The organism is Luteibacter sp. SG786, assembly GCF_011759605.1.
Lineage (GTDB): Bacteria > Pseudomonadota > Gammaproteobacteria > Xanthomonadales > Rhodanobacteraceae > Luteibacter.
Window position 1 is genome coordinate 1913063 of the sequence record NZ_JAAOYX010000001.1, and the last position, 57671, is coordinate 1970733.

Annotated in this window: 44 protein-coding genes, 1 tRNA gene and 1 pseudogene (1 of these 46 cut by a window edge); 15 read left to right on the forward strand and 31 right to left on the reverse strand. The window is 66.7% G+C overall.

The window, feature by feature from the left end; genetic code table 11:
- Nucleotides 1-125 precede the first annotated feature (125 nt).
- The gene (locus tag FHS47_RS08830; protein WP_167025814.1) at nucleotides 126-455 is read left to right on the forward strand and encodes a lipid-A-disaccharide synthase N-terminal domain-containing protein; all 330 of its coding nucleotides are present in this window, start codon (nucleotides 126-128) and stop codon (nucleotides 453-455) included.
- A gap of 101 nt (nucleotides 456-556) precedes the next feature.
- Here the strand turns inward: FHS47_RS08830 and metH are convergent, their stop codons facing one another.
- Genes metH through FHS47_RS08845 form a run of 3 tightly spaced genes read right to left on the reverse strand, consistent with a single transcriptional unit; the run spans nucleotide 557 to nucleotide 5276 of the window.
- Entirely contained in the window at nucleotides 557-3256 is a 2700-nt protein-coding gene (gene metH / locus FHS47_RS08835) for a methionine synthase (RefSeq protein WP_167025816.1), read from the reverse strand.
- Nucleotides 3253-4335, reverse strand: a complete 1083-nt coding sequence (locus tag FHS47_RS08840) for a homocysteine S-methyltransferase family protein (RefSeq protein WP_167025819.1) — start codon at nucleotides 4333-4335, stop codon at nucleotides 3253-3255. Before FHS47_RS08840 ends, metH begins: the two co-directional genes overlap by 4 nt.
- A complete protein-coding gene (locus FHS47_RS08845) occupies nucleotides 4332-5276 on the reverse strand; it encodes a metalloregulator ArsR/SmtB family transcription factor (protein WP_167025822.1) in 945 nt (314 codons plus the stop codon). The genes FHS47_RS08840 and FHS47_RS08845 overlap by 4 nt, the downstream gene beginning before the upstream one ends.
- A 169-nt stretch (nucleotides 5277-5445) precedes the next feature.
- Between FHS47_RS08845 and FHS47_RS08850 the strand changes: the two genes are divergently transcribed.
- A complete protein-coding gene (locus tag FHS47_RS08850) occupies nucleotides 5446-6606 on the forward strand; it encodes an acyl-CoA dehydrogenase family protein (RefSeq protein WP_167025824.1) in 1161 nt (386 codons plus the stop codon).
- A gap of 183 nt (nucleotides 6607-6789) precedes the next feature.
- On the forward strand, nucleotides 6790-7221 hold the full coding sequence (locus tag FHS47_RS08855) for a VOC family protein (RefSeq protein WP_167025827.1): 432 nt from the start codon (nucleotides 6790-6792) through the stop codon (nucleotides 7219-7221).
- 377 nt (nucleotides 7222-7598) lie between these two features.
- Here FHS47_RS08855 and FHS47_RS08860 read toward each other — a convergent pair.
- Both FHS47_RS08860 and FHS47_RS08865 read right to left on the reverse strand, forming a co-directional pair.
- A pseudogene (locus tag FHS47_RS08860) lies at nucleotides 7599-10751 on the reverse strand (efflux RND transporter permease subunit); the annotation flags it as partial.
- 12 nt (nucleotides 10752-10763) lie between these two features.
- Entirely contained in the window at nucleotides 10764-11987 is a 1224-nt protein-coding gene (locus FHS47_RS08865) for an efflux RND transporter periplasmic adaptor subunit (protein ID WP_167025833.1), read from the reverse strand.
- 449 nt (nucleotides 11988-12436) lie between these two features.
- Here FHS47_RS08865 and FHS47_RS08870 point away from each other — a divergent pair, with 449 nt between their 5' ends.
- The 3 genes from FHS47_RS08870 to FHS47_RS08880 all read left to right on the forward strand — a co-directional run bounded on the left by FHS47_RS08870 (nucleotide 12437) and on the right by FHS47_RS08880 (nucleotide 19336).
- Nucleotides 12437-17356 carry an NAD-glutamate dehydrogenase domain-containing protein gene (locus FHS47_RS08870; RefSeq protein ID WP_167025834.1) on the forward strand — a complete coding sequence of 1640 codons (4920 nt, stop codon included), beginning with the start codon at nucleotides 12437-12439 and terminating at the stop codon, nucleotides 17354-17356.
- 208 nt (nucleotides 17357-17564) lie between these two features.
- Nucleotides 17565-18323: an NAD kinase gene (locus FHS47_RS08875; RefSeq protein ID WP_167025837.1), complete on the forward strand. Its 759-nt coding sequence runs from the start codon at nucleotides 17565-17567 to the stop codon at nucleotides 18321-18323.
- A complete protein-coding gene (locus FHS47_RS08880; protein ID WP_208381873.1) occupies nucleotides 18320-19336 on the forward strand; it encodes a 5'-nucleotidase in 1017 nt (338 codons plus the stop codon). The genes FHS47_RS08875 and FHS47_RS08880 overlap by 4 nt, the downstream gene beginning before the upstream one ends.
- A gap of 97 nt (nucleotides 19337-19433) precedes the next feature.
- Here FHS47_RS08880 and FHS47_RS08885 read toward each other — a convergent pair whose 3' ends face one another.
- Nucleotides 19434-20309, reverse strand: a complete 876-nt coding sequence (locus FHS47_RS08885) for a DMT family transporter (protein WP_167025840.1) — start codon at nucleotides 20307-20309, stop codon at nucleotides 19434-19436.
- Between the two features lie 137 nt (nucleotides 20310-20446).
- Here FHS47_RS08885 and FHS47_RS08890 point away from each other — a divergent pair, with 137 nt between their 5' ends.
- From FHS47_RS08890 to FHS47_RS08905, 4 genes are read left to right on the forward strand one after another with little or no spacing between them, the layout of a single operon-like run.
- Complete coding sequence (locus FHS47_RS08890; RefSeq protein WP_167025843.1) at nucleotides 20447-21616, forward strand: acyl-CoA dehydrogenase family protein; 1170 nt, start codon at nucleotides 20447-20449, stop codon at nucleotides 21614-21616.
- 7 nt (nucleotides 21617-21623) lie between these two features.
- On the forward strand, nucleotides 21624-22163 hold the full coding sequence (locus FHS47_RS08895; protein ID WP_167025845.1) for a GNAT family N-acetyltransferase: 540 nt from the start codon (nucleotides 21624-21626) through the stop codon (nucleotides 22161-22163).
- A gap of 23 nt (nucleotides 22164-22186) precedes the next feature.
- Nucleotides 22187-22810: a glutathione S-transferase family protein gene (locus FHS47_RS08900; RefSeq protein ID WP_208381874.1), complete on the forward strand. Its 624-nt coding sequence runs from the start codon at nucleotides 22187-22189 to the stop codon at nucleotides 22808-22810.
- Nucleotides 22811-22835: 25 nt separating this feature from the next.
- Nucleotides 22836-25115, forward strand: a complete 2280-nt coding sequence (locus tag FHS47_RS08905) for a thiamine pyrophosphate-dependent enzyme (RefSeq protein ID WP_167025850.1) — start codon at nucleotides 22836-22838, stop codon at nucleotides 25113-25115.
- 8 nt (nucleotides 25116-25123) lie between these two features.
- Here the strand turns inward: FHS47_RS08905 and FHS47_RS08910 are convergent, their stop codons facing one another.
- The 6 genes from FHS47_RS08910 to FHS47_RS08935 all read right to left on the reverse strand — a co-directional run bounded on the left by FHS47_RS08910 (nucleotide 25124) and on the right by FHS47_RS08935 (nucleotide 33741).
- On the reverse strand, nucleotides 25124-26806 hold the full coding sequence (locus FHS47_RS08910) for a diguanylate cyclase (protein WP_208381875.1): 1683 nt from the start codon (nucleotides 26804-26806) through the stop codon (nucleotides 25124-25126).
- A gap of 201 nt (nucleotides 26807-27007) precedes the next feature.
- On the reverse strand, nucleotides 27008-29158 hold the full coding sequence (ppk1, locus tag FHS47_RS08915) for a polyphosphate kinase 1 (RefSeq protein ID WP_167025856.1): 2151 nt from the start codon (nucleotides 29156-29158) through the stop codon (nucleotides 27008-27010).
- A gap of 201 nt (nucleotides 29159-29359) precedes the next feature.
- On the reverse strand, nucleotides 29360-30379 hold the full coding sequence (gene murB / locus FHS47_RS08920; RefSeq protein ID WP_167027839.1) for a UDP-N-acetylmuramate dehydrogenase: 1020 nt from the start codon (nucleotides 30377-30379) through the stop codon (nucleotides 29360-29362).
- Nucleotides 30380-30396: 17 nt separating this feature from the next.
- Entirely contained in the window at nucleotides 30397-31425 is a 1029-nt protein-coding gene (locus tag FHS47_RS08925; RefSeq protein WP_167027842.1) for a quinone-dependent dihydroorotate dehydrogenase, read from the reverse strand.
- Entirely contained in the window at nucleotides 31425-32192 is a 768-nt protein-coding gene (locus FHS47_RS08930) for a class I SAM-dependent methyltransferase (protein WP_167025859.1), read from the reverse strand. Before FHS47_RS08930 ends, FHS47_RS08925 begins: the two co-directional genes overlap by 1 nt.
- A 13-nt stretch (nucleotides 32193-32205) precedes the next feature.
- Nucleotides 32206-33741: an aldehyde dehydrogenase family protein gene (locus FHS47_RS08935; RefSeq protein WP_167025862.1), complete on the reverse strand. Its 1536-nt coding sequence runs from the start codon at nucleotides 33739-33741 to the stop codon at nucleotides 32206-32208.
- A gap of 208 nt (nucleotides 33742-33949) precedes the next feature.
- Here FHS47_RS08935 and FHS47_RS08940 point away from each other — a divergent pair, with 208 nt between their 5' ends.
- From FHS47_RS08940 to FHS47_RS08955, 4 genes are all read left to right on the forward strand, one after another.
- A complete protein-coding gene (locus FHS47_RS08940; protein WP_167025865.1) occupies nucleotides 33950-34210 on the forward strand; it encodes a DUF2188 domain-containing protein in 261 nt (86 codons plus the stop codon).
- Nucleotides 34211-34274: 64 nt separating this feature from the next.
- Nucleotides 34275-34706, forward strand: coding sequence for a GFA family protein (locus FHS47_RS08945; protein WP_167025868.1), 432 nt, complete (start codon nucleotides 34275-34277; stop codon nucleotides 34704-34706).
- 271 nt (nucleotides 34707-34977) lie between these two features.
- A tRNA-Arg gene (locus FHS47_RS08950) sits at nucleotides 34978-35054 on the forward strand.
- 56 nt (nucleotides 35055-35110) lie between these two features.
- Nucleotides 35111-36496: an FAD-containing oxidoreductase gene (locus FHS47_RS08955; protein WP_167025871.1), complete on the forward strand. Its 1386-nt coding sequence runs from the start codon at nucleotides 35111-35113 to the stop codon at nucleotides 36494-36496.
- 22 nt (nucleotides 36497-36518) lie between these two features.
- Here the strand turns inward: FHS47_RS08955 and FHS47_RS08960 are convergent, their stop codons facing one another.
- From FHS47_RS08960 to FHS47_RS08980, 5 genes are all read right to left on the reverse strand, one after another.
- On the reverse strand, nucleotides 36519-37952 hold the full coding sequence (locus tag FHS47_RS08960; protein ID WP_167025874.1) for an aldehyde dehydrogenase family protein: 1434 nt from the start codon (nucleotides 37950-37952) through the stop codon (nucleotides 36519-36521).
- A gap of 73 nt (nucleotides 37953-38025) precedes the next feature.
- Nucleotides 38026-39372: an exodeoxyribonuclease VII large subunit gene (xseA, locus tag FHS47_RS08965; protein WP_167025877.1), complete on the reverse strand. Its 1347-nt coding sequence runs from the start codon at nucleotides 39370-39372 to the stop codon at nucleotides 38026-38028.
- A gap of 74 nt (nucleotides 39373-39446) precedes the next feature.
- Nucleotides 39447-41054, reverse strand: coding sequence for a carboxyl transferase domain-containing protein (locus FHS47_RS08970; protein ID WP_167025880.1), 1608 nt, complete (start codon nucleotides 41052-41054; stop codon nucleotides 39447-39449).
- 150 nt (nucleotides 41055-41204) lie between these two features.
- Nucleotides 41205-41588: a hypothetical protein gene (locus tag FHS47_RS08975; RefSeq protein ID WP_167025882.1), complete on the reverse strand. Its 384-nt coding sequence runs from the start codon at nucleotides 41586-41588 to the stop codon at nucleotides 41205-41207.
- Nucleotides 41589-41744: 156 nt separating this feature from the next.
- Complete coding sequence (locus FHS47_RS08980; RefSeq protein ID WP_167025885.1) at nucleotides 41745-42920, reverse strand: acetyl-CoA C-acyltransferase; 1176 nt, start codon at nucleotides 42918-42920, stop codon at nucleotides 41745-41747.
- Nucleotides 42921-43169: 249 nt separating this feature from the next.
- Here FHS47_RS08980 and FHS47_RS08985 point away from each other — a divergent pair, with 249 nt between their 5' ends.
- On the forward strand, nucleotides 43170-45980 hold the full coding sequence (locus FHS47_RS08985) for an autotransporter serine protease (RefSeq protein WP_167025887.1): 2811 nt from the start codon (nucleotides 43170-43172) through the stop codon (nucleotides 45978-45980).
- Nucleotides 45981-46132: 152 nt separating this feature from the next.
- Here the strand turns inward: FHS47_RS08985 and FHS47_RS08990 are convergent, their stop codons facing one another.
- From FHS47_RS08990 to FHS47_RS09055, 14 genes are all read right to left on the reverse strand, one after another.
- Entirely contained in the window at nucleotides 46133-47290 is a 1158-nt protein-coding gene (locus tag FHS47_RS08990) for an isovaleryl-CoA dehydrogenase (protein WP_167025890.1), read from the reverse strand.
- Between the two features lie 121 nt (nucleotides 47291-47411).
- Complete coding sequence (gene fabG / locus FHS47_RS08995) at nucleotides 47412-48140, reverse strand: 3-oxoacyl-ACP reductase FabG (RefSeq protein WP_167025893.1); 729 nt, start codon at nucleotides 48138-48140, stop codon at nucleotides 47412-47414.
- Nucleotides 48137-48604, reverse strand: coding sequence for a hotdog family protein (locus tag FHS47_RS09000; protein ID WP_208381878.1), 468 nt, complete (start codon nucleotides 48602-48604; stop codon nucleotides 48137-48139). Before FHS47_RS09000 ends, fabG begins: the two co-directional genes overlap by 4 nt.
- A 2-nt stretch (nucleotides 48605-48606) precedes the next feature.
- Nucleotides 48607-49785, reverse strand: coding sequence for a beta-ketoacyl-ACP synthase (locus FHS47_RS09005; protein WP_167025896.1), 1179 nt, complete (start codon nucleotides 49783-49785; stop codon nucleotides 48607-48609).
- Nucleotides 49782-50504, reverse strand: a complete 723-nt coding sequence (locus FHS47_RS09010; protein WP_167025899.1) for a class I SAM-dependent methyltransferase — start codon at nucleotides 50502-50504, stop codon at nucleotides 49782-49784. Before FHS47_RS09010 ends, FHS47_RS09005 begins: the two co-directional genes overlap by 4 nt.
- Nucleotides 50501-50959, reverse strand: coding sequence for an acyl-CoA thioesterase (locus FHS47_RS09015; protein WP_167025902.1), 459 nt, complete (start codon nucleotides 50957-50959; stop codon nucleotides 50501-50503). The genes FHS47_RS09010 and FHS47_RS09015 overlap by 4 nt, the downstream gene beginning before the upstream one ends.
- Nucleotides 50949-51902 carry a glycosyl transferase gene (locus FHS47_RS09020; protein ID WP_167025904.1) on the reverse strand — a complete coding sequence of 318 codons (954 nt, stop codon included), beginning with the start codon at nucleotides 51900-51902 and terminating at the stop codon, nucleotides 50949-50951. Before FHS47_RS09020 ends, FHS47_RS09015 begins: the two co-directional genes overlap by 11 nt.
- The gene (locus tag FHS47_RS19580; RefSeq protein WP_208381879.1) at nucleotides 51895-53067 is read right to left on the reverse strand and encodes a hypothetical protein; all 1173 of its coding nucleotides are present in this window, start codon (nucleotides 53065-53067) and stop codon (nucleotides 51895-51897) included. Before FHS47_RS19580 ends, FHS47_RS09020 begins: the two co-directional genes overlap by 8 nt.
- The gene (locus FHS47_RS09030) at nucleotides 53055-53318 is read right to left on the reverse strand and encodes a phosphopantetheine-binding protein (protein WP_167025907.1); all 264 of its coding nucleotides are present in this window, start codon (nucleotides 53316-53318) and stop codon (nucleotides 53055-53057) included. The genes FHS47_RS19580 and FHS47_RS09030 overlap by 13 nt, the downstream gene beginning before the upstream one ends.
- Nucleotides 53315-54115, reverse strand: a complete 801-nt coding sequence (locus FHS47_RS09035) for a lysophospholipid acyltransferase family protein (protein WP_208381880.1) — start codon at nucleotides 54113-54115, stop codon at nucleotides 53315-53317. Before FHS47_RS09035 ends, FHS47_RS09030 begins: the two co-directional genes overlap by 4 nt.
- Entirely contained in the window at nucleotides 54076-54801 is a 726-nt protein-coding gene (locus FHS47_RS09040; protein WP_208381881.1) for a beta-ketoacyl synthase chain length factor, read from the reverse strand. Before FHS47_RS09040 ends, FHS47_RS09035 begins: the two co-directional genes overlap by 40 nt.
- Nucleotides 54798-56024, reverse strand: a complete 1227-nt coding sequence (locus FHS47_RS09045) for a beta-ketoacyl-[acyl-carrier-protein] synthase family protein (RefSeq protein ID WP_167025909.1) — start codon at nucleotides 56022-56024, stop codon at nucleotides 54798-54800. Before FHS47_RS09045 ends, FHS47_RS09040 begins: the two co-directional genes overlap by 4 nt.
- Nucleotides 56024-57250: a beta-ketoacyl-ACP synthase gene (locus tag FHS47_RS09050; protein WP_167025912.1), complete on the reverse strand. Its 1227-nt coding sequence runs from the start codon at nucleotides 57248-57250 to the stop codon at nucleotides 56024-56026. The genes FHS47_RS09045 and FHS47_RS09050 overlap by 1 nt, the downstream gene beginning before the upstream one ends.
- A 31-nt stretch (nucleotides 57251-57281) precedes the next feature.
- Nucleotides 57282-57671: the end of a glycosyltransferase family 2 protein gene (locus tag FHS47_RS09055; protein WP_167025915.1), read on the reverse strand. Its footprint extends 399 nt past the window's final position; only the last 390 of its 789 coding nucleotides appear in the window; its start codon lies beyond the right edge, outside the window; its stop codon occupies nucleotides 57282-57284.

The following is a 57671-nucleotide window of genomic DNA, read 5'->3' on the forward strand; positions in this document are numbered from 1 at the left end:
GGCTGAAAGCCGCCGGCCCGGCATAGCAGCGATCCGTCACACGGCAGGTGTCACAAGGTCGCCGCTAAGCCTCCATCAAGCGCGGCCGTCTAGAATGGGCGATCTCGCACGCCCCGGACACCGCCATGCATGAAGCCCTTGCCGACTTTCACCTCCTGACCCTCACGCCCTGGAAGATCATCGGTCTTCTCGGCACGCTGCTCTTCACGGCGCGCTGGTTCGTGCAGTTCTACGCCACGAGGAAGAACAGGAAGGTCACCGTTCCGATGTCCTTCTGGTACCTGTCCGTCAGCGGCAGTGTGCTGACCCTGGCCTATTTCATCTGGGGCAAGAACGATTCGGTGGGCATCATCCAGACGGCCTTCCCGATGCTGGTGTCGTTCTACAACGTGTTCGCGCACCTGCGGCACAAGGATCGGCAGGAAACGGTCAAGCCAGGCGGTCCGGAGGACTGACCCATTCCCTGTGGGAGCCGGCTACGCCGGCGATCCCGCGGCAGCGGGCAAGCTCGTCGCGAGCACACATCGCCGCTGAAGCGGCTCCCACACAAAGCCGGTTAATCCGGATCGTAGTCGAGGTACGGCGCCAGCCAGCGTTCGGCTTCCGTGCGGTCCCAGCCCTTGCGCTTCGCATAGTCGTCCACCTGCTCGCGGGTCAGGCGTCCCACGACGAAGTACTGGCTCTCGGGATGGGAGAAATACCAGCCCGAGACGGCGGCGGTGGGGTACATGGCGAAGCTGTCGGTCAGCTCGATGCCGGTATGCGTGCGGGCGTCGAGCAGATCGAACAGCGTGCGCTTTTCGGTGTGCTCGGGGCAGGCCGGGTAACCCGGAGCGGGGCGGATGCCGCGATAGGCCTCGGCGATCAACGCCTCGTTGTCCAGCGTCTCGTCCGGCTCGTAACCCCAGAACTCCTTGCGCACGCGCTCATGCATGCGCTCGGCGAACGCTTCCGCGAGACGATCGGCCAGTGCCTTCAGCAGGATGGCCGAATAATCGTCGTGTACCGCTTCGAAGCGCGCCACGTGCTCGTCGATACCGATGCCTGCGGTGACGGCGAACCCGCCGATCCAGTCTTCCACGCCGCTGTCGCGCGGCGCCAAGAAATCGGCGAGACAGAAATCCGGGCGCTCCACGGGCTTGTCGGCCTGCTGACGCAGGTGGTGCAGGGTGGCGATGGGCTTGCGCTTGCCGGACCCGGCGTCGGCGTACACCTCTATGTCGTCGCCGTGCTGCGCCGCAGGCCAGAAGCCGATCACGCCGCGGGCGGTCAGCCACTTCTCCGCCACCAGGGTATCCAGCATGGCCTGCGCGTCGGCGTAGAGTTCGCTCGCCTGGGCGCCCACCACCTCGTCGGTGAGGATGGCCGGGAACTTGCCCGCCAGTTCCCACGCATTGAAGAACGGCGACCAGTCGATGTAGCCGCGCAGTTCCGCCAGGTCGTAATCGTCGAACACCGTGAGGCCGGGCTTGCGCGGCACCGGGGGGCGATAGGCCTCCCAGTCGCCGCGGAAGCGCTGCTCGCGCGCCTTCGCCAGCGGCACCAACTGCTTGCCTGTGCCGCGGTTGCGATGCCGCTCGCGCACTTCGGCGTACTCGGCGCGAACCTTCGCCATGAACTCGTCCACGAGGTCCTTGCTGACCAGCGACTGCGCCACGCCGACTGCACGCGAGGCGTCTTTCACCCATACCGTGGGCGACTTGTAATGCGGCTCGATACGCAGCGCCGTATGGGCGCGCGACGTGGTCGCACCGCCGATCATCAGGGGCACGTGGAAGTCCTGGCGCTGCATCTCGCGCGCCACCTGGCTCATCTCTTCCAGGGAAGGCGTGATGAGGCCAGAGAGGCCGATGATGTCCGCGTTCTCCGCGCGCGCGGTGTCTAGGATCTTCTGCGTCGGCACCATCACGCCGAGGTCGATCACCTCGAAGTTGTTGCACTGGAGCACCACGCCCACGATGTTCTTGCCGATGTCGTGCACGTCGCCCTTCACGGTGGCGAGCACGATCTTGCCGTTGTTCTTGCCTGCGTCGCCGGAGATGCGTTTCTCTTCCTCGATATAGGGAATGAGGTGGGCCACCGCCTTCTTCATGACGCGCGCGGACTTCACCACCTGCGGCAGGAACATCTTGCCCGCGCCGAAGAGGTCGCCCACCACGTTCATGCCGGCCATGAGGGGGCCTTCGATCACGTCCAGCGGACGGCGTGCGGCGAGCCGGGCTTCCTCGGTGTCTTCCACCACGAATTGGTCGATGCCGTGCACGAGGGCGTGGCTGAGGCGATCCACCACCGGCTTCTCGCGCCATGCCGCCGTTTCCACCGCCACCTCGCCCTTGCCGCCCTTGTAGCGGTCGGCGACTTCCAGCAGGCGTTCGGTGGCGTCGGCACGGCGGTTGAGCACCACGTCCTCGACGCGCTCGCGCAGTTCCTCGGGAAGGTCGTCGTAGATGGCAAGGGCACCGGCATTGACGATGCCCATGTCCATCCCGGCGGCGATCGCGTGGTAGAGGAACACCGAATGGATGGCTTCGCGAACCGGGTTGTTGCCGCGGAACGAGAAGGACACGTTCGACACGCCCCCGGACACGTGCGAAGACGGAAAGCGCTTCTTCAGTTCGCGCGTGGCCTCGATGAAGTCCACCGCGTAGTTGTTGTGTTCCTCGATGCCGGTGGCGACGGCGAAGATGTTCGGATCGAAGATGATGTCTTCGGGCGGGAAGTCGAGCTGGCCCACCAGCAGCTCATAGGCTCGCGAACAGATCTCGACCTTGCGCGCCTTCGTGTCGGCCTGGCCAGCCTCGTCGAAGGCCATGACCACCACGGCCGCGCCGTACTGGCGTACCTTGCGCGCATGGTCGAGGAAGGCGGCCTCGCCTTCCTTCATGGAGATGGAGTTCACGATGCCCTTGCCCTGCATGCAACGCAGGCCGGCTTCGATCACGCTCCATTTCGAGGAGTCGACCATGATCGGCACGCGGGCGATGTCGGGCTCGGACGAGATCAGGTTGACGAAGCGCGTCATCGCCGCTTCGGAGTCGATCAATCCCTCGTCCATGTTGATGTCGATGATCTGCGCGCCGTTCTCCACCTGCTGGCGCGCTACCTCCACCGCTTCCTCGTAGCGGCCTTCCTTGATCAACTTGCGAAACTGTGCGGAACCGGTGACGTTGGTCCGCTCGCCCACGTTGATGAAATTGAGGTCCGGCGTGAGGACCAGCGGTTCGAGGCCGGAAAGGCGCGTATATCGGATGCTCATGCGGCTTGCGCGATGTCCTTCAGTGCACGGGGCGGGTAGGGCGCTACGGCGGCGGCAATGGCCGCGATATGGGCGGGCGTGGTGCCGCAACACCCGCCGACGATGTTGATGAGCCCGTCCGCCGCAAAGCCGCGAATGGTCTCCGCCATGCTCTCGGGCGTCTCGTCGTACTCACCGAAGGCATTGGGCAGGCCAGCATTCGGGTGGGTGCTGACGGCGCTGCCGGCAATGCGTGCGAGCATCTGCACGTGGGGGCGAAGGTCTTCGGCGCCGAGGGCGCAGTTCAATCCCACGGATAACGGCTGAATGTGCTCCACCGAGTAGAAGAACGCTTCGGCGGTCTGGCCGGAGAGGGTACGGCCGGAGCGGTCGGTGATCGTGCCGGAGATCATCACGGGCACCCGCCCGCCCAGTTCATGGAACAGTTCGCTCAGGGCGAACAGTGCCGCCTTCGCGTTCAACGTGTCGAAGATGGTTTCGACCATGATCGTGTCCGCGCCACCCTCGATCAGCGCGCGCGCGGATTCGATGTAGTTCGTCTTCAGTTCCTCGAAGGACACGTTCCGGAACCCGGGATCGTTCACGTCGGGCGAGATGGACGCCGTGCGGCTGGTCGGCCCGAGCACGCCGATGACGAAACGTGGGCGGTCCGGCGTACGCGCGGTCATGGCGTCGCAGGCTTCGCGCGCGATGCGCGCGCCTTCGCGGTTGAGTTCGGGCACCAGGTGTTCGAGGTGATAATCCGCCTGGCTGACACGCGTGGCGTTGAAGGTGTTCGTTTCGATGAAGTCTGCACCCGCTTCCAGGTACGCCTCGTGCACGCCGCGGATGATGTCCGGCTGGGTAAGCAGGAGCAGATCGTTGTTGCCCTTCAGGTCGCACTCGCCCGGATGATCGTGCCCGTGGTCGTGCGCGCTGTCGTGGCCCCCCGCGAAGCGTTCGCCGCGGTAGCCGGATTCGTCGAGCTTGTGCTTCTGGAGCATGGTGCCCATGCCGCCGTCGAGGATCATGATGCGCTCGGCCAGGCCCTTCTGGATAAGGGCGACACGATCCGGGTGAAGCCAGGGGAGTTGGCTCATGGTGCATCCTCCGTGGAAGGCTTGCGGGCAAGCAGGCTGATGACTTCGAAATGCGGCGCGCGGCGCTCGCGGCTCAGGCGTTCGCAACTGACCACCTCCAGGCCCGCTTTTGTCGCCATGGCGGCGAGGGCGTCGCAGGTGAATCCGAGGTTGCGATGGTCGAACGGTTCGACGACGGCGCGGTGGTCGTGTTCGCCCAGCGTGGACGCGAGCACCCGGCCACCCGGCTTCAGCACCCGGCCCACCTCGGCGAACACCTTCTGCGGGTCGGTCGAGTAGGTGAGGGCGTGCAGCAGCAGCACAAGGTCGAACCGGCGATCGCCCAAGTCGAGCGCATGCATGTCGCCCGTGCGCACATCGACATTCGCGAAGCCGGAAAGCCGCTGCCGAGCCGCCTCGACCACGCGTTCGGAGCTGTCGATGCAGACGATGGAATGTGCATGCGGAGCCAGCAGCTCCGCCGTGACGCCGTCGCCGGAAGCAATGTCCAGCACGTCGCCCGTCGTGAGCAACTGGAGCAGGGAACGCGCCAATGTTTCCCACGTGCGGCCCGGCGAGTAGTGTCGCTCCATGTCGCCGGCCACGGTGTCGGCCCAACCCTCGGCGCGTGCACGTTGGGCCAGCACCGCCGGCAGTCGCTCGGCGTCCTCGCGCAGGAGGGCGTCGCTCAGCGTGTCGCGAAGGGAAGCCACCAGTGCCGCGAGCGTCGGATCGGCTTCAGCGTTGGCACGGTAATAAGCGGACACGCCGGCACGCCGATCACGCACCAGCTCCGCTTCCTTGAGCTTGGCCAGGTGGGTGGACACGCGCGGCTGGGCCAGGTGCAGGACGGCAGCCAGTTCCGCCACGGTCAGCTCCTCGCGGTCAAGCAGGGCGAGAAGGCGGACACGGGTGGGATCGGCCAGGAGCCGCAGCGCCGTGGAGGCCGTGGACAGATCCATCCAACATCCTTATATCGCGATATAGAGATACATAGGATGCGGGCAGCATGCACGGCCGTCAAGGCCACATGTTGCAGTGCACGGCGGCAAGCCGGCAAACGACCGTTAGAATGGTGGGCTTGTCTCCACCCCAAGACAGCCGCCCATCCGGGTGGCCAGAGGAACACCCATGGATTTCCGCTTTACCGACGACCAGCTGTCGATCCAGTCCATCGCGCGCGACTTCGCGCAAAAGCGCATCGTGCCCGTGGCAGCCGAACTCGACGCCAAGGGCGAGTTCCCCCTGGAGAACATCCAGGAGATGGGCCAGCTGGGCCTGATGGGCATCGAAGTGCCGGAAGAGTACGGCGGCGCGGGCATGGACCCGGTGGCCTACGTGCTGGCGATGGTCGAGATCGCGGCGGCCGACGCGGCCACGTCCACCATCATGTCGGTGAACAACTCGCTGTTCTGCAACGGCATCCTGAAGAACGGTACGGAAGAGCAAAAGCAGAAGTACGTGCGCGCTATCGCCTCGGGCGAAGCCATCGGCGCCTACGCGCTTACCGAGCCGCAGTCCGGTTCCGACGCCTCGAACATGCATACCCGCGCGGTCAAGAATGCCGATGGGGACTGGGTGATCAACGGCAAGAAGAGCTGGATCACCTCCGGCCCCGTCGCCCGCTACATCGTGCTGTTCGCAGTGACCACGCCGGGCATCGGCGCGCGTGGGGTGTCGGCCTTCCTCATCGACACGAAGCGCGAAGGCTTCCTCGCCGGCAAGACCGAACCCAAGCTCGGCATCCGCGCCTCGGCCACCTGCGAAATCGAGTTCCACGACTACGTGTGTCCGAAGGAGGACATGCTGGGCGAGGAAGGCAAGGGCTTCGCCATCGCCATGGGCGTGCTCGATGCCGGCCGCATCGGCATCGCGTCGCAGGCCGTGGGCATCGCCCGCGCGGCCTACGAGGCCACGCTCCAGTGGTCGCGCGACCGCAAGGCCTTCGGCCAGCCCATCGGCACGTTCCAGATGACCCAGGCCAAGATCGCCGACATGAAGTGCAAGCTCGACGCGGCCCTGCTGCTGACGCTGCGTTCCGCGTGGACGAAGGGCCAGGTGGAGAAGACCGGTGGCCGTTTCGGCACCGAGGCCTCGATGGCCAAGCTCGTGGCCTCGGAAGCCGCGATGTGGATCACCCACCAGGCGGTGCAGATCCACGGCGGCATGGGCTATTCCAAGGAAATGCCGCTGGAGCGCTACTTCCGCGATGCGAAGATCACGGAGATCTACGAGGGCACCAGCGAGATCCAGCGTCTGGTCATCGCCCGCGCCGAAACCGGGCTGCGCTGAGCGAAGCCCCGTGCGCGACATGGCTTGAAGTCGCGCCTTAGTAGGAGCGCGCCCTGCGCGCGACCGCTTTTCGCACCTGTCCTCGAGCTGGCGCGCCAGCTCCGGGGCACGGCCTCAAAACATGTCGCGCGCAGGGCGCGCTCCTACTAAGCTCACCCCCAGGCCTTGCCCTGGGGAGCTTCCATGATCGATCACACCGGTGTCACCGTCAGTGACTTCGAGCGCAGCAAGCGGTTCTACGAGGCCACCCTGGCCGCCATCCACTACGAGCTGCTTGCCATCCTCCCCGCGAACGTCACCGGCCGTACCGATGTCGCCGGCTTCGGCGAAGGGGGCAAGCCGGACTTCTGGATCTACCAGGGCGAACCGAACCGGCCGCCGGTCCACGTCGCGTTCCGCGTCGAGAGCCGCAAACTCGTTCACGCCTTCCACGAGGCCGCCATCGCCGCGGGCGGTCGCGACAACGGGCCGCCAGGGCCCCGCTCGCATTACCACGAAGGCTATTACGGCGCGTTCGTGCTCGACCCCGACGGCCACAACATCGAAGCGGTGTTCCACGGAGGTTCGCTGGTCCACAGGGACCTGAGCCAGACGGATCCCCGGGCGGCGAAATAACGACGGTAGGTAGCGCCAAAGCTCTTTGTGTGGGAGCCGGCTATGCCGGCGATCCCGTGGCAGCGGGCATTCTCGCGACCACGTATCGCCGCTGAAGCGGCTCCTATGGGCGAGCCCAGGCGTCGCGACGTCGGCGGAGGCACGGTGTCTCCCCGGTGATGCGTAAAAAAAAGCCCGGCTTGCGCCGGGCTTTTTCGTTACGGACGGTCGATGCCCCGTCTTGGATCCGAATCGAAGGCTCGTACGTCGCCGACGTTCGGGGCGTGCGGGCCGACTGTCGTCGACGGGTTGCCGCCACCCTGCGGACCGTTGCCGCCGCCATGCGGGCCATGACCGTCGCCGTCCGGGCCGTCGCCATGGAGACCTCGGTGCGATACCTCGTCCAGCTTGTCGCCCAGCATGCGGCGCACCGACACGTAGAACACCGGGATCAGCAGCAGGCCGAGGAACGTCGCGAACAGCATGCCGCCGATGACGCCCGTGCCGATCGCGTGGCGGGAGTTCGCACCCGCGCCGGTGGAGATCGCCAGCGGGAACACGCCGAGGATGAAGGCCAGCGAGGTCATCAGGATGGGGCGGAGTCGCAGGCGGGCCGCCTCGACCACGCCGTCGCGCAGCGTCTTGCCGGCCTGCTGCTGCTCCACCGCGAATTCCACGATCAGGATCGCGTTCTTCGCCGCCAGACCGATGACGGTGATCATGCCGATCTTGAAGTAGATGTCGTTCGGCAGACCGCGCAGCATCGAGAACACGACCGTACCCAGGATGCCCAGCGGCACCACCAGAAGCACGGAGACGGGGATGGACCAGCTCTCGTAAAGAGCGGCCAGGCAGAGGAACACGATCACCACGGACAGCGCCAGGAGCATCGTCGAGGAGTTGCCCGAAAGGATTTCCTGGTACGACTGGCCCGTCCAGTCGTAACCGAAGCCCTTGGGCAGCTTGTCGTTGACGATGCCTTCGACGATCTGCATGGCCTGGCCGGTGGAGTATCCGGGCGCCTGGTTGCCGACGATTTCCACCGCCGAGTAGCCGTTGTAGCGGTTGAGCGTGGGCGCCGCGATCGTCCACTTCGAGTCCACTACCGTGGACAGCGGGATCATGGAGTTGTCCACCGACGAGGTGGTGCTCGCCACGTTGGAGCTATCGGTCGACGTACCCGACGAGGCCGAGGCGAGGGTGCTCGGGGTGAAGATGTGCGAGAACGCGTCGGTGCCCATGCGATACGGCGCATCGGCCTGCAGCATCACGCGCTTCACGCGGCCTTCGTACGAGAAGTCGTTGACGTATACCGGCGCCAGCGTGAGCTGGATGGCGGTATAGATGTCGCTGACCGACAGGCCCATCGTCTGGGCTTGCGTACGATCCACGTGCAGCTGCAGCAGCGGTGCGTCTTCCAGCGTGTTCGGGCGCACGCCTACCAGCGCGCTGTTCTGCGCGGCGGCGCCGAGCAGGATGTTACGGGCCTGGGTCAGCTGGTCGCGCGACTGGCCGGAGCGGGCCTGCAGGTACATGTCGATACCGCCGAACTGCGACAGGCCGCGGATCGTGGGCAGGTTCACCACGAAGATCGTGGCATCGCGCACGGCCTGCATCTTGCCGTTTGCCTGCTGGATGAATTCCGTGGCGGTCAGGTCGCGGTCGCCCCAGTCCTTCAGGCGGATGAAGGACATGCCCACGTTCTCGCCCTGGCCCACGAAGCTGAAGCCGGAGATCTGGAAGACGCCGTCCACTGCGGGATCCTTCAGCAGGATCGCGCGCTGCTCGGCCATGACCTTCTCGGTACGGGCAATGCTGGAACCCGGCGGGAGCTGCACGATGGCCAGTGCGTAGCCCTGGTCCTCGTCGGGCACGAAGCTGGTCGGAAGGCGTACGAACAGGAAGCCGCACACCACCGCGATCAGCACGAACACCACCATCCAGCGGGGTGCATGGCGCACGGCCCCGCCCACGTGACCGGAATAGGTGTGCGTCACCCAGTCGAACACCTGGTTGAACTTGCGATAGACGATGTTCTTCTTTTCGCCGTGCTCGTGCCGGAGGATCGTGGCGCACAGGGCGGGCGTGAACGACAGCGCGAGGAAGGCGGAGAAGCCCATCGACACCGCGATCGTCAGCGCGAACTGCTTGTAGATGATGCCCGAGGCACCCGGCTGCAGCGCCGAGGGCACGAACACGGCCGCCAGCACCACGGTGATCGCGATCACCGCGCCGGTGATCTGGCCCATGGCCTTGCGCGTGGCTTCCTTCGGCGAGAGTCCTTCCTCGGACATGATGCGCTCGACGTTCTCGATCACCACGATGGCGTCGTCCACGACGATACCGATGGCGAGCACCATGCCGAACAGCGTCAGCTGGTTGATCGTGAAGCCGAGCGGCGACAGGCCCAGGAAGGTGCCGAGCAGGGCCACCGGGATGACCAGGGTCGGAATGATCGTGGCGCGGAAGTTCTGCAGGAACAGCAGCATCACGAGGAAGACGAGGATGATCGCCTCCACCAGCGTGTGCACCACTTCCTCGATGGAGATGGTCACGAACTTCGTGGTGTCGTACGGGGCGAACCACGTCACGCCGTCCGGGAAGCTCCTGGACAGTTCTTCCATCTTGGCGCGCACGGCGTTCGCCACGTCCAGCGCGTTCGCGCCGGGCAGCAGCTGCACGCCGAACGAACCGGTGGCCGTGCCGTTCCACTGCGCGTTGAAGCCGTAGGTCTGCGGGCCGAGTTCGACGCGCGCCACGTCCTTCAGGCGAACCACGGTGCCGTCGTTGTTGGCACGGAGGATGATGTTGGAGAACTCGTCGGGCGTGGTAAAGCGGCCTTCCGCCGACACCGTGGCACTGAAGCCCTGGCCGTTCACGGCCGGATCGGTACCGACGGAGCCCGCGGCGAACTGCACGTTCTGCGTGCTGAGCGCGTTGCGCAGATCGGTGGCCGAGAGGCCGTAGCCGCGCAGCTTGTCGGGGTTGAGCCAGATGCGCATGGCATATTCGGCGCCCAGCTGGCGCGTGTTGCCCACGCCCGGGATACGCGCGATCTGGTCGAGCACCTGCGACGACACGATGTCGGTCAGACGGTTACCGTCGATAGCCGGGTTGGTCGAGGTGAGCGCGATGAACATCAGGAAGTCCGGATTGGACTTCGCCACCACGACACCCTGCTGCGTCACTTCCGAGGGAAGGCGCGGCGTGGCGAGGGCCACCTTGTTCTGCACCTGCACCTGGGCGATGTCCGGATCGGTGCCCGTTTCGAAGGTGAGCGTGACGGTCGCCGTGCCGCTGGAACTGGAAGCGGACGAGAAGTAGAGCAGGTGGTCGATACCCGTCAGCTGCTGCTCGATGACCTGCGTCACGGTTTTCTCGGTCGTGTCCGCGCTCGCACCCGGATAGGTCGCCGTAACGACGACCTGAGGCGGGGCGATGTTCGGATACGACTCGATACCCATGTTGAGCAGGGAGATCGTGCCGCACAGGCTGATCAGGATCGCCACCACCCACGCGAAGATGGGGCGGTCGATGAAGAAACTCGGCATGTCGGTTTCCTTTTACTGCTTGCCGGCGGAGGCGTCGGCACCGGGGCCGGCGGCTGCCGCTGGGGCCGCCTGGGCGGGGGACGCCTTCACGGGCGCGTTCTCCCTCGCCTTCGGCAGGCCCTGGACGATGATCTGGTCGCCCGGCTTCAGGCCGCCGGTGACCACCCAGTTGGAGCCGCTGAGGCGGTCGGCCTTGATCGGGCGACGGACGGCGGCGGAGGGTATCTTGACGTCGGCCCCGGTCTTCGGGTCCTTGGCGTGGCCTTCGCCGACGACCATCACGTAGGCGTCGTTGGCGTCGCGCAGCACGGCCGCCTGCGGCACGAGGAACACGTTGTGCAGGTCGCCGAGCGTGGCCTTCACCGTCACGAACTGGCCGGGCAGCAAGCGCTGGTCCGGGTTTTCGAGCAGCGCACGCAGGTTCACGGTACCGGTCTGCGGGTTCACCGTGGCCGAGGAGAAGTCGAGGGTGCCCTGCTTATCGTAGGGGGAGCCGTCCGGGAGCTGGATGTTCACCGTGGCCTTGTCCGTCGGCGACAGCGTGGCGGCACCGGCGGCCGCGGCGCGGCGCATGGCGTCCAGGTCGGAGACCGAGACGCTGAAGTTCACGTACAGCTTGTCGATCTGGTCCACCCGGGTGAGCAGGGTGGTCTCGCCCTGTCCCACCAGGGCGCCCTCGGTCACCTGCTGCTGGCCGGCGCGGCCGTCGATCGGCGACACCACGTCGGTGAACCCGAGGTTGATGCGGGCCGATTCGGCGTTGGCCTGGGCCTGCTTCACGGCGGCGTTGGCCGTGCGCTCGTTCGCCTCGGCGGTGTCGAGGTCCTGCCGGGACACGTAGTTCTTCCCGATCAGGCCGCGGGCGCGGTCGGCCTGGGCCTTGGCGTTGACGGCCGAGGCGCGGGTAGAGGCGAGGTTGGCGAGCTGCGCGTCAAGTTCCGCCTTGAGCGGCTGCGGGTCGATCTGGAACAGCTTCTGGCCGGCCTTGACGTCCGAGCCTTCCTCATAAAGGCGATGCAGGAGGATGCCGGGCACGCGGGCGCGCACGTCGGCCGTGCGGTAGGCGGACAGGCGGCCCACCTGGTCCTGGACCAGCGGGGCGTCCTGGGGTTGTGCGGTGATGACGCCTACTTCGGGCGGAGGCGGCTGCTGCGGGGCTTCCTGCTTGTGGCAGGCGGCAAGCGCCGCAGCGAGGCCGAGGGCCAGCAGGGACGAGCGCAGGGGCAGGGGAGTCATGAGAACTTCGTTCCTTTTCCAGGTTTCTTGTTCGTTTGCGCTGCCGCACCCGGAGGGTGCCGCCGCTCGCAGGCATGCTTACAGTTACTGTGTGTCCCGCCCACTCGTCACGTGCCTTCCGGCCTCTTGTGTGTGCCTAAAGGACGCCCGTGGCGCGCCGAGCCCTCGACGCAGCCGTGTGCACGATTCAGCACGTAAGTATACCGTCCAGTTTAGAATCTCCGGCGAGGCAACGTCAACGGGTCGTTCAAGCCGTTCGCGCGCGAATTGGTGCGATGCACACGATGTCCCCGTTCGTCACTGCCCAACCAATCCGGCATCGGCTGCATTCCGGTGCGGCGATGCAGTGAAAAAACGCCGACGCGCATCATCTTTCGGTGTGGCTACATGACGCCCGTGGGAGCTATGCTTTCACGGATTTCCGTCCTCCCCACATCGATAATCCGCCCATGAATGCGATTCGCGCTGCCGAAAACGGCCCGTTCCACGCCGTTGTCTTCGATGAACTGAAAAAGCTCGACTACCCCGCGGAGCGCCTCAACGAGGCGCGCTTTTTTATCGAGGCCTTCTTCGAGCGGATCGCCCCTGCCGACCACGCGCTGCATGCGCCTGAGCGCTGGGCCTCGCTGATCGCCGACCTGCTGGCCTTCGCGCGGGAGCGCACGCCCGGAAAGGCTAAGGTCCGCGTGTACAACCCAGGCCAGTCGGGCACCCGCGCCGTGGTGGAGGTCGTGACCGACGACATGCCGTTCCTCGTCGACACGGTGTCGATGGTGGCGGCCTCGCATGCCGACATCCACGCCATCATCCATCCGGTGGTGCCCGTGGTGCGCTCGGCCTCGGGCGTGCTTGAGGCCATGGGCTCGGGCGAACGCACCGAATCGATCATGCGTTTCGAGATCGACCGCATCGACGAAGCCGAACTCGACACGCTGAAGGCGAACGTGGAGGCCGCGCTCGCCGACGTGCGCGAGGCCGTGGACGACTGGCGCGCCATGCGCGGCAAGATGGTCGAGATCGCCGACGAACTGGGCCAGCGCTCGCTGCCGTACACACCGGAGGAGGTCAGCGAGGCCTCCGAGTTCCTGCGCTGGGTCGCGGACAATCATTTCACCTTCATGGGCTACCGCGAGTACGAAGTGGCGGCCGATGCGGGCGACCAGGTGCTGAAGACCGTCGAGGGTTCGGGCCTGGGCATCCTGCGTGCCGCCGAGCGCTCGCTGGCCCCGCGCTCCCTGCGCACCCTGGTCGCCAGCGAATTGCCGCGCTCCGGTGCCACCGACGCCATCATTCTCACCAAGACCAATGCACGCTCGCCGATCCATCGCCCCGGTTACATGGATTACGTGGGCGTGCTCAAGTTCGACGACCAGGGTCGTCCCGTCGCGGAGCAACGCTTCCTGGGCCTGTTCTCGTCGAACGCCTACATGGCCCACCCGCAGCACGTGCCCCTGGTGCGCGACAAGTGCGAGGCGGTGATGAACCGCTCGGGCCTGAAGCGCGATTCGCACTCGGGCAAGGCCCTGCGCCACATTCTCGACACGCTGCCGCGCGACGAACTGTTCCAGTGCAGCACCGACGAGCTCTACGCGCTGGCCATGGGCCTGCTCGAGCTGGCCCAGCGCACGCGCACGCGCCTGTTCATCCGTCGCGACAGCTACGGCCGCTTCTTCTCCTGCATCGTGTACATCCCGCGCGACCGCTTCAACACCAGCGTGCGCGAGCGCGTGGAGAACGTGCTGCGCGAGGCCTTCCATGGCGAACACGTGGACTCTGCGGTGCTGATGGGCGAGGCCGCTCTGGTGCGCCTGCATGTCGTGGTGCGTCCGCGCATCGGCGACCACCCCGTGTACGACGCGGCTGCCATCGAAGCGCAGATCGTGTCGATCGCGCGCAACTGGTACGACGAATTGCGCGACCGGCTCGTTGAACTTGCCGGCGAACAGCAGGGCATCATCCTCGCCAACCGCTACGGCAAGGCCCTGCCGGCCGGCTACGTGGACGAGGTGTCGCCGGAAGTGGCGGCCGCCGACGTGCGGGCGCTGGCCGGCCTGGATGGCCCGGACGCCATCAGCATGTCGTTCTACCATCCGCCGCATCGCCCGGAGGAACTGCGCTTCAAGGTCTACCGCTCCGGTTCCGACATCGCGTTGTCCGAGGTGATGCCGCAGTTGGAGAACCTGGGCCTGCGTGTGCTCACCGAGCACATGTACGAAGTGAAGCTCGGCGACGGCCACCTGTTCGTGCAGGACTTCGAAGTGCAGCCGGTAGGCCGCCTCGCGTTCGAGGTGGAACAGGTCGGCAAGATCTTCGAAGACGCCTTCGAGCACATCTGGCGCGGCAGCGCGGAAAACGACGGCTTCAACCGACTGGTGCTGGGCGCAAAGCTCGGCTGGCGCCAGGTGGCGGTGCTGCGCAGCTACTGCAAGTACCTGCTGCAGACGGGCGTGGCGTTCTCCCAGGCGTACATGGAGGATGCGCTCAATCGCTATCCCGCCATCGCCGGTCTCATCGTCGAGCTGTTCAACGCCCGCTTCGATCCGCGGCGCGAAAGCCTCGACGGCGCGGAACGCGAGCGCGCGGAAAGCATGCTCTCGCACGAGATGCACGCACTGATCGACGCGGAAAGCCTCGCCGCGCAGCCCGCGCTCATCGGCAACCTGGTGGCCTCGCTTAGCCGCCCGCGCGCCGAGCAGGTGGTCGCGGTGGAAGAGGCCATCAACGCCTTGCTGGACAACGTGTCCAGCCTCGACGAAGACCGTATCCTGCGCAGTTTCATCGCGCTGGTGCACGCCACCTTGCGCACGAACTTCTTCCAGGCGTGGGAAGGCAGCTTCCGTCCTTATCTCAGCTTCAAGTTCGACTCGCACCGCGTGCCCGATCTGGCGAAGCCCGTGCCGTTCCGCGAGATCTTCGTTTACGCGCCGCGCGTGGAAGGCATCCACCTGCGGTTCGGTTCCGTGGCCCGCGGCGGCCTGCGCTGGTCCGACCGCCGCGAAGACTTCCGCACCGAGGTGCTCGGCCTGGTGAAGGCGCAGATGGTGAAGAACACCGTCATCGTGCCGGTCGGCTCGAAGGGCGGTTTCTTCGTGAAGCGGCCGCCCGTGGGCGGCGATCGCGACGCCCAGCTTGCCGAGGGCATCGCCTGCTATCGCATGTTCATCAACGGATTGCTCGACATCACCGACAACCTCGTCGAGGGCAAGGTCGTGCCGCCGCACGACGTGGTGCGCCATGACGAAGACGACCCGTACCTGGTCGTCGCCGCGGACAAGGGCACGGCCACGTTCTCCGACATCGCCAATGCCATTTCCACGGAACACGGTTTCTGGCTCGACGACGCCTTCGCTTCCGGCGGCTCCTACGGTTACGACCACAAGGGCATGGGCATCACGGCAAAGGGCGCCTGGGAATCGGTCAAGCGCCATTTCCGCGCGCTCGGCCGCGACTGCCAGACCCAGGACTTCACCGTGGTGGGCGTGGGCGACATGTCCGGTGACGTATTCGGCAACGGCATGCTGCTGTCCGAGCACATCCGGCTGCTGGCCGCGTTCGACCATCGCCACATTTTCCTTGACCCGAATCCGGACGCCGCGAAGTCCTTCGCGGAACGCCAGCGCATGTTCGCGCTGCCGCGCTCGTCCTGGGATGACTACGACAAGTCCCTCATCTCGGCCGGCGGCGGCGTGTATCCCCGCAGCGCCAAGTCGATTCCGGTATCGCCGGAAGTCCGCGCGGCGCTGGGTATTCGCGCCGAAGTCACGCACATGGCCCCCAGCGACCTGCTGTCGGCGATCTTGAAGGCGCCCGTCGACCTCCTCTGGAATGGCGGCATCGGCACGTACGTGAAGGCCACCAGCGAAACGCACGCCGACGTGGGCGACCGCGCCAACAATGCCCTGCGCGTGAACGGCAACGAGTTGCGCTGCAAGGTGGTGGGCGAGGGCGGCAACCTCGGCATGACCCAGAAGGGGCGCATCGAAGCCGCCCAGGCAGGCGTGCTGCTCAACACCGACTTCATCGACAACTCCGCCGGCGTGGACACCTCCGATCACGAGGTGAACATCAAGATCCTGCTGAACGACGCGGTGCAGCGCGGCGAACTGAGCTTCGACGACCGTAACCGCCAGCTTGCCGAGATGACCGACGAGGTCGCGCGCCTCGTGCTGTGGGACAACTACCGGCAGAACCAGGCCATCACCGTCATGGAGCACCAGTCAGTGCGCCGCCTGGGTTCGATGGCCCACTTCATCGGCACGCTGGAAGCCGAAGGCCTGCTCGACCGCCAGGTGGAGTCCCTGCCCACGGCCGCCGAACTGGCCGAGCGCAAGCAGCGCGGCCAGGGCATGACCCGTCCGGAACTGTCGGTGCTGCTTTCGTACGACAAGATCCGCCTGTTCCAGCAGCTGCTGGAATCGGACGTGCCGGAAGATCCCTACCTGTCGCGCGAACTCGTGCGCTACTTCCCCGTGCCCCTGCACGAGAAGTACGCCGAACACATGCAGCGCCACCGCCTGAAGCGCGAGATCATCGCCACGGCCGTCACCAACTCCACGATCAACCGCATGGGCGCCACCTTCATGATGCGCATGCAGGAGGATACGGGGCAGGGCCCGGCGTCCATCGCGAAAGCTTACACGGCCGCGCGCGAGATCCTTGACGCCCGCGACCTCTGGGCCGACATCGAGGCGCTGGACGGCAAGGTGGCGGAGGACACGCAGATCGATGCGGTGCTGCAGATCTGGTCGCTGCTGCGTCATCTCACCCGCTGGCTGCTCAACCGCCCCGGCGGCTCGCTCGACATTGCCGCTAACGTCGACCGTTATGCGAGCGAAGTCATGCTGCTGCGCAAGGCGTTGCCGGATGCGCTCACCGACACCGGCCGGGGCGACTTCGCCGCCAGCCAGGAGAAGTGGGAAGGCCTGGGCGTGCCCCATGCGTTGGCCGTGCGGCTTGCCCGTATCCCGGTGCTGCGTTCGGCGCTCGACATGGTCGAGGTGTCCAAGCAGAGCGGCAAGGACGTTGCCACCGTGGCAACGGTGTTCTACGAACTTGCCGAGGCGCTGGACCTCGACTGGCTGCGCGGCCAGATCGAAGCCCTGCCGGTGGAAGGCGCGTGGCATGCGCAGGCACGCGGTTCGCTGCTGGACGAGCTCAACGCCCAGCACCGCGCCCTGGCGCTCCAGGTGCTGGCGGTGGCGGGCGACCGCACCGACGTCAGCCCGGTCAAGGCATGGCTGGATCGCGACGACGCCACGCTGAAATACACGCGCGCCATGCTTGCGGAAATCCTTACCCAGAACGCGGACTACCCGATCGCCTCGGTCGCCGTCCGCCGCCTGGCCCAGCTGGCGCAGATTCCGGTGTGATGCAACGGGGCCGCCTGCGCTGTTCGGCCCGGGCGGCCTTCTGCGGGAATCTGGCTTTGTGTGGGAGCCGCTTCAGCGGCGATGGGTAACCGCGGCAAACTTGCCCGCTGCCGCGGGATCGCCGGCATAGCCGGCTCCCACACTTCGCTCTACCCGCTTCGGCCGTTAGCGACTAAGCTCCGGGCTTGGACCCGGATGCCCACTCCCCATGCGCCTAGCCTTCGTCGCCAGCGAAACCGAAGTCGCCCAACGCGCCCGTGCCGCGCTCGTCAAGCGTTACCGGGGCGTCGAACCGGCCGACGCCGACATCATCGTGTCGCTCGGTGGCGACGGCTTCATGCTGCGCACCCTGCATGCGCATCGCACGCTCGGGGTTCCGTTCTACGGCATGAAGCTCGGGCGCCTGGGGTTCCTCATGAACCAGCACGATGTCGACCACCTTCCCGACCGCATCGAGAAGGCGCATCCGGCGGTGCTGCATCCGTTGGAAATGCACAGCATCTGTTGCGACGGCGTCGAACACCGCGCGCTGGCGTTCAACGAGGTGGCGCTGTTGCGGCAGACGAACCAGGCGGCCCACCTGAGAGTGAGCTTGAACGGCGAGGTGAAACTCGACGAACTGGTCTGCGACGGCATTCTCGTCTGCACCCCCGCCGGCTCCACCGCCTACAACCTCTCGGCGCACGGTCCCATCCTGCCGCTGGACGCGAACGTGCTGGCGCTCACCCCCATCAGTCCGTTCCGGCCTCGTCGCTGGCGCGGCGCCATCCTCCCGCACGCCACCCGGGTGGGTTTCGATACGAAGGATCCGAACAAGCGCCCGATCAGCGCCACGGCCGACTTCCACGAAGTGCGCGACGTGCGTTCGGTCGAGGTGAGGCAGTCGCGTCGTAACGCGGTACGCCTCCTGTTCGATCCCGAACACAACCTCCAGCAACGCATCCTCGACGAACAGTTCGCCCCATGAACGGCCCCGACGACATCCAAGGAATGCAAGACGATGCGGGAAGCGCGCTTGCGCGCGAACACACGGAGCGGGGCACTCCAGGCCTGGCCGGCGCCCAGCCTACGGCCCACGCCGAATCGTCGGTAAGCGACAACCGCCTCGTGGTGGCCATCTCCTCGCGCGCCCTCTTCGACATGGGCGACAGCCACGAGCTGTTCGAGCGCGAAGGCCTGGATGCCTACCGGGCCTACCAGATCGAACACGAGGACGATCTGCTGAAACCCGGCGTGGCTTTCCCGCTGGTGCAGAAGCTGCTGGGCCTGAACGCGCTCTCGGGCGACGTGCCCGCGGTGGAGGTGATCCTCCTGTCGCGCAACTCGGGCGACACCGGCCTGCGCATCTTCAACGCGATCCAGCATTACAAGCTGGGCATTTCCCGCGCCGCGTTCACCAGCGGCGCGCCCACGTCGGATTACATCGCCCCGTTCCGCGCCGATCTTTTCCTGTCGGCCAACGCGGAAGATGTGGGCCGCGCACTGCGGGCGGGCGTCGCTGCGGCAACGATCCTGCCGTCCACGGCGCCGCAGCGGTCCAGCGAGCAGTTGCGCATCGCCTTCGACGGCGATGCGGTCATCTTCGGCGACGAGGGCGAGCGCGTGTCGAAGGAGCAGGGGCTGGACGCCTTCCATCGCAACGAAACCGAGCGCTGGGCCGAGCCGCTTTCCGGCGGTCCTTTCCGGGGCTTCCTGGCCGCCTTGCATCGTCTGCAGGCCGCGTTCCCGGCCGAGACCTCGCCGATCCGTACGGCGCTGGTCACAGCCAGGTCCGCGCCGGCACACAAGCGGGTGATCCTCACGCTTCGTCGCTGGGGCGTGCGCATCGACGAGGCGCTTTTCCTCGGCGGCCGCGACAAGGGGCCGTTCCTGGATGCGTTCGGTGCCGACATTTTCTTCGACGACTCGCCGGCCAACGTGGAATCGGCGCGCAAGCACGTGGCCACCGGACACGTACCCCACGGCGTCTCCAATGCATAGCGGCCCTGTGGGAGCCGGCTATGCCGGCGATCCCGCGGCAGCGGGCAAGCTCGCGGCAAGCACCCATCGCCGCTGAAGCGGCTCCCACAGAAGGCACTCAAACAATATTCGTCCAGCGCCACCACTGCGTTTTCTTTTCCTCGCGCACGAAGGTAAACAGGCCCGCGCCGAGGATCATCGCGATGCCGATGAACATCGGCCAGTCGAGGTGGTCGTGGAACAGCAGGTAGCCGAACAGGATCGCCCATAGCATCTGGCTGTACTGGGTGGGCGCCACGCGATTCGCCGGGGCGTGCTGGGTGGCCAGCATCAACAGCACGGCGCCGGCCGCGGCGAACAGTCCGTAACCCAGCAGAAGGAACCACTGGTGCCCGTCGGGCCACGTGAAGTGCGGCAGCATCATGATGAAGCCCGCGACCATGGGGCCGACGACGCCCGCGCCGTAGAGGGTGATGCGTTTCTCGGTGGCGCCCGCCATGCGCAGCGCCACGATGGACAGCGCGCCGGCCAGGCCGCAGACGATGGCCGCGACATGCCCGGTGCCCAGGTGACGGAAACCCGGCCGCAGCACCACCAGCACCCCGAGGAAGCCCACGATCACGGCCGACCAGCGCCGCCACCCCACGTGTTCGCGCAGGAACACCACGGAAAGGATGGTGACGAAGATGGGCAGCAGGAAGATCAGCGAGAAGGCCTCCGCCATCGGGAGGGCGGTGAAGGCCATCACCGCGGTCACGTTGCCGATGGCGCCGGCCAGCGCGCGCAGCAGCCAGAGGCCCGGCATGCGAGACACCACCACCTCGCTCCAGCGGTCGCCGGGTTTCTTCAGGAACGGCAGGGCGGCCATGGCCAGGATGGCCCCGAAGAACACGGCCTCATAGGCGGGGAGCGTACCTTCGAGGGATTTGACGAAGGCATCGCTCCACGCGTAGGCCGCGTAGCAGGCGAAACCCAGGAGTACGCCTCTGAGCATGGGGAAGCGATCCGGCGGCGGGGGGCGGGCCCATTATGGCGCGATGACGGGGCCGGATTGTTGCGCACCGCCATGACCGCGGCCGGACCCATGGCTACAATCGGACGTTTCAGGCTGCCCAATCCACGAGTCCCCGCATGGCCCATCGTCTCGACCCGCTCGATCTCTACGACGTCCGCTCGCTTCTCACCGACGAGGAGCGCGCCGTGCAGGACGCCGTCGGCCGCTTCGTCGACGAAAAGGTCTTGCCGATCATCGGCGACGCCTTCGACCAGGGCCGGTTCCCCGCCGAACTGGTGCCCGAGATCGCCGGCCTCGGTCTGCTCGGCGCCACGCTGCCCGAGGAATACGGTTGCGCGGGCATGAACGGCGTGAGCTACGGTCTCATCTGCCAGGAACTGGAACGCGGCGATTCCGGTCTGCGCAGCTTTGCCTCGGTGCAGAGTTCGCTGTGCATGTATCCGATCTTCGCCTACGGCTCGGAAGAGCAGAAGCGGGAATATCTGCCGCGCATGGCGGCAGGCGAGGTCATCGGTTGCTTCGGCCTCACCGAACCGCACGGCGGTTCCGATCCGGCGAACATGAAGACCGTCGCCCGCAAGGACGGCGGCGACTGGGTGATCAACGGCGCCAAGATGTGGATCACCAACGGCAACCTCGCCCACATCGCCATCGTCTGGGCGCAGACCGACGACGGTATCCAGGGTTTCATCGTCCCCACCTCCACGAAGGGTTTCGCGGCCCAGGAAGTGCACAAGAAGATGAGCCTGCGCGCCTCGGTCACCTCCGCGCTGTTCTTCGACGACGTGCGTGTGCCCGACAGCGCCCGGCTGCCGAACGTGAAGGGCCTGAAGGGGCCGCTCGGCTGCCTCAACCAGGCACGTTACGGCATCACCTGGGGCCCTATCGGCGCCGCCCAGGCCTGTCTGAAGGAAGTGCTCGACTACACCGCCCAGCGCGTGCTCTTCGGCCGTCCGCTCGCGGCCAATCAGGCTGTGCAATTGAAGATGGCCGACATGGCCCGGCGCATCACCACGGCGCAGCTGCTTTCGCTCCAGCTCGGACGGCTGAAGGACGCCGGCCGCCTGCAGCCCACCCAGGTGTCGCTCGCCAAGTGGAACAATGTGCGCATGGCGCTGGACGTTGCTCGCGAGTGCCGCGACATTCTCGGCGGTGCGGGCATCACCACGGAACATTCGGCGATCCGCCATGCGCTGAACCTGGAATCGGTCATCACCTACGAGGGCACCGAGACGGTGCACCAGTTGGTGGTCGGCCGCGAACTCACCGGCATCAACGCGTTCTGAGGCCTTCATGCACGGCGTGCGCATCGAAACGGATCGCCTGATCCTGCGACCCACGGCGGCGGAAGATTTCGACGCCTGGGCCGAATGCATGGCCGACCCCGAAGTGAACCGCTTCCTCGGCGGCCCGCAGCCGCGCGCGATCGCCTGGCGCAATTTCATGACGATGGCGGGTTGCTGGAGCCTCCAGGGCTTCGGCATGTTCTCCGTGATCGAGCGCTCCAGCGGCCGCTGGGTGGGCCGTCTCGGCCCCTGGCACCCGGAGGGATGGCCGGGGGACGAGATCGGCTGGGGCCTGATGCGCGACACCTGGGGCAAGGGCTATGCCAGCGAGGGCGCCGCGGCGTCCATGGACTGGGCTTTCGACACGCTCGGCTGGACGCAGGTGATCCACTCCATCAATCCCGAAAACCACGCGTCGATCGGCGTCGCCAGAAAGCTCGGCTCGACCCTGCTGGGGCCGGGCAAGCTACCGGCGCCCTTCGAAGACGACGTGGTCGATCTATGGGGGCAGACGCGCGAGCAGTGGTTCGCCCGCCGTCGCCGCTGAATCCTCCCACTCGAGCAACCGCCTTGAATGCCAACGTATCCACCGGGCCGACCATCTACGGCTGGCGCGCCTCCGGCAACTGCTACAAATTGCAGCTTCTCCTGGACATGCTCGGCCGCCCTTACCGGTGGATCGAGACGATCACCACCGAGGGCGCCACGCGCACGCCGGAATTCCTTGCGTTGAATCCGAACGGAAAGGTGCCGTTGCTCGTGTTGGAAGACGGACGCCGCCTCGCCGAGTCCAACGCGATTCTCTGCTACCTCGCGGAAGGCACGGCGTACCTGCCGGACGACGCGTGGGAGCGGGCGCGCACGCTGCAATGGTTGTTCTTCGAACAGTACAGCCACGAGCCTTATATCGCGGTGGCGCGCTTCATCTGTCGTTGGCTGCCCGCGGAGCATGAGCGGCGGGCGGAGTTGCCGCGGCTTCGCGAGCGGGGCGGCACGGCACTGGACGTGATGGAGCGCCATCTTGCCGATGAGCCTTGGTTCAGCGGCGGCGCGTTCGGCATCGCCGACATCGCCCTGTTCGCTTACACCCATTGCGCCTCCGAAGCCGGTTTTGACCTCGACCGCTGGCCGCACGTCGGCGCGTGGCTGGACCGTGTCCGCGCCCGGCCGGGCTTCACCCCGATGGTCGCCTGATTCCCTCTTTCCCACCGAGCTCCCCATGTCCGTCCCGCAACCCATCGCTGCCCGCCACAAAGGTTTCAATCGCGCCGAGATCGTCGATCAGAACTTCGTCGAGTTCGTGCAGTCGTGGCAGGGAGACGTCGCACGCGCGCCGCGCGACGACCAGCCCGTGCTGCCCGGCAGCGCGCTCGACGCGCGGGGCTTTCGCGAACTCCTCGAATCGCAGCTGATCAGCCGCCACCTCGACTTAATGGCGCGCGTGCTGCGCGTGCAGAACAAGGTGTTCTACACCATCGGCTCGTCCGGCCACGAGGGGAACGCCATGCTGGCGCGCCTGACCCGGCATACCGATCCGGCGTTCCTGCATTATCGCAGCGGCGGCTTCATGGCGGAACGGTTCCGCAAGCTGCCCGGCATGGACCCGGTGATGGATTCCGCGCTGTCGTTCGCGGCGAGCAGCGAAGACCCCGCATCCGGCGGCCGGCACAAGGTTTGGGGAAGCAAGCCGTTGTGGGTCTTGCCGCAGACGTCCACCATCGCTTCGCACCTGCCCAAGGCGCTGGGCACGGCCGTCGCGATCGAGCAGGCCCGCCGCATCGGCCATGCCTTGCCGGTGCCCGACGACGCCATCGCCATCTGCTCGTTCGGGGACGCGTCCTCTAACCATGCGACGGCGCAGACGGCGTTCAACGCGGCCGCATGGACGGCCTACCAGAAGCTGCCCGCGCCCGTGCTCTTCGTGTGCGAGGACAACGGCATCGGCATCTCGGTAAAAACACCGACGGGCTGGGTGGCGAACAACTTCCGCCATCGTTCCGGTCTGGACTATTTCTACGCCGACGGCCTGGATCTGGCCGGCGGCTATGCCGACGTGCAGCGCGCGGTGGAACATTGCCGCACAACCCGGCGGCCTACGTTCCTGCACCTGCGCACCACCCGCATCATGGGGCACGCCGGTACGGACTTCGAGATCGAATGGCGCTCGGTGGAGGAACTGGTGGCGCTGGAAGCCACCGATCCGTTGCTGCGCAGCGCCGACATCGCACTCGCTTCCGGTCTTTACGACCGCAGCGGCCTGCTGGACATGTACGAGGCCATCCGCAAGCGCTGCTTCGATGCGGCCGAAGAAGCGGATCGCCGGCCGAGGCTCACCCGCCTCGAAGACGTGATGGCACCGCTGGCGCCCTATTCGCCGGAAGCCGTGCGCGCCGAAGCCGCGCGCGTGGCCGACTCCGCCGAGCGTGAGCGTGTGTTCGGCGGCACGGAGAAGCTGCCGGAACGGCAACCGCCGCGGCACCTGGCCGTGCAGATCGGCCAGGCGCTGCACGACCTGATGGCCAAGTACCCCGAGAGCCTGCTCTTCGGCGAAGACGTGGCTCAGAAGGGCGGCGTGTATACGGTGACGAAGGGCTTGCACAAGGCCTTCCGCAACGCTCGTGTATTCAACACGCTGCTGGACGAGACGATGATCCTGGGCCTCGCCCAGGGTTACGCGAACATGGGCATGTTGCCGCTGCCCGAGATCCAGTACCTGGCCTACTTCCACAACGCCTGCGACCAGATCCGTGGCGAGGCCGCGTCGCTGCAGTTCTTCTCGAACGGGCAGTACCGCAACCCGATGCTGATGCGCGTGGCGTCGCTCGGCTATCAGCGCGGCTTCGGTGGCCACTTCCACAACGACAATTCCATCACCGCGCTGCGCGACATTCCGGGGCTCGTGGTGGGCTGCCCGAGCCGCGGCGACGACGCCGCGACGATGCTGCGCACGCTTGCGGCATTGGCTAAGGTGGACGGACGCGTCACCGCCTTCCTCGAGCCGATCGCGCTGTACATGACCAAGGATCTCTACGAGGCCGGCGACGGCCAGTGGCAGTTCGCCTATCCGGCACCGGACGAGGCGATGCCGCTGGGGGAGGGGCGCGTCTACGACCAAGCCGCGGACGACCTCGTGATCTTCACCTTCGGCAACGGCGTTCCGATGAGCCTGCGCGCCGCGCGGCGCATCGGTGCGGAACGCGGCTGGAAGGTGCGCGTGGTCGACCTGCGCTGGCTGGTTCCGCTCAACGATGCCTTCATCGCGAAGCAGGCCGCCAGTGCGAAGCGCATCCTGGTGGTGGACGAGGGTCGCAAGAGTGCCGGCGTGGGCGAGGGCGTGATCACGGCCATCGTCGAGGCCGGCCTGGGCCACCTGCCGCTGCACCGTGTGGTCGGCGCCGATACCTTCACGCCGCTGGCTGGCGCGGCCTTCCTCGTGCTTCCCGGCGATGACGACATCGTGGCCGCTGCTGCGAGCCTGGATGGCATCGCCACGCCTTAGGAGAGCCCTTACCGGGCCTCGGAGCGACGGACGAGCACGGGGCCGACGTGCCCCGCGCAAACGGCCCGGTTGCGCCCCGAAAGCTTTGCCGAATACATCGCCGCGTCCGCACGTTCCACCAGCGACTGTACGTTGTCCGCCGGTGTGCGCATGGCAACGCCGATCGACACGGTGAGCATGTCGGACGTGCTCACGTGCACATCCAGGCGATGTACACGGCGGCATAGCCGCGTGGCGATCTGCATCGCGTTTTCCTTGTCCACGCCTTGCAGCAGGGCGACGAACTCCTCGCCGCCATAGCGGCCGAGCAGGTCGGACGGCCGCAGTTCCTGGCGCAGCGCCGCGGCCACCGCGACCAGCGCCTTGTCTCCCGCCGCATGGCCGTGGCGGTCGTTCAGGGCCTTGAAGTGGTCCAGGTCGAAAAAGAACACGGCAACAGGCCTGGCCAACCCCTGATCGAGTACGTCCAGTGCCGCTTCGGTCCACGCCCGTCGATTGAGCAGCCCGGTGAGCGGATCGCTGTCGGCCAGTTGGCGCGCCCGGTCGCGGTCGTGCCGGATCGTGAGGGCGCGGTCGGAAAGACCGATGGAAAGCACGATGGCCTCGAAGGCCCCCATGCCGATGGCCGCGTCGGGCAACCATGGTGCCGCCGCGAGCATCCCCTGCAACTGCGCGCCGCACAGTGCGGTGAGGATCAAGAGCGGCGTCCAGCCCACGAGGAAGAACCACGCGTGCCGCGAACCGCGCGCCGCGGCGAAGGCGCCCGCCACCAGCAACAACAGGGCGCCGAGGAGCACCAGGGGCTGGAGCAGCAGTTGCGCCATGTTGACCAGTACGCCGACGCCGGTGGCGCGCAGGATCATGAGCAGGGGCATCACCACCGCGAACGAAAGTACCGGCGTGCGCAACAGAGGCACGTATTCGTCGACGCGGGCGAAGCGCAGCATGAATAGCGCGGCGAACGACACGGAAAGCGCGGTGGCCGCATCGCCGAGCACATCGGCGGCGCCGGCCAGCGACTGCAGTTCCAGCGGATGGAATACGAAGCCCGACCTCAACCCCTGGATCAGGGCATAGCAAAGCAGATAGGCGGCGTACCAGCCGAAGGTCATGTCGCGCAGGATCAGTGCGAAACACAGCGCCATCAGCGCCATGGTAAGCATGACCGCGAAGGAACCCGTGGCGAACACCATCCAGGCGCCGTCGTCGCGCAGGTAGTCGGGCCAGGAGTCCAGGGAGATGGTCACCGCACCGGCGGGAGACGCGCTGCCGTGAAACTTGAGCAGGAGCGGGCGCGACGCCGGAATGGACTCCGGCAGGCTGAAGATCACACGCCCATGCCCGTGCAGCGCCGTTCCGAAGTCCTGAAGGGACGTGCTGGCGACGAGCGTGTTTCCGTCATACAACGAGATCGTGCCCATGCCCGGATGGCGGACGCTCAGCACGCGCTCCCCACTCGTCCAGGGAGGCGGCGTGCGCACCACCACCCAGGTGCCGTTGGGCGAGTTGGGCAGCACCTGGAGCAAGGTGGGGTCGAAGGACGGGAACGGGCGCTGGGCCGCTTCCGCAAGGATGTCGACGGGCTGCTCGCCCGGCCGCGCCTCCCGTGCATTGGCCAGGAGGGCCGTGGCCCCGGCGGCACCCGCGAAGAGCAGACCGCAGAGGATCGCCGCCTGCAGGAGACGGATCACCCATCCGTTTCGCCGGTTGCAGAAACGCATTCCGAACCCCGCGCAAAGCTCAAGGAGCGCCTACACGGCGCACGGCGTGGATCCGGAAGCGTTCGATCGAAAGCCCGTCTCCCCCTTCGACTGCAAGGTGATTGTGCCTTGCCGCCGGTAGGATGTCGCCTTGGCCGTTCGGGCTAGGTGAAAGGCGACGGCGGAAAACGGTCAGGGCGCCGCAAGGCCGCCAAAGCGTTCCAGAAGCTGGGTCTGGGCGTCCCGCGTGGGCTGCCCGGCCGCTGGCTGGAGGAGCGTGTAGGTGCCATCCGGCTGCTGGACCCAGGCCGAATGGTTGTCCGTAAGGTAGAGGTCCAGCTCGCGACGGATGCGCTGGCGAAGCTTTTTGCCCTCCACGGGAAAACAGGTTTCCACCCGGCGTTCCAGGTTGCGTTCCATGAGGTCGGCGCTGGCGAGATAGACGTCCGGCTCCCCGTCGTTGAGGAACCAGTACACACGACTATGCTCCAGGAACCGGCCCACTACGGAACGTACCCGGATGTTCTGCGATACCCCGGGTACGCCGGCCCGCAGGCAGCACATGCCACGGACGATCAGGTCGATCTTCACGCCGGCCTGGCTTGCGCGGTAGAGCGCACGAATGACCTTGGGATCGGTGATCGCGTTGATCTTGCAAACGATCTCAGCCTTCTTTCCGGCCGCGGCGTGCGCTGCTTCGCGGGCAATGAGGTCGAGCAGGCCTTTCTTCAGGGTGAAGGGGGCGTAGAGCATGCGCTTCATCTTCAGCGCCTTGCCCATGCCGGTGAGGAGACGGAACAGACGATGCACGTCGTCGCACAGCGCCTCGTCGGACGTCAGCAGGCTGTAATCGGTGTACAGGCGCGCGTTGCCCGAATGGTAGTTGCCGGTGCCCAGGTGTGCGTAGCTGACGAGCTTGCCGTTCTCGCGGCGCTGGATCAGCATCAGCTTGGCGTGCGTTTTCACGCCGACCACGCCGTAGGTCACCACGGCGCCCGCCTGTTGCAGGCGTGACGCAAGGCTGAGGTTGGATTCCTCGTCGAAGCGCGCCCGCAATTCCACCACGGCCGTCACTTCCTTGCCCGACCGCGCCGCGTCCACCAGGGCGTCCACGATCTCGGAATTGGCGCCGCTGCGGTACAGCGTCTGCTTGATGGTGAGTACCTGCGGATCCTTGGCCGCCTGACGCAGGAGGTCCACGACCGGCGTGAACGATTCGAACGGGTGATAAAGCAGGATGTCCTGCTTGCCGACGACGGTGAACATGTCGTCGGCGTCCGCCAGCGCCTTGGGCAGTGCGGGCACGAATGCCGGAAACTGCAGCCGCGCATACGTCGGTTGCAGGGTCATCTCGAACAGGCGGGCAAGGTTTACCGGGCCGTTCACCTCATACAAGGCGTCGGCGTCCAGCGAGTATTGTTTCAGCAGGTAATCGACCAGCGGTTTTGGACAGTTGTCGGCCACCTCCAGGCGCACCGCGTCGCCATAGCGCCGCGAGAACAGCTCGCCGCGCAGCGTTCGCGCGAGGTCTTCCACGTCTTCCGGATCGATGGTGAGGTCGGCGTTGCGGGTAAGGCGGAACTGATAGGAACCCAGCACGCGCATGCCCGGGAAGAGGTCATCCGCGTGCGCATGGATGATGGACGAGAGCAGCACGTAGTTGTCGCCGCCTTCGCAGACCTCTTCCGGCAGGCGGATGAGACGGGGAAGGATGCGCGGTGCGGGCACGATCGCCAGGCCTGAATCGCGGCCGAAGGCGTCGGTGCCCTCGAGTTGCACGATGAAGTTGAGGCTCTTGTTCACCAGCCGCGGGAAGGGATGCGTGGGGTCGAGGCCGATGGGGGTGACCAGCGGGGCCACCTCATGCCGGAAATAGCGCCTTACCCAAAGCTTCTGCTTGTGCGTCCACTGGTTGCGCCGGACGATGCGGATGCCTTCGTCCGCCAGGGCGGGAAGGATCTTCTCGTTGAGGATGGCGTACTGCCGCTCGATCTGGCGGTGTGCCACCTCGGAAATCTCGGCGAGCGCGCGACGCGGCGGGATGCCGTCGGCGCCGATCATCTCGTGATCGAAGGCGATCTGCTGCTTCAGCCCCGCCACTCGGATCTCGAAGAACTCGTCCATGTTGGACGAGAAGATCAGCAGGAACTTCAGGCGTTCGATCAGCGGTTTCGATTCGTCCAGGGCCTGGTCGAGCACTCGGATATTGAACTGCAGCTGCGAGAGCTCGCGATGGACATAGAGCGAGGAGTCGCCGAGGTCGATATCGGGGACGTCCACCGGTGCGGCGGGCCGCGCGGCTGCCTTCGCCGTGGCGCTGATGGTTTCGGTCGGTGGGCTCATCGTGTCCAGAACGGCATCCTCGTCGCGTATGGCGACGCCTTGATAATACGCCGCCAGGCGCAGCGTATGACGAACGTCTTACAGCCGCGTGACGCTCGCTCGAAGAGCGCATTGCAACCTTCCTGTCCTCACGTTCACGCATGGCCATGACGATGCCCAACGGAATTCGTGGACGGGTCCAGGTTCTCTTGCCGACTACATTTAGACGATCAGCGGTTCCGGCTCGAGCGCCACGCCGAACTTCGCCTGCACCCCCGCGATGACCCTCTGCGCGAAGGCCCAGAGCTGCGGACCCGTGGCCTTGCCGTGATTCACCAGTACGAGGGCATGGCGGTTCGACATGCCGGCGTCGCCGTCGCGTTCGCCCTTGAACCCGGCCGCTTCGATAAGCCAACCGGCGGAGATCTTCGCCGTGCCTCCCGCGTGGGCCCATACCGGAAGACCGGGGTGGGCGAGAGCGAGGGCGTCGGCCTGCGCGGCCGGCACGATGGGGTTCTTGAAGAAGCTGCCGGCGTTGCCGATGACGGCCGGGTCGGGAAGCTTGCGGGAGCGCAGGCGCACCACGGCTTCTGCCACGTGATACGGCGTAGCCCGGGCCACGCCCATCTTTTCCACTTCCTCCCGGATGCCCGCGTAGTCCAGCGATAGCGGCCGCTCGCGGGGGAGGGCGAAGGTGACGGCCACCACGATCCAGCGGCCGGCCTGCTGCTTGAACGCGGAATCGCGGTAGGAGAACGCACACGCGGCCTTGTCGAGCACGACGAACTCACCCTTGTGGGTGTCCCAGGCTTCGACCGTGTCGATGAACTCCGCTACCTCGACGCCGTACGCGCCGATGTTCTGAATGGGCGAGGCGCCGACGGTGCCGGGGATGAGTATGAGGTTTTCGAGGCCGGCGAAACCCTGGCCCAGCGACCAGCGTACGAAGTCGTCCCAGCGCTCACCTGCGGCCACGCGGATCAGCACGCGATCGTCGCGTTGGAAGGTTTCGACGCCGCGCGTTGCCATGGCGAGCACCGTGCCATCGAAGTCGCCCTTGATGAGCATGTTGCTGCCTTCGCCGAGCACCAGTACCTTGCCGGCCTTTACGGCAGGATAGGCCAGCAGTTGGGGGATCTTCGTGGGGTCGCGCACCTCGGCGAGAAGTTTCGCGCGTGCATCCACACGCAACGTGTTCCGGGCGCCGAGCGGGGCGTCGCTGGCGAGCTTAAACCCGCCCATGTCCACGGGGTTGTTGTTCATGCCAGGATTCCGCGCCGCCGGATTTCAGCGACCGCCTCGGCGATGAGCTTCGGGCCGCGGTATATGAGGCCCGAATAGACCTGCACCAGCGCGGCGCCGGCTTCCATCTTCTCGGCCGCCGAATCGCCGTCGAGGATGCCACCCACTCCAACGATCGGAAGCCTGCCGGCAAGGCGCGCATGCATGCCGCGTAGCACCGCAGTGGACTTCGCGAAGAGCGGCCGGCCGGAAAGGCCGCCGGTCTGGTGAGCGTTCGGGTCACCCGCCACGGCCGTGCGATCGATGGTGGTGTTCGTGCAGATGACGCCGTCGATGCCGGAAGCGAGCAGCACCTCGGCGATGGCGTCCAACTCGGCTTCCGTAAGGTCGGGAGCGATCTTCAGCAGCATCGGCTTGCGCGTGCCATGCCGGCCCGCGTGGCGCTCTTGCGCCTCGCGCAATTCGCCGATGAAGCGCCGCAGCGTTTCCTCTTCCTGCAAATCGCGCAGGCCTTGCGTGTTGGGCGAAGAGATATTCACCGTGATGTAGCTGGCGAGAGGATAGGCGCGCTCCAGGCACAGCAGGTAATCGTCGATGGCGCGCTCGTTCGGCGTGTCCTTGTTCTTTCCGATGTTGATGCCCAGCACGCCGCGGAATGTCGCTTTTTCAACGTTGCGCACCAAGGCGTCGATGCCGCCGTTGTTGAAGCCGAGGCGGTTGATCACCGCCTCGTGAGCGGGCAGGCGGAACATGCGCGGTTTTTCATTGCCTGCCTGGGGGCGCGGCGTGACGGTACCGATCTCCACGAAGCCGAATCCGAGGGCGGCAAGGCCGTCCAGGTGTTCGCCATTCTTGTCGAGGCCCGCCGCAAGCCCGACGGGGTTCGGGAAGTCGATACCGAAGACGGTCGTCGGCAAGTCCGCCGGCGGCTTCGCGATCAGGTGGGACAGGCCACTGCGCTGCGCCACGTCGGACGCATAGAGGGTAAGCCCGTGCGCGGTCTCGGGGTCGAGTGCGAAGAGCAGGGGGCGGATCAGGTCGTACATCATGCGTCCGGACGACCCGCAAACACGCGGGTGTCGTAATCGAAAGAGACCGTGCCTCCCTCTTGCGTCTCGTCGAAGAGCGCGCGCAGGGCATGGAGCATCGGTTCGTGGTTGGGGTGTCCGTGCTTGGGTGCGTACGACGAGGACATCAGGCGCCCGAGCAGGCTTTCGTAGTCGAGTTTCTGGCCGTGCGGGAAGCTGGCCATGCCGCGGTAGCCTTGGCCGAACCAGCGGGCCATCGACGCGTCATCGGTATAACGCTCGGCCACGCCGCGGTAATCGAGGCCATATTCGAGCAAAAGCCGTTCGTAGCCTTCGAGGAACGGCGTGCCGGTCAGCCGGCGCGAGTTCCAGAACACGGCGACAAGCCCGCGTGACGACAGGATGCGCGCGAACTCCGCACGCACCTTGTCCTTGTCGAACCAGTGGAAGGCTTGCGCCACGACGACGAGGTCGACAGCGTGGCCCGGAAGACCGGTAGCCTCGGCGCTGCCGTCCTTCGCGTCGAAGCGATGCTCGCCGGCCAGCCAGCGCTCTGCCGCCGCGCGCATCGCCGCATTGGGCTCGACCGCGGTGACACGGTGACCGGCATCCAGGAACAGCTTGCTGGAGATGCCGGTACCCGCGCCGATATCGGCGACGAGCCAGTCGGGCCTTACGCCGAGTCTGTGCAGCCAGTCGACCAGTGCTCGCGGGTAATCCGGGCGGTAGCGGACATAGTCCTCGACGCGATCGGAGAAACGTTCCGTAGAGCGCAGGTCGTTCATGGCTTGGCCTTCGTCAGAACTCGAACTTGATGCCCTGGGCCAGCGGCAGCGCGTCGGAGTAATTGATGGTGTTGGTCTGGCGGCGCATGTAGACCTTCCACGCGTCGGAGCCGGATTCGCGGCCGCCGCCGGTTTCCTTTTCGCCGCCGAACGCACCGCCGATCTCGGCACCGGACGTGCCGATGTTCACGTTGGCAATGCCGCAGTCCGATCCGGATGCGGACAGGTACTGTTCGGCCGCCTTCAGGTCTTGCGTGAAGATGGCCGACGAAAGCCCCTGCGGCACGGCGTTCTGCTGCGCGATGGCGTCGTCGAGCGTATCGAATGGCATCACGTAGAGGATGGGCGCGAAGGTTTCCGTTTGCACCACCTCATCGGCGTTATTGAGGCCCGTGACGATCGTGGGAAGCACGAAATTGCCCTTGCGGTCGGTGAGCGCCTTGCCGCCGGTACGCACCGTACCGCCCGCCGCCTTGGCTTTCTCGACGGCCGCGAGGAACGCTTGCACGCCCTCGGGGCTGTTCAGCGGGCCCATCAGCGTGGTTGGCAGGGTGGGGTCGCCGATCTTCTGCTCCACCTGTCCGTACGCCTTCACCAGGGTATCGACCACGGTGTCATGGATGGACGAATGCACGAACAGGCGGCGCGTGGTGGTGCAACGCTGGCCGGCCGTGCCGACGGCGCCGAACACGATCGCGGGAATGGCGAGTTTCAGGTCGGCCGACTTATCGAGGATGATGGCGTTGTTGCCGCCCAGCTCGAGCAGGCTGCGGCCCATGCGCTTCGCCACACGCTCGCCGACCATGCGGCCGACCTTCGTCGAGCCGGTGAAGCTGATGAGCGGAATGCGCTTGTCGTCGACGAATGCCTGCGCGAGGTCGCTGCCGGCATCGTTGAACAGGAAGAAGATGTCCGGGAAGCCGCCTTCCTTAAGCGCCTCGTTGCAGATCTTCATCGTGGCGATGGCGGAGAGCGGCGTCTTCGGCGACGGCTTCCAGATGCAGATGTCGCCGCAGATGGCGGCCAGGAACGCGTTCCAGGCCCACACCGCCACCGGGAAGTTGAAGGCGCTGACGATGCCCACGAGACCGATCGGATGCCACTGCTCGTACATGCGGTGGCCCGGGCGTTCCGAATGCATGGTGTTGCCGTAGAGCATGCGGCTCTGGCCCACCGCGAAATCGGCGATGTCGATCATTTCCTGCACTTCGCCGTCGCCTTCGGGCTTGATCTTGCCCATTTCCAGGGCGACCAGCGAACCGAGGGCGTCCTTGTGCTTGCGCAGGGCCTCGCCACAAAGGCGAACGGCCTCGCCGCGGCGCGGAGCCGGCACGGTGCGCCAGATCGCGAAGGCTTCCTGCGCACGCTGAACGATCGTTTCATAGTCGGCCGGGCTGGACGCCTGCACGGTCGCGATGACCTCGCCGGTGGCCGGGTTCACGGCCGTGAGGTTGCCGGCATCGCTGGTGGCGGCCCAAAGGCCACCGCCGAGGTAGGTACCCGACTCGTTGCTGGTGAGACCGAGTGCGGTGAGGATCTTGGCGGACATGGGGGCTCCTTGGACGACAGGCCGGCGGGATGCCGGCGGGCGCGGATAAAGCGCCAATTCTAGCAAACACCGCCTTCACGGCCCGTTGTGCGCTGCGGGACAGACGTCGCGGTCGCGTCGTCGTGGGGACCAGTTGCAAGCACTTCGCAATGACGCGCGCAAGTGCATGCTTCAGCTGAACTTGTTGAAGCGAGCGGAGCGCCATTTTATGACGCGCATCTATGAGATTCCCTACCAGTCCGATGACGGATCGTTCTGGACCGTCCGCCGGAGCGGCGTGTCAGTGGGGCGCTTCCCGTCCCGCTTCGAGGCTTTGCGCGCCGCGGTCAATCTGGCCACGGCCGACGGGGTGGGGGCCACCCTTAAGGTGGAGGGAGCCGATGGCATCTGGCGGCCGTTCGGCAGCGATGCCAAGCGGCCGATGTCCGTCCAGGCCACGCCGATGCGTAGGCTTTCCGCGGTGCGCTGATGGCCTACCGTGGCGTTACCCGTGCGCCCTACAATCCTGGCGATTACCTCACCCGGCGACGCGCATGCTGCCCGATATCACGACCTCTCGCGCCTCTTGTCACTGCGGGACCGTTCGCTTCACCGTCCAGCTGAGCGACGGTCTGCGCACGGCCCGACGCTGCAACTGTTCCTATTGCCGCATGCGCGGGGCGATTGCTGTTTCCGCCCCCATGGGCGGTATCGTGGTGGAGCAGGGGGAGGACGCACTTGCCCTTTACCAGTTCAACACGGGTACCGCCAAACACTATTTCTGTTCCAAGTGCGGCATCTACACGTTCCACCAGCGTCGCTCGAACACCGATCAATACGGCGTCAATGTCGCCTGCCTCGAAGGCATCAGCCCGTTCGACTTTGCCGAGGTGGCGGTGTTGGATGGTGAAAATCACCCTGCGGATCATCCGAAGACGATAAGCGGAGGGGTTGCTGGATTCCTTCGCTACGTATCTGCTCAATGAGTCCTCTCGGCCCCCCCGTCGGTGTGGTTTTCGCTTCGTGGGGTGGGCTTGCCTTGCGGCCTCGCGCTCGGCGTGTTCCGTTGCTTGAGAGCCAGTACCCGTTTCCCTCGCCGCGAAGACTTACGTCGTTCCTTGCGAAGCGAGACCGCTGCGCGGCTTTCCCTCGTGTGTTTCGTGATGGTTTTCCCGGCGTCGTCAGTACCGAGTGTGCAGGTACTATGAGCCGGATCGCGAGGGTGGCAAAATACGGCCCTTGTGTAGAGCCACTTCAGGCCCCGTAGCTCAGCTGGATAGAGCGTCCCCCTCCTAAGGGGAAGGTCGCCCGTTCGAATCGGGCCGGGGTCACCAGCTTTGAACCGCCGCCCGGCAGGGCTTGCGGTGACCGCCCCCACTGGAGAGCCGCCATGACCCGTTCGTTCGACGCCATCATCGTCGGTGCCGGACAGGCGGGACCTGCGCTGGCGAACCGCCTTACCGGCGCCGGCAAGACCGTTGCCATTGTCGAACGACACCTCGTCGGCGGCACGTGCGTCAACACAGGGTGCAAGCCCACCAAGACCCTCGTCGCCAGCGCCTACGCGGCGCAGCTCGCCCGACGTGGCGCCGAATACGGGGTGGGCGTAGGAGCGGTGTCGATCGACATGCCGACGGTGGCGGCGCGTGCGCGCAAGGTGATCCTCGACTCGCGCAAAGGCAACGAGGACTGGCTGGCAGGCATGCCGGGGCTCACACTCATCCGCGGACACGCACGCTTTGTCGCGCCGCGTCGGCTCGAGGTGAATGGCGAAACGATCGAGGCGCCCCAGGTTTTCCTCAATGTCGGGGGGCGCGCCAACGTGCCGGATTTCCCGGGCGTCGACGAGGTGGACTACCTGACCAACAGCACCATCATCCCAATGGAGTCGGTGCCCGAACATCTGGTCGTCGTCGGTGGCAGCTACATAGGCCTGGAGTTCGCACAGATGTACCGTCGCTTCGGGGCGAAGGTGACGGTGGTGGAGCAGGGGCCTCGGCTGGTGCAACGCGAAGACGAAGACGTCTCCGCCGAGATCCGCGCCTTCCTGGAAGGCGAGGGCATCGAAGTACGCACCGACGCGTGCTGTATTCGCCTGGCAAGGCACCCCAACGGTGTGAGCGTGGGTGTGGATTGCACGGACGGCTCGCCGGAAGTGGTCGGCACGCACGTGCTGCTTGCCGTCGGACGCCGCCCCAACACCGACGACCTGGGTCTGGACAAGGCCGGCATCGCCGTCGACGAGCGCGGATACATCAAGGTGGACGACCGGCTCGCCACGAGTGCCGAAGGCGTCTGGGCCATGGGCGACTGCAATGGCAAGGGTGCCTTCACGCACACGGCGTGGAACGACTACGAGATCGTGGCCGCCAACCTGCTCGATGGCGGCGACCGCAAGGTCAGCGATCGCATCCTGGGGTATGCGCTCTACGTCGATCCGCCGCTGGGGAGGGTGGGCATGACGGAAACCCAGGCGCGCGCCAGCGGCAGGCCACTGCTGGTGTCGAAGCGCCCGATGACGCGCGTGGGGCGCGCCGTGGAAAAAGCCGAGACGCATGGCTTCATGAAGGTCGTCGCGGACGCGGAAACGAAACAGATCCTTGGTGCCGCGATTCTCGGCACCGGCGGTGACGAAGCCATCCACGGTATTCTCGACATGATGAACGCGAAGGCATCCATCGGCACCTTGCAATGGGCCGTGCCGATCCATCCAACGGTGTCCGAGCTGATCCCCACGCTGATCGGCGATCTTCAGCCGGCCGAAACGAACCGCTGACCGAGAAGGGGGCGCGGTCCGGTCAGACGTCCCGAATCACCATCAACCGCGTTTCGGTCATGTCCTCGATCGCATAGCGCACGCCTTCCCGCCCGATTCCCGATGACTTCACGCCGCCGTACGGCATGTTGTCCACGCGGAAGCTCGGCACGTCGTTGACGATCACGCCGCCCTGTTCGAGTTCGTCCCAGGCACGCATCGCGTGGCGCAGGTCGTTGGTGAACACGCCGGCCTGCAAGCCGAAGTCGGAGTCGTTGGCGAAGGCCAACGCCTCGTCGAAGGTCATGAAGCGTTGCAGGATCGCCACCGGCCCGAAGGCTTCCATGCGCTGCAGCTTTGCATCGCGCGGCACGTTTTCCAGCAACGTGGCCTCAAGCATGGCGCCTTTCCTGCCGCCGCCGCACAGGATGCGGCCACCGGTCTTCTTTGCTTCGGCGATCCAGCCCTCGAGCCGTTCCGCCGCCGCAGTGTCGATCATGGGCCCGAGGAAAGTGGACTTCTTCTTCGGGTCGCCGGCTTTCAGCGCTTTCACCTTCGCCACGAGCTTGCGGCGCAGTGCGTCGTACACGTCGTCGTGGACAAGGATCCGCTGCACGCTGATGCAGCTTTGCCCCGACTGGTAAAAGGCGCCGAACACGAGCCGGTCGACCACGGCATCGAGCCGGTCGGCCTGGTCGCCGTCCACGATGCAGGCGGCATTGCCGCCCAGTTCGAGCGTCACCTTCTTGTGACCCGCGCGCGCCTTGAGGTCCCAGCCGATAAGCCCGCCAGTGAACGAAAGCAGCTTGAGGCGCGCGTCGGTCACGAGCGGCTCGGCATGCTTGCCATCCAGCGGAAGGATGGAAAACGCGCCTTTCGGCAAGTCGGTCTCCGCAAGGATCTCGCCGATGATCAGTGCCCCGAGGGGTGTCTTCTCCGACGGTTTCAGCACGAACGGGCAACCCGCGGCGATGGCGGGCGCGACCTTGTGCGCGACGAGGTTCAGCGGGAAGTTGAAGGGCGTGATGAACGCCACCGGCCCTAGGGGCACCCGCCTCGTGTAGCCGTGGTAGCCGGCGGTGCGCGGCGAGATCTCGAGATTGAGGGTCTCGCCGTCGATGCGCACGGACTCCTCCGCCGCGATCTTGAAGGTATCGATGAGGCGGACGACTTCGCCCAGTGCATCGTTGATGGGCTTGCCGGCCTCGACACACAGCGCATAGGCCAGCTCGTCGCGTCGCTCCTGGAAGCGGCGCACACAATGTTCGAGCACCGCCTGCCGTTCGTAGGGGCGAAAGCGCTTCATGGCGGGAGCCGCCGCCGTTGCCGAAGCGATGGCTCGCTCCAGTGCCGCCGCGTCGGGCAGGGCCACTCGCGTCGCCACCTTGCCGGTGTATTTGTCCAGTACGTCGAGCTTCTTCTTGCCGGGCTTCACCGGCTTGTTCGCCACGTAGTAGGGGTAGCTCTTGGCGAGCATGGGGGAACTCCATTGCGCCGATCGATGGGGGAGGATGACTCCCGCCGCGTTCACTGCCCGTATACGGGTACGCCTAGCCTTCGCTGCGCACCTTGATCTCGCCGTTGCCGAGCATCACGCGCAGGCGGTCGCCCGGCGACACGTCGGATGCGCGGCGCACGATGGCTTCGTGCTGGTCGAAGACGATGGCATAACCGCGCTCGAGCGTCGCCAGCGGGCTGACCGCGTGCAGCGTGCGTCCTTGTTCCGCGAGGCGCAGGCGGTCGCGCTCGATCCGCCGCGCGATGGCCACGGACAGGCGCTGGCGCAGGTCGGCGATGCGTACGCGGGAAGGCGTGAGCCGCAGGCGGGGATGCTGGGCCGCCAGGCGGGCATGCAGGCGTTCCAGCCGCGCGCGGCGCAGGTTGTTCGTCTGCCCCACGGTGACGTAGAGGCGGCGCCGCAACGCTTCCAGGCGCTGTGCGTCGCGCGCGAGACGGGCCTGCGGCCGCTGCGCATTGAGGCGCGCCTGCCATTGGTCGGCACGCTGCGCCGCGGCCTGGAGACGGCGCGCCATCAGCGTGGCCATGCGCTGGCGCAGCCGTGCCAGCTGCCGTGCGATGTCGCCCGATTCCGGCACAAGCAGTTCCGCCGCGGCCGATGGCGTGGGCGCACGGAGGTCCGCCACGAAATCGGCGATGGTGAAGTCCACCTCGTGGCCGACCGCGGACACCACGGGAACGGCGCTCGCATGGATGGCGCGCGCCACCTGTTCGTCGTTGAAGGCCCAGAGGTCTTCGAGCGAGCCGCCGCCGCGCGTCACCAGCAACACGTCGTAGAGGCCGCTCGACGAGGCCCGGCGAAGCATCGATGCGATGGCGGCGGGCGCTTCGCGCCCCTGCACGGGCACCGGAAGCACATCCACCTCGGCAAGGCCGAAGCGTCGGCCGAGCACGCTCAATACATCGCGTATCGCGGCGCCCGTGGGCGAGGTGATCACACCGATACGGCCGGGGAAGGGCGGCAGCGTGCGCTTGCGCTCGGGCGCAAAAAGGCCCTCCGCCCCGAGGCGCGCCTTGAGCTGCTCGAATTCTCGCTGCAAGGCGCCTTCGCCAGCGGGCTCCATGTGGTCGGCCACCAGTTGGAACTCGCCGCGCGCTTCATAGAGCCCTACCTTGGCACGCATGAGCACGTGCATGCCGTCCACCGGACGGAAGCGCAGGCGAGAGGCGGCCATGCGGAACATGGCGCAGCGGACCTGCGCGTTGGCGTCTTTCAGTGTGAAGTAGACGTGCCCCGAGGAAGGCCGCGCCACGTTCGACAACTCGCCCTCGATCCAGACACCCATGGGCAGGGCATCTTCCAGCAGGTCGCGCACCAGCCGGTTGAGGCCGGTGGGTGTCAGGATCTCCGGAGGCGCGCGGTCATCGTGTGCTGACATGGGCCGCCGAGGTTAGCACGGCGGCGGCGAATGTCGATGGGGCAGGGACTTACCGCGCACTCCTTATAAAAACATCACATCCGGAAGACACCGAAGCGGCCCTGCTCGATGGGCGCGTTGAGCGAGGCGGAGATGGCAAGGCCCAGGACGCGCCGCGTATCGGCCGGGTCGATGATCCCGTCGTCCCAGAGCCGTGCACTGGCGTAGTAGGGATGCCCCTGGCGCTCGTACTGGTCGCGGATGGGCGCCTTGAAGGCTTCCTCGTCCTCCGCGCTCCATGCCCCGCCACCAGCCTCGATGCCGTCGCGCCGGACCGTGGCGAGTACCGACGCGGCCTGTTCGCCGCCCATGACACTGATGCGTGCGTTCGGCCACATCCAGAGGAAACGGGCGCCGTATGCGCGACCGCACATGGCGTAGTTGCCGGCACCGAAGCTGCCGCCGATCACCACGGTGAACTTGGGCACGTGCGAGCATGCGACCGCGGTGACCATCTTCGCCCCGTCCTTCGCGATGCCGCCGTTCTCGTACTTGCGGCCGACCATGAAGCCCGTGATGTTCTGGAGGAACACCAGCGGTACGTTGCGCTGGTTGCACAGCTCGATGAAGTGCGCGCCCTTCTGCGCCGACTCGCCGAACAGGATGCCGTTGTTCGCCACGATGCCCACCGGGTAGCCGTGGATGTGCGCGAACCCGGTGACCAACGTCTTGCCATAGCGCGCCTTGAATTCATGGAATTCGGAGTCGTCCACCAGTCGCGCGATCACCTCGCGGATGTCGAACGGGCGGCGGGTGTCTTCCGGAATCACCCCGTAGAGTTCTTCGGCCGCGAAGCGCGGTTCAAGCGGCGGGCGCACGGCAAGCGGCTGCTTCTTCACGCGGTTCAGCGAACCCACGATATCGCGGGCGATCGCGAGCGCGTGGGCGTCGTTTTCCGCGAAGTGGTCGGCGACGCCGGACACCGACGTGTGCACGTCCGCCCCGCCAAGCGCCTCGGCGTCCACGACCTCGCCCGTGGCCGCCTTCACCAGCGGGGGGCCGCCGAGGAAGATCGTGCCCTGCTCGCGGACGATGATGGTTTCGTCGCTCATCGCGGGGACGTAGGCGCCGCCAGCGGTACAGGATCCCATCACCACGGCGATCTGCGGGATCCCCTGCGCGCTCATGCGCGCCTGGTTGTAGAAGATGCGCCCGAAGTGCTCGCGGTCCGGGAACACTTCGTCCTGGAGGGGGAGGAAGGCGCCGCCGGAATCGACGAGGTACACGCAGGGCAGCCGGTTCTCCATTGCCACTTCCTGCGCGCGCAGATGCTTCTTCACCGTCATCGGGAAATAGGTGCCGCCTTTGACGGTGGCATCGTTCGCGAGCACCACCACTTCCTGGCCCATCACCCGCCCGATACCGGCAATGACACCCGCCGCGGGCGCGGCGTCGTCATACATGCCGTGCGCGGCGAGCGGGGCGATTTCGAGGAAGGGCGAGCCCGGATCGAGGAGCGCGCGGATGCGTTCGCGCGGAAGGAGTTTGCCCCTGGCCACATGCTTTTCGCGAGCCTTCGCCCCGCCACCTTCGGCGGTGCGCTTCAATGTCTCGCGCAGGTCCTCCGTCAGTGCGCGCAGGCGCAAACTGGAGGCCTGGAATTCGGTGGAACGGGTATCGAGCTGCGACGTGAGGATGGGCATGAGGGTTTCACGGGCGGACCAAACCGACATGATAGCGGCGCGGCCCATCAGGCTAACGCTGCGTTGCGGTAGGAACGGCCGGGGGAGAGGGCAAAAAAGCGGCCACCCGAAGGTGGCCGCCCTTTGCATCGAAGATAAACCTGGAAAGGCTTACTTCTTGGTGTCGTCCGCAGCGCTCTTGGCGTTGTCGGCAGCGTCCTTCGCCTGGTCAGCCGACTTGTCGGCCTGATCGGCGGCGTTGGAAGCAGCGTCCTTGGCCATGTCGGAAGAGCCACCGGCCGTGGAAGCCGAAGCGGCGGCCTGAGCCTGCGAAGCAGCGTCCTTGGCCTGGTCAGCGGACTGCTGAGCCTGGTCGGCGGCCTGCGAGGTCGCGGCGTTCTGCGACTGGTCGGCGGCCTGCTGGGCCTTGTCCGCCTGCTGCTGAGCATCGGCAGCCGACTTCTGGGCGTCTTGCGCGGAATCCTGCGCGCCGTTGCTGCAAGCTGCCAGAAGCGCGACGAGCGCAGAGGCGAGAAGGGTACGCGTCAAATTCATTATGTTTCTCCTTAGCCGTGGAATGCCGTTAGGCGGGCGTATTAATAGCTCAGTTGTATTCACTTAGCTACACATAGAGCCATTTCGCTTCAGGGCGCATTAAAACCTATGTATGTCGCGTGATCGTTCCGGTATGTGCGCCTTTCGACGGCAGCTTCACACCAGTTCGATGGCGACAGCCGTTGCCTCGCCGCCACCGATACAGAGCGCGGCGACGCCCTTTTTTGCCCCACGGGCCGTCAAGGCATTGAGAAGAGTCACGACGATACGGGCACCGCTGGCACCGATCGGGTGGCCCAGGGCGCAGGCGCCGCCATGGACGTTGAGCTTGTCGTGCGACACGCCCAGTTCCCGCATCACGGCCATCGGAACCACCGCGAAAGCCTCGTTGACCTCGTAAAGATCGACCTCGTCCGCACTCCAGCCGGCCTTCTCCAGTACCTTGGAAATGGCGCCCACCGGAGCAGTGGTGAACCATTCCGGTTCCTGCGAGTGGGTGGCATGGCCAACGACGCGGGCCAGCGGCTTCACCCCGCGGGCCTTGGCGTCGTCGGCCGAAAGCAGCACGAGGGCCGCGGCGCCGTCGGAGATGCTGGACGAGCTGGCTGCCGTGATCGTGCCGTTTTCCTTGCGGAAGGCTGCCCGGAGGGTGGGGATCTTGGCCGTATCGGAGCGGCCCGGCTGTTCGTCCTCGACGAACTCCTGCGGCCCCTTGCGGCCCTGCACCGTCACGGGAACGATTTCGTTCGCGAAGGCGCCGTTCTTCTGAGCGGCCTTCGCGCGCTCCACCGAAGCGATGGCATAGGCGTCCTGTTCCTCGCGCGAGAAATGGTACTTGTCGGCGCACTGCTCGCCGAAAACGCCCATCGCTTTTCCGTCGTACGGATTGGTGAGGCCGTCCCATGCCATGTGGTCGACAAGCTGCCCGTCGCCGTAGCGGATGCCGGTGCGCGCATTGACCATGTGCGGCGCGTTGGTCATGGATTCCATACCGCCCGCCACCACGATGCCGGCCGAGCCGGCCTTGATCAGGTCGTGCGCGAGCATCATGGCCTTCATGCCGGAACCGCACACCTTGTTGATGGTGGTGCAGCCGGTGGACGTGGGCAGGCCCGCTTCGAGCGATGCCTGCCGCGCCGGTGCCTGCCCGAGATTGGCCGGCAGCACGCAGCCCATGATGACTTCGCTCACGTCCGCCGGTGCGATGCCCGCCTGGTCGAGCGCGGCCTTGATGGCGATGGAGCCCAGCTTCGGCGTCGGAACGCCGGTGAACTGACCGAGGAAGGAACCGATGGCGGTGCGCTTGGCACCCGCGATGACGATGTCGGACATGGGGTACTCCGTAAGACTCGGATGGCCGCCCTTTCGGGGCGGAAAACCCGTCGAGTATCGCAGCGGGGGCTGGGGAGGGGCAATCTGCGGCGCCGCAAAAGGCCCGAGGGCAGGGGGCGCGGGAGGTTCCGGCAGGGGATCGCCCATGCCGCTTCAGGCCTTGAGTTTTTTCGTAATAAGGTGTGGCAATATCCGCGCAGGGGCGCCCGGCAGGCCGGGCGCAGACATGATGTCGAGCCGGGGGACAATGTGAATACGATCAGGATGCCGCGTCGGCGCGAACTCGCGCTGGCTGTTGCTGTGGGTGTGACGCTGACCGCTTGCGGCGGTGGAGGGGGAGGTAGCCGGCCGAGCTACAACGTGCCGGCCATCGTGACGCCACCCCCGCCGCCTCCGCCGCCCACACCACCCGCACCGCCGACCTTCAGTGTGCCGGCCGACGTGCAGATTTCGGGCACGAACACACAGCCCGCGCACGATGCCGGCGCCAAGGGTGGCGGCGTCACCATTGCCATCGTCGATTCCGGTGTCACGACCACCAATCCCGCACTGACGGGCAAGGTGACGAAGAGTCTCGTCTATGTCGATCCGGCGGTGAACAACGTCGCCGTCGAGGACGTGGTGGGGCATGGCACGGTCGTGGCGGAACTCGCCGCGGGAACCGCCACGGGTTACTTCGCAGGCGGCGTGGCGCCGTCCGCGAGCCTGGTATCGGCGCGCATCATCGCCGACAAGGCCCCGGCCGACGACGGTTCGGGCCAAGGCAACAAGGTGACCAGTGCCGATCCGCTCGGCACCATCAACGCCGACGTCATTGCCGCAGGTGCGTCGATCGTCAACAACTCTTGGGGCGGGCTGTACTGGGACGCGAGCGATACCGCCACGACGGCCAGTTTCTCCGCGGCGTACGCATCGGCCAGGGTAGGCGTGCTCTACGTTTTCGCAGCGGGCAACGACGGAAAGGCCAATCCCTCTGACCTCGCGGCCTTGCCTGCCCGTAGTCCCTCGCTGGAACCCGGCTGGCTTGCCGTGGTCGCACTGGACAGCAATCACCTCGATACGATCGCGTCGTACTCGAACCACTGTGGCATCGCCATCAAGTATTGCCTGGCAGCCCCAGGTAGCATCGTGGCGCTTGCCCCTACGGCGACCGCCACGAACCTGAGCTACGTGGAAGGAAGCGGCACCTCGTTCGCAGCCCCGCAAGTATCGGGTGCGGCAGCGGTCGTCAAGGGCGTTTTCCCCTCGCTGTCGACAGATGCCGTGCGCCAGATCATCCTGGGCACCGCGGATGACCTGGGCGCGCCCGGTCCCGATCCCGTGTTCGGTTACGGACGCCTCAACCTTGGCAAGGCGATTCTCGGTCCTGGCAGGGTGGACTGGGGCGAACTGCCCGTGGACCTCAACCAGAACGTGGTCACCTTTTCCAACCCCGTAGCAGGAGAGGGTGGTTTCAACGTGGAGGGGCCGGGAACGCTCGTGCTTTCGAGCAGCGCCAACACCTTCACCGGCAACAGCACGATCGGAAACGGCGCGACGCTCGATTCGACCGGTTTTTTCCCTGGCGACGCGACCATCCTGTCCACCGGCATGCTGCTTGCCAGAGGCAACATTGGCGGGAAGGTGACCAACGAGGGCATGCTGCAGACGACGGCCGCGGGCACGCGTATCGGCGGCGACTTCGTGCAAGGGCCCACCGGGCAGCTTCGCCAGGTGCTGGGCGCTCCGCTGATCGTCGAAGGCGATGCGACGCTCGACGGCGACTTCCACGTCTCCGGCGTGACCGACGGCTATGTGAAGACATCGCACCAGGAGGTCCTGCAGGCCGCGACCGTTACGGGTACGTTCGCCTCGCTCTCCACCGATCCGAGTGTGTTCCTTTCCACCTCGCTGCAGTACACGCCGACGGACGTCTGGATCGACACCTCGACCATCACCGTGGTCAAGGTGGCGTCGGCCACGATGTCGCGGTCGGCAGCCGCGGTGTCCTCGGCCGCGCGCCTGGACGGCGCCTTTGGGCAACTCGACCAGGCCCTGTCCTCGCCGGTTTCCGCGGCGGGTGTCGCGCAAGGCACGCTGCTTGCCGCTGGCGGCATCCAGCAGTCGCGCGACACGCAGACGGCGCAGGCGTCGCTCGAATCGCTGTCGGGCCAGCTCTATGCTGCCGGCACCGCGGTGACCCTGGCTGGTATCGACGCAGGCAACGATGCGTTGATGTCGCATCTCGACCAGAACGGTTCGGGTTCCTGGTCGCAGTCGCTCGGTTACCAGGGCGGACTCAGCCGTGCCGGGTTCGGCAATGTCGGGTTCAACCTCGGCGGCGGTCTCGTGGGTCATGACATTCGCCTGGGCAGCAACGGCTTTGCCGGCGTGGCCGTGGCACAGATGAACAGCAATGGCCAGCTCAACGGCAACTTCGACCGCCAGCGCAGCCACGCTACCCAGGGCATGTTCTATGCCGGATCGCGGGGCGAAAAATGGTACGGCGTGGGGCAGGTGGGCTATGGCAGCTTCCGCGGCGACATGCAGCGGGTGCTGCGCCTTGGCGACCAGGCGACGTTCGCGGGCACCGACCTCAACGGCACCTATGACTCGGCCTACGGCGAGGTGGGTTTCCGCACGAATGCCGGTGCCTTCACTCTCACGCCGTTCGCGAACGTGCAGTACGCGAGCATCCGCCGCGATGGCTTCCAGGAATACGGCGGCGACGGCTTCGGCCTCGCGGCCGACGGACACACCACCTCACGCTGGCAGGCCGGTTTCGGCTTGCGCGCCGGCGGGTCCTGGTTGACGTCGATGGGCAAGCTTCAGCTCAACGCGAAGCTGGGCTGGCAGAACGCGTTCGCGACGAAGGGCGAAGTGTTCGCCGCCCGGTACACCGGGTTTGCGCAGTGGGCGCCCGTCGAGGGCATCGGTCTTTCCCGCCGCGCAGGCACCGCCGGGCTGAACCTGTCGCTCGACATGAGCCAGCAAACCCAGCTTGGTTTCGACGTGGATCAGCGCTTCGCGGATCGCGATCACTCCCGCTCGGCGCGGGCGTCGTTCCGGATGAACTGGTAACGCTGCAAACCGTCCTACAGGGGGCGCAACGCTCCCTGTAGGAGCCGCCATGGCGGCGAGGGACGCACCTCGCCGCTTCATCGCTTGCGCCGTCTACTCGCCGCTATAGCGGCTCCTACAGAGAGTCGACGATGTCGGGAGAGCGGGCAGCCTCAGGACTTGCCGTGGAACAGCTCGCGGCCGATCAGCATGCGGCGGATTTCGTTGGTGCCCGCGCCGATCTCGTAGAGCTTGGCGTCGCGCAGCAGGCGGCCTGCGGGGAATTCGTTGATATAGCCGTTGCCGCCGAGGGCCTGGATGGCTTCGAGCGCCACCTTCACCGCGTTGGTGGAGGCGTTGAGCAGGCAGGCGGCCGGGTCGATGCGCGACTTCACGCCATTGTCGAACTGCTGCGCCACCATGTACGCAAAGCCGCGCGACGATTGCAGTGCCGTGTACATGTCGGCGACCTTCGCCTGCATCATGCCGAAGGTGCCGATGGGTGCGTTGAACTGCTTGCGCTCCCGCACGTACGGCAGCACGAGGTCCACCGCCGCCTGCATGATGCCGATGGGGCCACCCGACAGCACCAGGCGCTCGGTGTCCAGGCCGCCCATGAGCACGCGTACGCCTTCGTTCACCTCGCCCACCACGTTCTCGGCGGGGATCTCGCAGTTGTCGAACACCAGTTCGCAGGTGTTGGAACCGCGCATGCCCAGCTTGTCCAGCTTCTGTGCGGTGGTAAAGCCCTTCATGCCTTTCTCGACGATGAAGGCGGTCATGCAGCGGCTGCCGGCGGGGCGGGGCGCCGTGCGCATGTAAACCAGCAGCACGTCGGCGTCGGGGCCGTTGGTGATCCACATCTTCGAGCCGTTGGCCACCCAGGTGTCGCCGACCAGCTCGGCGTGGCAGCTCATCGAACCCACCACGTCGGAACCGGCACCGGGTTCGCTCATGGCGAGCGCGCCCACCCATTCGCCGCTGGCGAGCTTGGGGAGGTACTTGCGGCGCTGGGCGTCGTTGCCGTTGTGGTAGATGTTCTGCACGCACAGGTTCGAGTGCGCGCCGTAGGACAGCCCTACGGATGCCGATGCGCGGGAGATTTCCTCCATGGCGATCATGTGCGCAAGGAAGCCCAGGCCGGAGCCGCCGAACTCCTCCGGAATGGTGACGCCGAGCAGCCCCATGTCGCCGAACTTGCGCCAGAGGTCTTCCGGGAACACGTTCTCGCGGTCGATGCGGTCGGCCCGCGGCGCGATCTCCTTTTCGGCGAAAGCGTGGACGCTTTCGCGCAGCAGGTCGAGGTCTTCACCGAGGGAAAAGGGGCGCATGCTGCAAAGCTCCGGAAAGGCGGGGAAAAACGGCCCATCGTAGCGTGCCGGGCGGGCCAAGCCACGGCGCGACGCAGCAATCGTGCCATGGCGCACCGCCAGGCGGCGGCGTTGGCTGTTTTCAGCAGAGCCCGCCGTTGACGGCCAGCACCTGCCGGGTGATGTAGCCCGCCTGCGGGCTCATCAGGAAGCGTACCGCCGCCGCCACTTCCTCCGGCGTGCCGGTGCGTTCCATCGGGATCGCCTTGAGGATCTGTTCCACCGGCACTTCCGGTTCCAGCATGTCGGTGTCGATGAGGCCGGGCGCGACGCAGTTCACGGTGATCTTTCGCTTGGCCAGTTCCACGGCGAGCGCCTTCGCGGCACCGATCACGCCCGCCTTCGAGGCGCTGTAGTTCACCTGTCCCCGATTGCCCACGAGGCCGGACACCGAGGTGATGCAGACGATGCGGCCGGCGGCGCGGCGGCGGATCATCGGCATCACCAGCGGATGCAGCACGTTGTAGAAGCCGTCGAGGTTGGTGCGCAGCACCTGGTCCCAGTCGTCCGCGGTAAGGGCGGGAAACGCGCCGTCGCGGGTGAGGCCGGCATTGCAGACCACGCCGTAGTAGGCGCCATGGGCCGCGATGTCGGCTTCCAGTGCCGCCGCGGAAGCGGCGCGGTCGGAGATGTCGAACTGGACGATGCGCGCGTTGCGGCCCCGGGTGGCGATGTCGGCCTGCACGGCTTCGGCTTCGTCGCGGCGCGAGCGGCAATGCAGCACGATGTCGTAGCCGGCGTCGCAGAGTTCGAGCGCGATGGCGCGGCCGATGCCGCGGCTGGAGCCGGTGACGAGGACGGTGTCGGTCATGTGGCGGTTCCCTTGGGATCGAGGCTGTTGCGCGGATCGAGGTACGGCCCGGGATCCGGCGGGCTGAAAACGGTGAGGCGGGCTTCGGCGTGCACACCCGGCGCGTCGATGCGGCACGCGAAGGCGCCCATGCCGTCCTCGTCGTGGAAACTGCGCACCGCTTCAACCACGAGTTTCGCCCCGATGGGGAAGATGTCGGCGTCGGCGCGATAGGCGCGCGTGCCGAGCAGGAAACCCGGACGCACGTCTCCACCGGCGGCAAGCACCTGCCAGCCGTTCCAGGCTGCGATGGCCTGCGCCATCAGTTCCACGCCGGCCCAGGCAGGCAGCCCGCCGGCCTCGACGAAGGCGTCGCCGCGCCGCACCGTGCGCTCGCAGATGATGTGTTCCGGTTCCCACGACACCACACGGTCGAGCAGGATCATGCGCCCCGCATGCGGCAGGAGCTTTTCGATCGGCCACATGCTCAGGTGCCCCCGGCGAAGACGAGGCTGGCATTGTTGCCGCCGAACGCGAAGGAATTGCTCATGAGGTGCCGCCGTCCCTCCGGCAAGGTGTCGCCCGCCCGGGTGAAGGCCAGGGACGGCAGGGCCGCATCGGGCACACCGTCCCATACATGTGGCGGCAGCCGGCGGCGGCTGTCCTTAAGGGCAAGCCAGCAGAACGCGGCCTCCAGTGCGCCGGCGGCGCCGAGCGTGTGGCCGGTAAGGCCCTTCGTGGACGAGCAGGGCACCGGGCGCGCGAACATGTCCGCCACTGCGCGGCTTTCCATCGCGTCGTTGTGTTCGGTGGCGGTGCCGTGCAGGTTCACGTAATCGATGGCTTCCGCACCGATGCCCGCCGCGGCGAGCGCGCGGCGCATCGCTTCGACCGCGCCGCGCCCCTCGGGCTCGGGCGACGACATATGGTAGGCATCGGAGCTGGCACCGCCGCCGAGGAAGGCCACCGGCGCCTCGTCGCGGGTCATGAGGAAGAGCGCGGCGGCCTCGCCGATGTTGATGCCGCGGCGCGAACCGGAGAAGGGCAGGCAGCGTTCGGACGATGTGGCCTCCAGTGCATGGAAGCCGTGGGTCGCAAGGCGGCACAGCGTGTCGGCGCCGCCGCAGAGCACCGCGTCGCACAAGCCGAGCCGAAGCAGCCGGCGCGCACTCAGCAAGGCGCGCGCACCCGAGGTGCACGCGGTGGAAATGCCATAGCAAGGGCCGGCGATATCGAGCCACTCCGCGAGGAACGCGGCCGGTGCACCGAGTTCCTGGTCCGCATAGCGGTACCCTTCCGGCCACCGGCCTGTCGTTCCACGCGCCGCGATGTTCCCTGTCGCCTCTTCGATACCGGTGGTGCTGGTGCCGATGACCACGCCGACCCTCGCTGTGCCGAAGCGTGCGATGGCGGCGCGGACATCGGCTTCGATTTCCTGCGCGGCGAGCAGCAGAAGGCGGTTGTTTCGCGTGTTGCGATGCGCGAGCCCGGGCGGCATCGCCGGCAGTGGTTCCTGCACGGCGCCGAGGGGTGATACCCGGTCCGGCACCCAGCCGGCGAGCGACGGCAGGCCGTGCGCCTCGGCGGCGAAGAGGGCGTCCGCGACGGCCTCCTTGCCCACGCCGAGCGAGCACGCAACGCCCAGTGCGTTGAGGTACGTTTTCATGCGTGCGCGAGAGGCTTGCGCGCTGCGACGTTGACGAGCGTCTCTTCGCGCTTGCCGGGCGGCGGCGGGGCCTTGATGCCCCAGCGTTCCAGCAGGCCGAAGTCCTTGGCGCGGCTCCACCACAGGTAGGGCAGCGACACATTGGCTTGGTCGAATGCGAACCCGCGTCCGCGCAGCATCGCCAGGTATTCGTCCGCGCTCTTCTGCACGTGCATGGGGTGGCGGAAGAACCAGCGGATGACCCAGGTGTCGATATAGGCCTTCGTCGACTCGGCGAAGAGCAAGAGCCCGCCCGGCTTCAGCACACGCCAGAATTCGTCGAGCGCGCTTTCCTGTTCCACCAGGTGGTGGAAGGTCTGGTGGCAGAACAGGATATCCACGCTCGCGTCCGGCAGATCGATGCGGGCACAGTCGGCGAGCAGCACCGTGGCGTCGATGCCTTCCCGTTCGGCTTCCTGGCGCGAGAGCGCCACGCTGTGCGGGTCCGCATCCAGTCCTACCAGCTTCTGCGGAGCGAAGGCGTCGCGCAGCAGGCGGAAGGAACGGCCCTGGCCACAGCCCACGTCGAGCAGTGTGCCGCCCTGCGGGAGCGGTTCGCCCACGAGACGCTTCAGGTCGTTGATGGCCACGCGCAATACGTGGTGTTGCCAGGTATGGGTGCGCAGGAAGACGAAACCGATGCGGGTTTCCTCGACATAGGTGGCGCTGGCGTACTTCATGGCGTGGGTCCGGTGGAACGGGGGAGCGACGATGCGAGATGACGCTCCACGTCGTCGACGAAAACGGCGGGCGAAACCAGCTGCATCTCGCCGTCTGCAAGCCGCACCGCCACCTGGATGGTGCTGGCGCGGGTGAGGCGCTCGCCGGTGGCGGCATCGCTCAGGGTGTAATGGATCTTCAGGCGGTTACGCCATTCGACGAGTTCGGCGCGCACCACCAGTGTCTGGCCGAATCGGGCCGGGCGCGCATAGCGCAGCTGCAGGTCGATGATCGGCCATGCATAACCGGTTTCCTTCATCCGCACATAGTTGTGCCCGAGTTCGTCGAGCAGGGCGCAGCGCGCCACTTCGAGGTACTTCACGTAGTGGCCGTGCCAGACCACCTCCATGGAATCCACATCGAAGAACGGCACGGTGACGTCGATTTCCGTGGCGTGCACACCCTTAGCGCGCATGGGAGGCTTCCTTCGTGTCGTGCCAGTAGGGATGGAAGTTGAACCATTGCAGCGGAGCCGCGAGGCAATGGTCCGCCAGCCACGCCGCGTATCGTGCCACGGCCGACCGGATGGTGGCCTCGCGCCGTGTGCGCTCCCAGCCTGCGGCATCGTCGAACCGCCGCAGATGGATGCGGTAGCGGCCACCGTGCTTCAGGCAGCACACCAGGTTCACCGGACAGCGCAGCATCGCCGCCATCAGCCAGGGCCCCTGGGGGAAGGGCGCAGGGGCGCCCAGGAAATCGGTGTCGATCGCGCGGCCGCCGTGCACGGGCACACGGTCGCCGGCGATGGCGATCCACTCGCCGCGCTCGAGTCGTTGCGACAGTTCCAGCATGGCGGCCGTGTCGAGGTCGCCCACGTGCATCAGGCGCAGGCGCTTGTCGCCCGATTCGCCGAGCAGCCGGTTGAAGTGCGCCGCGTTCGGAAGGTGCATGAGCACATTGAGCGCCACGCCTTCGCCTACTTCCGCCATGGCGCGGCAGACATCGAGATTGCCCAGGTGCGTGCAGACGAGGATCTGGCCACGGCCGCCGGCGAGCAGCGCGTCGCGTACGCCGTCCGGGTCGTCCATGTCCACCGACGACAGGCGCAACTTGCCGCGCCAGACATCGAAACGGTCGAGCATGCATTCGCCGAAAGCGCGGTATTGCGCGAACACGGCGCGCGAACGTGGGAAGAGGTCGCCGCGTCCGCTCCATGCGGCAAGCCGCGCCTGGTACTCCGCCACGTTGCGGCGCGCGGCCCGTCCGGTGACGAAGAAATACAGCACGATCAGCCAGATCACGGGCGTGACCGCACGCCGTCCCAGCACCCGCACCGCGATGGCCGTGAGCTTGATCCCGAGGAAGCTGCCTCGCTCCCTTTGTTCCGCCCAGTGCGCGGCCGTGGCGGAATCAGCCATGGGAACCCTCCAGCCGCAGGTGCGCCGAGGACACGGGGGCATCGCCCGACTGATAGGCGAAGTGCAGTCGCCCACGCTCGACGTCGTGACGCAGCGTGAGCCGCACGCGATCGCCGGGGCGCAGGAGACGCTGGAATTTCATGCCGTCGATGGCCCGGCAGGTTTTCGGCGTCCCCAGGCGCGACGCGGCGAAATCCACGACCCACGCCACCTGCACCACCCCGGGAAGGACAGGCGCGTCGGGAAAATGCTCGGCGAAGCAGGCCAGATCGAGTGGCAGCTCCAGCTCGAATACGTGCGTGTCGCCGTCGCGCCGTTCGTCGAGCACCGTGGCGGTGGCCGGAAGGGGGGCGCGCAAGAGGGCATCGACATCCGCCGGCTCCGGCAAGGCGTGGACGAATCGCCACACCAGCGGTGTGGAGAGGGCGTCGTCGCCAGCGGCATGCTGGCCCAGTTCGTTCACCAGCCCGGCGCGGCCGTGCCGCAGCAATGCGGTGCGGCCGACAGGCGACAGCGCCACGACCATGCCGGGGCCGAGCTTCCCCGCGTAGCCGCCTGCCGCGCCGGAGACCCAGGGGTGCGAGGCGAGACGCGCGGCCGCGGCGTCCATCGGGGCCTTGTTGATCCTTCGGCGCAGTCGCTGGCGCAGGATCCATTCACCCACGAACAGGGCGCCCATGACGGAATAGGCGAGGATGCCGTTGTAGAAGGTCCACCACGACAGCGGCCCCCATTCGGCGAGCAGGCCCGACACGGTGCCATTCAACGCGAAGAAGGCCACCCACACCCAGGTGACGCGACGCGTGTAGCGCACGGCGACCGGCGGAAGGTCCGGTTCGCTCACGCGCGCGATGCGCTCGATGATCGGTGGACCGAACTTCAGGCTGAGTCCGAACGCGGCGAGCAGCAGGCCGCAGATCAGGCTGGGGTACCAGCGCAGCAGGTGTTCTTCGCCACCGAACGCGAGCACGACGCAATAGACGAGGGTGACGGCGAGCATCCAGCGGCCGCCCGGCTGGCGCAGCAGGGCCGGGGCGCGCACGAGCCACAGCGCGCCGAGGATCAGGCCGAAGACGGGCGTGGATACATGGTCGGTGCCGAAATACACGATGAAGGGGTAGAGCACCCCCACGACGACCAGGATCAGGTCGCTCAGCCGGCGCACGACGAACCCTCCACGTACAGCGCCAGGCTGCGCACGGTTTCGAAGTGCCGCCGTGCTTCGCGCGAGTCGGACGCAATGCGCAAGCCGTAGCGGTTCTGCAGCGCGAGGGCGAGTTCCAGCGCGTCCACCGAATCCAGGCCCAGCCCCTGGCCGAACAGCGGCTGGTCGGCGGCGATGTCGTCCACCGTCAGGTGCTCGAGCGCCAGCGTGTCGATGATCAGCCGGGCAATGTCGCGTTCGAGATCGGTCATGCCATGAGTTCCCTGGCGTAAAGGGCGTGCAGGTGTTCGTTGATGCGGCGAGAGGCTATCGGCGCGGGCACCCCTTCGCTGAAGTCGGCCACGGCAATATCCTCGCCCACCCGCAGCTCCATCTGCACGCGGCGATACGGAATGCGGTACCACGGCTCCGCCTTGGTGAGCGTGGTGGGGCGAACGGTGATGAACACGGGCGTGATGGTATGCGCACCGCGCACCGCGATGGCTGCCGCGCCACGGTGGAAGGCCGGCGGCTTGCCCGGCGTGGTGCGGGTGCCCTCGGGGAAGACGATCAGCGTCTGGCCTTCCCGCAATACATCGGCGGCACGCTCAAGCATCTCCGCACTGCCGTCGTTGCTGATGTATTGGGCGACGCGTACCGGGCCGCGCATGCATGGATTCTTCCAGAGGCTGTGCTTGACGATGCAGTTTGCGTCGGGAACGTGTCCGATGAGGAATACCACGTCGATGAGCGACGGATGGTTCGCGACGATCATCTGGCCGGGTCGGCCCAGCCGCTCCAGTCCTTCGAAGCGGTAGTCGAGCACGCCGGTGCGGTACATGAACTGCGAGTGCAGCCAGAAGGCGCGGCCGACGGTGCGGCGCGCGCGCCGGCGGCGCACCGCAGCGGGGCCGGGCAGGTGCAGCACCACGGGCAGGATCAGCACGCGCAGCAGCACACCGCCGATGCCGAATAGCGCGAAGCTGAGCGCGGTGCAGACGAAGCGCCATGCCCAGGCGTCGCGGCGGGTCAGGCGCTCGGCTGCCAATGCCATCGTCGTGTCTTCCATGGGTGATCCAGTGGCGCACCGTCGTGCAGGGCACGGACGAAGCGCAAGGCGTGAGGCACACCCGCTACCGGCGCGGCACCGTCGTTCGCCGCGAGCGAGAGGCGCCAGCGCGGCCCGTTCCCCGCGAGGGACAGCCGCAATGCCAGTGCATAGGAGAAGGGCACGTCGTCGATGTGGCCGTCGTAGGCCGGAGCCGGACGTTCCTCCGCGACCACGACGATCGCCGCGGGCAGGCCGTCGCCCAGCAGGGCGGCGGCCTCGACGATGGCATGCTCGAAGGTGTCCGCCTCGCCGGCGATCGCCACCGATTCGCCGCGCTGTCCGCGCAGGATGGACCATTGCCCGGCGATGGCGTTGTGCACGGACAGGCCGAACTGGGTGGGAGAGAGCGGCGCGTTCCGGCCGATCTCGTCGAGCATGGCGAACGTGCGCGTGGTCTCGCCGTGGCGCGAGGCGAACACGAAGGGAAGTTGTTCGTCGTCGCCGCACAGTGGCCATGCCGCATGCATGACAATGCGCGCCAATCGGCTCAGGCGGCGACGCTGCATCGGCGGCACGAATTCGCACGCGGGTTGCTCGCCGTTGTCGACGATCGCATGCGGCGCGGCGCACCAGGCCGCCCATGCCGTGTCGTCTTCCATGCCCGGGGCCCATGCTCGCCAGGCGTCGACGGCGAATTCCATCATGCCGATGCCTCGTCGTGGCGCCGGATCAGCAGGGCGGCGCAGCTTCCGCCGAAGCCGAAGTTGTTCGACAACACGCTGTCGATCCGCAGGGCAAGCTCGCCCTCGACGAGGGGCGCGTCCGCGAACGCGGGGTCGCGCACGGCCGGCGTCGCACCGCCGAGCAGCACGCCTTCCGCCATCATGGCGATCGAGGCGATGGCGTCCAGCGCCCCGGCGGCTGCCGGCGCATGTCCGATGAGTCCCTTGATGGACGACATGGGCGGTACGTCGACGCCACGGTCGCCGAAGACACGCCGCAGCGCATCCCACTCGGCGAGATCGCCCGCCACGGTGGCACAGGCATGCGTGTTCACGTAGTCCGGCATGATGCCGGCCAGGTCGATGGCCTGGTGCATGGCTTCGGCCATGCCGTCGGCAGCGGGGCCGATCATGCCGTCGGGGTCGGAGGCCGCGCCGTAGCCCGCGATTTCCGCGAGGATGGTCGCGCCGCGCGCCCGTGCATGCTCCAGCGATTCGAGGACCAGCACGCCGGCACCGCCGCCAAGGAGGATGCCGTCGCGATCGGCCGCGTAAGGCGTGGAGACGCGTGTGCCGACGACGCTCGCGGTCGAGAGCGCATTCATCACGTCGAAACACATGGCCGCCTTGTCGTGCAGTTCCTCCGCGCCGCCGCACACCACGACGTCCTGTCGTCCGAGCTGGATCAGCTCCATGGCCTGTCCGATGGCATGCGTGGCGCTGGTGCATGCGGAACCCACCGTGAAGCCACGCCCCCCGAACCCGAAGGCGTGCGTCAGCGTGGCCGATACGGCGCTGCCCATGCTGCGCGGCACGATGAACGGCGAGAGGCGGGAAATGCCCTTGGCGTGGAAGACATCCAGGCCGGCCTCGTATTCGCTGAGCGCCGCGGCACCGCCCATCACGATGCCGACGTCGCGCTCGCGCACGCGATCGGCGTCCAGTCCTGCTTCCGCCAGTGCTTCCGTCGTGGCATGCCACGCGAACTCCGCGGCCTGCGGCAGGTAGCGGCGAAGCTTGCGCGGCGGCGGTTCGAGGCCCGAGGTATCGGCCGGCGCCGCCACCTGGCAACGCATGCCCAGCGCGGCGAAGTCGGCCATGGCGCGGAACCCGGCGCGGCCGACGCGGAGGCCATCGAACAGGGCCTTTCGTCCCGCGCCCAGGCAGGACACCGCGCCCATGCCGGTGACGACCACTCGCCGCATCAACGCTGCGCCTTGAAGATCAGCGACGTGTTGATGCCTCCGAACGCGAAGTTGTTGTTCATCACGTAGTCGGTGCGGATCTCGCGTCCTTCGCCCGCGAGGTAATCCAGTGGCGCGCACTCCGGGTCGGGCGTCTCGAGATTGATCGTGGGCGCGAACCAGCCACCGCGCATCATCTCGATGGCCCACCATGCTTCGAGCGCGCCGCAGGCGCCCAGCGTATGGCCCACGTAGCTCTTCATCGAGCTGATGGGCGTTCCGCTGCCGAGCACATCCGCGGTGGCGTGGCTTTCCGCCACGTCGCCGCGATCGGTGGCGGTGCCGTGCGCGCTCACGTAACCGATGGCGTCGGGCGGAAGGTTCGCGTCGGCGAGGGCCATGCGCATCGCCGCGGCCATGGTCTCGCGCGTGGGCTGTGTGATGTGCGCGCCATCCGAATTGGTGCCGAAGCCGACGATCTCGGCATAGATGCGCGCGCCGCGTGCCACGGCGTGTTCGTATTCTTCGAGGATCAACGTGGTGGCGCCCTCGCCGACGACGAGGCCGTCGCGGCCCGCGTCGAAGGGACGCGGCGTGAGCTGCGGGGTGTCGTTGCGTGTGCTGGTAGCGAACAGCGTGTCGAATACCGCCGCGCCCGGCCCGGAGAGTTCCTCCGCGCCCCCGCACAGCATCAGCGCCTGCTTGCCCTGCTGGATCGACTCGTAGCCGTAACCGATGGCCTGGCTACCCGACGTGCATGCGCTGGACGTGGTGATCACGCGGCCCTTCAGACCGAAGAACACGCCCACGTTCACCGCCGTGGTGTGCGCCATCATCTGGATGTAACTGGTGGCGGTCACGCCCTGCATCGATCCGGTTTCCAGCATGTGGCCGACGGTGCGCGCCGGCTCGATGCTGCCGCCCGACGAACCGTACGCCACACCCATGCGGCCGTCCGCGATGCGCTCGTCGCCGAGCAGGCCGGCGTCCGCCAGGGCGCGTTCACTGGCCGCGACGGCCAACTGGGCCACGCGGCCCATGGAGCGCACGTGCTTGCGCGACCAGTGCAGCGGCAGGAGGAAGTCGTCCACCGGCGCGCCCAGTCGCCCGTTGAGCTTGTCGAAATAATCCCATTCGCCCATGCGGCGCACGGCGTTGCGAAAGCGGCGCAACCGCGCCTCGATGGTGGCCCAGTCGTGGCCGAGCGGCGTGATGCCGCCGATGCCGGTGACGACGACGCGCTTCATGCCGCGTGCTCCCCTGGGGCGAGTTGGATGATCATGCGTGTGCTTCCTGCCGCGCGAACTTGCGAAGGATAAGGCGTGGCGCGCGCGGCAACATGCCGAACACGAGCCGCGTATGCATGGCGGTGACGCGCAGGTTGTCCCGCCACATGCGGAAGTGCGAAAGACCGTCTTCCGGATAGATGACGCGCGTGGGCAGGTTGCGCACCTGTACGCCGCGCCAGAAGAGCCGCACCGCGATCTCCGTGTCGAAATCCATGCGCGAGGGCAGGGGCTTGCGTGCGATCTCCGCCCGGGTTTCTTCCAGCGGGTAGAGCCGGTAACCGCACATCGAGTCGTCGATGTCGAAGGACAGGGTTTCCAGCCATACGAAGGCGTGGGTGAGGTACCGCCCATAGAGTCGCGCACGCGGCACGGAGTCGTC

Coding starts and splice junctions, on each gene's coding strand:
- FHS47_RS08830 (WP_167025814.1), top strand. CDS start 126: ATGCATGAAGCCCTTGCCGACTTTCACCTCCTGACCCTCACGCCCTGG.
- metH (WP_167025816.1), bottom strand. CDS start 3,256: ATGAGCATCCGATATACGCGCCTTTCCGGCCTCGAACCGCTGGTCCTC.
- FHS47_RS08840 (WP_167025819.1), bottom strand. CDS start 4,335: ATGAGCCAACTCCCCTGGCTTCACCCGGATCGTGTCGCCCTTATCCAG.
- FHS47_RS08845 (WP_167025822.1), bottom strand. CDS start 5,276: ATGGATCTGTCCACGGCCTCCACGGCGCTGCGGCTCCTGGCCGATCCC.
- FHS47_RS08850 (WP_167025824.1), top strand. CDS start 5,446: ATGGATTTCCGCTTTACCGACGACCAGCTGTCGATCCAGTCCATCGCG.
- FHS47_RS08855 (WP_167025827.1), top strand. CDS start 6,790: ATGATCGATCACACCGGTGTCACCGTCAGTGACTTCGAGCGCAGCAAG.
- FHS47_RS08865 (WP_167025833.1), bottom strand. CDS start 11,987: ATGACTCCCCTGCCCCTGCGCTCGTCCCTGCTGGCCCTCGGCCTCGCT.
- FHS47_RS08870 (WP_167025834.1), top strand. CDS start 12,437: ATGAATGCGATTCGCGCTGCCGAAAACGGCCCGTTCCACGCCGTTGTC.
- FHS47_RS08875 (WP_167025837.1), top strand. CDS start 17,565: ATGCGCCTAGCCTTCGTCGCCAGCGAAACCGAAGTCGCCCAACGCGCC.
- FHS47_RS08880 (WP_208381873.1), top strand. CDS start 18,320: ATGAACGGCCCCGACGACATCCAAGGAATGCAAGACGATGCGGGAAGC.
- FHS47_RS08885 (WP_167025840.1), bottom strand. CDS start 20,309: ATGCTCAGAGGCGTACTCCTGGGTTTCGCCTGCTACGCGGCCTACGCG.
- FHS47_RS08890 (WP_167025843.1), top strand. CDS start 20,447: ATGGCCCATCGTCTCGACCCGCTCGATCTCTACGACGTCCGCTCGCTT.
- FHS47_RS08895 (WP_167025845.1), top strand. CDS start 21,624: ATGCACGGCGTGCGCATCGAAACGGATCGCCTGATCCTGCGACCCACG.
- FHS47_RS08905 (WP_167025850.1), top strand. CDS start 22,836: ATGTCCGTCCCGCAACCCATCGCTGCCCGCCACAAAGGTTTCAATCGC.
- ppk1 (WP_167025856.1), bottom strand. CDS start 29,158: ATGAGCCCACCGACCGAAACCATCAGCGCCACGGCGAAGGCAGCCGCG.
- murB (WP_167027839.1), bottom strand. CDS start 30,379: ATGGGCGGGTTTAAGCTCGCCAGCGACGCCCCGCTCGGCGCCCGGAAC.
- FHS47_RS08925 (WP_167027842.1), bottom strand. CDS start 31,425: ATGTACGACCTGATCCGCCCCCTGCTCTTCGCACTCGACCCCGAGACC.
- FHS47_RS08930 (WP_167025859.1), bottom strand. CDS start 32,192: ATGAACGACCTGCGCTCTACGGAACGTTTCTCCGATCGCGTCGAGGAC.
- FHS47_RS08935 (WP_167025862.1), bottom strand. CDS start 33,741: ATGTCCGCCAAGATCCTCACCGCACTCGGTCTCACCAGCAACGAGTCG.
- FHS47_RS08940 (WP_167025865.1), top strand. CDS start 33,950: ATGACGCGCATCTATGAGATTCCCTACCAGTCCGATGACGGATCGTTC.
- FHS47_RS08945 (WP_167025868.1), top strand. CDS start 34,275: ATGCTGCCCGATATCACGACCTCTCGCGCCTCTTGTCACTGCGGGACC.
- FHS47_RS08955 (WP_167025871.1), top strand. CDS start 35,111: ATGACCCGTTCGTTCGACGCCATCATCGTCGGTGCCGGACAGGCGGGA.
- FHS47_RS08960 (WP_167025874.1), bottom strand. CDS start 37,952: ATGCTCGCCAAGAGCTACCCCTACTACGTGGCGAACAAGCCGGTGAAG.
- xseA (WP_167025877.1), bottom strand. CDS start 39,372: ATGTCAGCACACGATGACCGCGCGCCTCCGGAGATCCTGACACCCACC.
- FHS47_RS08970 (WP_167025880.1), bottom strand. CDS start 41,054: ATGCCCATCCTCACGTCGCAGCTCGATACCCGTTCCACCGAATTCCAG.
- FHS47_RS08975 (WP_167025882.1), bottom strand. CDS start 41,588: ATGAATTTGACGCGTACCCTTCTCGCCTCTGCGCTCGTCGCGCTTCTG.
- FHS47_RS08980 (WP_167025885.1), bottom strand. CDS start 42,920: ATGTCCGACATCGTCATCGCGGGTGCCAAGCGCACCGCCATCGGTTCC.
- FHS47_RS08990 (WP_167025890.1), bottom strand. CDS start 47,290: ATGCGCCCCTTTTCCCTCGGTGAAGACCTCGACCTGCTGCGCGAAAGC.
- fabG (WP_167025893.1), bottom strand. CDS start 48,140: ATGACCGACACCGTCCTCGTCACCGGCTCCAGCCGCGGCATCGGCCGC.
- FHS47_RS09000 (WP_208381878.1), bottom strand. CDS start 48,604: ATGTGGCCGATCGAAAAGCTCCTGCCGCATGCGGGGCGCATGATCCTG.
- FHS47_RS09005 (WP_167025896.1), bottom strand. CDS start 49,785: ATGAAAACGTACCTCAACGCACTGGGCGTTGCGTGCTCGCTCGGCGTG.
- FHS47_RS09010 (WP_167025899.1), bottom strand. CDS start 50,504: ATGAAGTACGCCAGCGCCACCTATGTCGAGGAAACCCGCATCGGTTTC.
- FHS47_RS09015 (WP_167025902.1), bottom strand. CDS start 50,959: ATGCGCGCTAAGGGTGTGCACGCCACGGAAATCGACGTCACCGTGCCG.
- FHS47_RS09020 (WP_167025904.1), bottom strand. CDS start 51,902: ATGGCTGATTCCGCCACGGCCGCGCACTGGGCGGAACAAAGGGAGCGA.
- FHS47_RS09030 (WP_167025907.1), bottom strand. CDS start 53,318: ATGACCGATCTCGAACGCGACATTGCCCGGCTGATCATCGACACGCTG.
- FHS47_RS09035 (WP_208381880.1), bottom strand. CDS start 54,115: ATGGAAGACACGACGATGGCATTGGCAGCCGAGCGCCTGACCCGCCGC.
- FHS47_RS09040 (WP_208381881.1), bottom strand. CDS start 54,801: ATGATGGAATTCGCCGTCGACGCCTGGCGAGCATGGGCCCCGGGCATG.
- FHS47_RS09045 (WP_167025909.1), bottom strand. CDS start 56,024: ATGCGGCGAGTGGTCGTCACCGGCATGGGCGCGGTGTCCTGCCTGGGC.
- FHS47_RS09050 (WP_167025912.1), bottom strand. CDS start 57,250: ATGAAGCGCGTCGTCGTCACCGGCATCGGCGGCATCACGCCGCTCGGC.